Consider the following 56,287-nt stretch of genomic DNA (forward strand, 5'->3'; position numbering starts at 1 on the left):
CGCCTGCGGAGGGAAACCCTCCTTTACTCGCTGTCTCACCGCGTCCCCGCGTCCCTGCGTCAACCAAAACGCGAAATCTAAAAAACCTACCCATAAGAGCCTGCTCCCCGCCCGCTGCTCCCTTGCCTCCATTCCCCAACCCAGAAGATTTTTAGCAAAGCGATCGCGCATCGGCCGCCAAATGTAACAGATTGCAACGTATAATGAGAACGGTCAAAACCATTAAGAAATATTGAATAACAGTAGGTTTAAATGCGAGTAGCGATCGCCGGTGCTGGTTTAGCAGGGCTTTCCTGCGCGAAATATCTCATAGATGCGGGTCACACACCCATCGTCTTAGAACGCCGTGACGTATTGGGTGGCAAAGTGGCAGCTTGGAAAGACTCTGATGGAGATTGGTATGAAACCGGTCTGCATATATTTTTTGGGGCATATCCCAATATATTGCAGTTATTCAAAGAACTGGATATTGAGGATAGATTGCAGTGGAAAGAACACACAATGATTTTCAACCAGCCCAATGCACCGGGAACCTACAGCCGCTTTGATTTTCCAGATATACCAGCACCTTTAAACGGGATAGTGGCAATTCTGCGAAACAACGACATGCTGACATGGCCCGAAAAAATTCGCTTTGGCATTGGGTTGTTGCCTGCAATGATTCAAGGGCAAAAGTACGTAGAGGAAATGGACAAATACTCGTGGCGGGAATGGCTGAAAAAGCAGAATATTCCCCCAAGAGTGGAAAAAGAAGTTTTCATCGCCATGTCTAAAGCGTTGAACTTCATCAACCCAGAAGAAATTTCCTCCACTGTCTTGCTGACAGCCCTCAATCGCTTTCTTCAAGAAAAAAACGGCTCAAAAATGGCATTTCTTGATGGTTCGCCCACAGAAAGATTATGCCAACCCCTAGTAGATTACATCACCGAACGTGGTGGGGAAGTTCGCTTAAACGCCCCATTGAAAGAGATTTTGCTCAACCCTGACGGCACAGTCAAAGGCTTCTTACTGCGGGGGTTAAATAGTGCAGCAGACGAAGTTTTCACAGCTGACCTATACGTGTCCGCCATCCCAGTTGACCCGCTAAAAGTTCTACTTCCTCAGCCTTGGCAACAGATGGAGTTCTTCCAAAAGCTAGAAGGACTCGCAGGCGTACCTGTGATTAACTTACATTTGTGGTTTGACCGGAAGCTTACACAAATCGATCACCTGTTATTTTCGCGATCGCCCCTGCTCAGCGTTTATGCTGATATGAGTAATACTTGCCGTGAATACGCCAACCCTGATCGCTCAATGCTAGAACTAGTCCTAGCCCCAGCAAAAGATTGGATTGCTAAATCCGACGAGGAAATCGTCGCTGCAACTATTGCCGAATTAGAAAAACTCTTTCCTGATCACTTCGGGGGAGACAACCCAGCCAAATTATTAAAATATCATGTAGTGAAAACGCCGCGTTCAGTTTATAAAGCGACCCCTGGTTGTCAACAATACCGTCCCTCACAAAAAACTCCCATCGCCAACTTCTATCTGGCAGGGGATTTCACCATGCAACGCTATCTGGCCAGTATGGAAGGAGCTGTGCTTTCTGGTAAGCTAACAGCGCAGGCGATCGTTGATGCGCCCCCAGTAGCAAATGCCTTAAACCTGCAAACGCTCACCCGACCGCCTGCAACGAATGCTGCAACTGCTTGATTCCCCCCCGCGCATGAAAATGCTGGTCTCTGTAGACGAGTCCTACAAACTTTGTCGGCAACTTATAGCCAAGTATTCCGCGACCTTTTACCTTAGCACTTTGCTCCTGAGCAAAGAAAAACGCCCTGCTGTGTGGGCAATTTATGCTTGGTGTCGCCGTACAGATGAACTGGTAGACGGCCCCGCGTCTGCTCTTACCACGTCAGAAACCCTAGACTTATGGGAGCAGCAGCTAGAGTCAATTTTTGCTGGGCATCCAGTAGATAATTTCGATGTCGCCTTGGCTGATACCGTTCAAAACTTTCCGCTGGACATTCAGCCTTTTCGCGATATGATTGCCGGTCAGCGAATGGACTTATACCGCAGTCGTTACGAAACTTTTGAGGAACTATACCTCTACTGTTATCGTGTTGCTGGCACTGTCGGCTTGATGTCAACAGCAATCATGGGTTTAGACAACACCAGAAATACAGCGCCGTGGAACAATGAACAACAGCGCTATGTTCCCACAGAAGAAGAAATTGCCTTGGGAATTGCCAAGCAATTAACTAATATCCTCAGAGATGTCGGTGAAGATGCGCGGCGGGGGCGAATTTATATCCCTCTAGAAGATTTGGCGCAATTCAATTACACAGAACAAGACTTATTCAAAGGCGTAGTGGATGACCGCTGGCGCTCCATAATGAACTTTCAAATTAAACGGGCACGACAGTTTTATACCAGAGCAGAAAAAGGAATTTCTTACTTATCCACTGATGCACGTTGGCCTGTTTGGGCAGCTTTGATGCATTACAGCGGAATTTTAAAAGTCATTGAGCGTAACGACTATAACGTATTCACTCAGCGTGCTTACGTACCCCAGTGGCAAAAAATCTCATCTTTGCCTGTGGCTTGGATGCGATCGCAAGTACTATGAGAAATTAGTCCTCTGTCCTCTGTTACAAAGTTCTGAGCGTCGGAAGCCGGCGCTCAGACTTTGCGCTTTGTCCTTTGTTATTTATGACGACAAAGGACAAAGAACTATTGACCCAACAATAAAAATCTGCTAATATAACTATTCGTGACCCTGGAGAGGTGGCTGAGTGGTCGAAAGCGGCAGATTGCTAATCTGTTGTACGGCAGGCAACTCCGTACCGAGGGTTCGAATCCCTCCCTCTCCGTTTTCTTCATCCCTTACGTCCAAGAATAAATTCTGATACAGGGATAAGTGCTTTCACTCTCTGAGGAGGATGATATTATTTATCCTTTGGAGTCTGTTGAGATCAAGCTAAGCTAAAAATCTAGTTTGAATCTTACTTGCAGACTCCTGAATATTAGAGGAGTGAAAGTAATCTATGTCAAGAATTAGGGCTGCCTTAGCGCTGAGTTTAGCTACCATAGCAACTGGGTTTCTTGTAGGGGCTTGTGAGGATACCGGAAGCGGGCCTGCAAACACAGCCAGCCCAGGTACCACAGCCAGTAGTGCCGCAGGATTAAAAATTGGTTCCTTGCTGCCAACAACAGGAGATTTAGCCTCCATTGGACAGCAAATGGCACCTTCTGTTCCCTTGCTAGTCGAAACAGTCAACGCTTGCGGCGGTGTCAACGGTAAACCTGTTTCTTTAGTTTTTGTAGACGACCAAACAGACCCGAAAGTCGGTGCTGCTGGTATGACTAAGCTAGCAACAGTAGATAGAGTTGCAGGTGTTGTTGGTTCCTTTGCTAGCAGTGTTTCCACAGCTGCTGTCTCAATTGCTGCCCAAAATAAGGTGATGCTGATTTCACCTGGTAGCACCAGCCCCGTATTTACCCAAAAAGCGAAAAACGGCGACTTCAAAGGCTTTTGGGCGCGTACAGTTCCCCCTGATAGCTACCAAGGCCCAGCTTTAGCCGAACTTGCCAATAAAAAAGGCTTTAAGCGAGTCTCCACCGTCGTCATTAACAATGACTATGGCGTCGGTTTTGAAAAAGCATTTGTCCAAGGTTTTGAAAAATTGGGCGGAACCATAGTTAACAAAAACAATCCTGTACGCTACGACCCCAAAGCGACTACCTTTGAAACTGAAGCTACAGCCGCTTTTGCTGGGAAGCCAGATGCAGTACTTGGTGTTTTTTATGTAGAGACAGGTAGCCTACTGCTAAAATCTGCGTATCAGCAAGATTTGGTGAAAGGTGTACAGGTCATGCTGACAGATGGAATGAAGTCAGACGAATTCCCCGGTCAAGTTGGTAAAAGTAGCGATGGTAAATACATTGCTTCTGGAGTCATTGGGACAGTACCTGGTTCTGATGGTAAAGCATTAGATGCTTTTAAAAAACTCTGGCAATCTAAGAAGGGTGGTTCGCCAGGGGAATTTGCTCCCCAAGCCTGGGACGCTGCTGTTTTATTAGTACTATCAGCCCAAGCTGCTAAAGAAAACACAGGTACAGGGATAGCAAGCAAAATTCGTGAAGTTGCCAATGCACCAGGTACAGAAGTTACCGATGTCTGCGAGGGACTCAAGTTACTCCAAGAAGGTAAAGATATTAACTACCAGGGAGCGAGTGGTAACGTAGATGTTGATGCCAATGGTGATGTTGTCGGCGTTTACGATGTTTGGCAAGTAGGCGACGACGGCAAAATTAAAACGATTGACAAAGTTACACCAAAATCAGCTGGGGAATAGGGAATGGGGAAGGCGAAACAAGACTGCCCATAAGTGGCGTCGAAGTTTGAACTTACTGACGTGGCAAGACTAAAATAGTGCGATAGCCGTAGTGTAACAACACAGCTAATACCATTTCACATTAATGGCGATACACATAAATCTTGTAGAGACGCGCCATAGCGCGTCTCTGTATTTGTAAGCTAATAATCATTCAAATTGCATCTCCGCGTCTCCCCTTAAGCGCGTCCTCCGAAGTTTGCTCAACGGGGGGAACCCCCGCACGCAACTTCTCTTTGCGTCTTTCTGAGGCAAAGGATTATGCAAGTTAAAGGCAGATTAGCTTATCAGGATTTCCGTGAATTGGTGTTAGTCCACTACAAATTTTCGATAAAAAGTTAAGAGTTATGAGTGAAAACTAACTCATAACTCTTAATTATCGAACAGTACTGAGTACAGTCAACACTTAAAAACCAGTGAAGTTATAACCAACACCTAACATCAAGCCAATATCAGTTTCATCAAAAAAGCCAGCATTGACTGCGGCAGTTGCTGTAAATTGAGCATTTAGAGGCACATCGATGCCGCCTGATGCTAAAACACCTACTTCTGAGTTATCGCCAGTTTTGATGGCTGCACCCACTCCTACGTAAGGCGCAATGGCTAGCGGTTCGCTAAAGGGATCAGCTTGTTGTAAGGTGAAATCGTAGGTGAGGGGAATAAGAATTGTTGTCTCGTTTCCAAAGATTGCTGACGGACGTACCGATAGGGCATTTGTCAGCCCGACTTTACTGATAACTGCAACGTTACCGTCGCTTAAAGATGATTGATTACCATCTATACCAATGTTACCAGCAACACCGATATAGCTTCTACCGCCACGGGTAGGTCTACCGATATCAATATCTGCTTGGGCTACTTCTGGTGCAGATGATGGTTGAACAGTTGGTTGAGTAGTGGGTTGTGGATACTCAGAAGTCAGTGCTACAGATGAAGTTGCTACTGTTCCTGGAACAGGTGTAAATGTCCGGCTAGCAGTTTCTTGGATATTAGCACTGGGGAACTGCTGAATTTCAGTAATCTTGGTTACTGGAGATTGTTCAGTTGTTTCAGTCGCTAAATTTTGGTTTTGAGTTTCTAATGACGCTAGGGTTGCGGAAGATTCGGTCAAAGTCTGGCTGCTGACTGTGTCTGCTGTCTGTGCAGTTGCGGATAAGCCAGTACCAAGAACTGCAAAAGCAGCTAAACTTGGCAACCAAAAAATACCTTTACGCGGAAAGATAGTATTCACATTCACTCCTAAAAAAATATTGCCACAATAAATAAAGGGTTATGTTGATTTGGTCAACAAATTCTGGCAATACTCAAAATTTAGCACCAAAAAATCGATTTTTGCATCTTTATTTTGAGGTATATAGCTCTTTTGGGAATTACACAAGAATTGCCGAAAAGTTTAATTTGTTGTAGACACATTCGCGTAGCGTCTTGTAGAGAAGCGGCTTCTTGCAGGATACCGCCAAGATGCCGAAAACACCAAGAATTCGGAGAGTGTGCGTAAGTCGTACCTTTTTAATTACGTCAAATGCTGCTTTTTGTGGCGCACAAAATTGTTGTACTTACTGTATATTGAGTAACTTATGTATACGAGAATTAAAGATTACTAACTGCCTGGGCAATTAATTTGGAGACGAAGGGCAAAATATCGCGACTTTTAGCGTGTGCTTTGCCTTCGGTAAAGACTACTAATAGGTAGGGACGCTGATTTGGTAACTCAATGTAGGCTGCATCATGGCGAACTTGACTTGTCCAACCTGCTTTTGACCAAATTTGGCTATCTTGAGGAAGTCCACCACCTAGAAAACCTGTGACCTGATCTTCTTCGACATCTGTGGGTAAATCATCGGGTTTGAGGCTGCGTTTGAGTAAAGCCATCATCGCTTGCGATCGCCCGCTTGACACCGCTACCCCACCGATAATACTATGCAATAATTTGGCGATCGCATTTGTTGTTACCATGTTGCGATTGTCGAGCATTTCTCCATAAAATGCCCGTTCTCGACCATAGGGGCCGTCACACCAAGTTTTTTGACAGACGTTAATCGTCTGCATTTCTTCCCAGCCTAAAGATTGGTAATAGCGGTTAATAATATGACGTTGATATTTCCATGTTTCAAATGGCGCTGCTGGTAATTCTGGGCCGGAGGTTGTGCCGCTGAGAACATCTACAACTAGGCTAGTGGCATCGTTGCTAGACTCGACAATCATATCGCGCAGGGCACGCTCTAATTCCTTGGAAGTTTGAGCCATGCCTCTCTCTAGCCATTCGTTAACTGCTACTAAATAGAATAATTTGACCACACTCGCTGGATAAATTCGCTCAAATCCACGATAAGTAAAACCACGTATGTGATGGTTCCAAAAAGCATCTGGAGTTAAAGCACCACCAGTATTGACTAGGACTGGCGGATCGTAAACAATCCATGTCAGTGCAATTTGGTTACGGGCTAACATCCCAAATGCAGACCATGTTGTCTCTAAAATTCCATTACCAAGATTTTCGAGTTGTTCGTCTTTATTAAAAAAAATCATTCTTGAATAATGTCCTTTAACTTAAAATCGGCTGAGTATCAGTGTCTGGCAGACCTGAACATCTATGATTCTCCTGAGTGTGTGCGCTTGGCAACTCAAGCCGCATCTGGGCGACATTTATGGGTAACATCAAATCATCGAGATTGTGCGGTTGAGGTGCATTTGTGTGAAGATGACTATCCAGGGTGGGTATCCTTTGCTGATTTGGGTACGCTACAACCTGCTAGTGTACTTTATCAGGCTAAATCATTTTCGCGATCGCAGATTAAAAAACTGCTACTGGGGGTGATCGAATTTACTCAAAAAGCGATGCAACAGACTAATTATTACCTCTGGGGTGGTACAGTCGGGCCAAATTATGATTGTTCTGGGTTGATGCAGGCGGCGTTTGTGGCAGTAGGTGTTTGGTTGCCTAGGGATGCCTATCAGCAGGAAGGTTTTACTCAAACAGTCGCAATTGCCGAGTTGGCAGCTGGGGATTTAGTATTTTTTGGAACTAGCCAAAAAGCCACGCATGTAGGACTTTATTTAGCAGATGGCTATTATATCCACAGTTCGGGCAAGGAACAGGGACGCAATGGTATTGGTATTGACATACTCTCAAAACAGGGAGATGAGGTTAGTCGGTCATACTATCAGCAACTGCGAGGTGCTGGTAGAGTTGTGAAGAGTTACGAACCAGGAAAACGCAGAGGACACGAAGGTATATGAGGAGTGGGTTGGTTTTTGAGGGGATGAATGCAGAGAATGGGGCAACTTCAGCAAATATCCCTGATGTTTCGGTGGTAGTGCCGGTGCGTGATGAAGTGGAAAGTCTGCCAATGTTGGTAGAAGCGATCGCTTCTACTTTATCAGCTACTCAGTTAAGTTATGAAATCATTTGTATAGATGATGGTTCAACCGATGGTTCGGCTGAGTTTCTTAAACAACAAGCGCAAGTACGTGATGATTTAAAAGCGGTGATTCTGCGGCGTAATTATGGACAAACGGCGGCGATGTCGGCTGGATTTAATTATGCAGTCAGCAAGGCAATTGTGACTTTAGATGCTGACCTCCAGAATGACCCGGCAGATATCCCGATGTTATTAGCAAAATTGGATGAGGGTTATGATTTAGTGAGTGGTTGGCGGCAAAATCGCCAAGATGGGGCGCTAAATCGGCTACTACCTTCTAAAATTGCCAACTGGCTAATTCGCCGTACCACTAGCGTAGATATTCATGACTATGGCTGTTCGCTCAAAGCCTATCGGGCGGAGCTAGTGGCAGACATGAATCTTTACGGGGAACTACACCGATTTTTACCTGCTTTGGCGTATATTGAAGGGGCAAGAATTACCGAAATGCCTGTACGTCATCACGCTCGCCGCTTTGGTCGCAGTAAGTATGGACTATCGCGAACTTTCCGGGTATTGATGGATTTGTTAACCATTTTGTTTATGAAAAAGTTCCTCACACGCCCGATGCATGTTTTTGGGCTGTTGGGCTTAATTTCGATGGTTTCAGGCGGGATAATTGGAATTTACTTGACTTTTGTCAAATTGGTCTTGGGTGAGATGATTGGTAATCGCCCTTTGCTGATTTTGGCGGTGCTGCTGCTGGTAACTGGAGTGCAATTGTTTTGTTTTGGTTTATTGGCAGAGTTGCTCATGCGTACATACCATGAATCTCAAGGAAGGCCTATCTATCGCGTGCGAGAGGTAGTAGCAAAAAATGTTAAATAAAGTAACAATATAAAGACCTCGCCCTTTAAGGGCGGGGTTTAAATCAAACACACTTAAGCATTAAGTTGCATCTACCTTGAAAATTTTTCATACCTTTGATGCCCCATTGCGGCACAACCTGCTGATATTATTTACGGCAGGTTTATTGTTCTGGTCGAGCGTCACTACGTTCTTACCAACTTTACCACTCTACATCGAAGATGTGGGCGCAACCAAGCAGCAAATTGGGATTGTGATGGGCGGTTTTGCCATTGGTTTGTTGTTATTTCGCCCCATGTTGGGAAAGTTGGCAGATCAACGCGGCCGTAAACTAATTTTATTAATTGGTGCGGCCGTAGCGGCGATCGCCCCTTTTGGTTATTTAATATTTACATCACTACCAATGTTGATGCTGGTGCGAATTTTTCATGGTGTCAGCCTTGCGGCTTTTACCACTGGCTACAGTGCTTTAGTAGCAGACTTAGCCCCTGTGGAAAATCGGGGTGAAATTATTAGTTATATGAGTTTGACGGGCCCCATTGGTATGGCAATTGGCCCAGCTTTAGGAGGTTATTTAGAAGATACAACAGGTTACGCACTCTTATTTCTCATCGCTGCGGAATTAGGTTTTGTGGCCCTGTTGAGTACTATACAAATCATTAGTCCACCCCTACAAAAACAGCAGCAAAGCCAGGGGAATGATGATAAATTTTGGCAAATTTTGATTAGTCCACGGGTGAGAGTACCAGCCGTGGTCATGCTGTTAGTGGGTTTAACGATTGGCGCTATACATACTTTTGTACCGTTGTTTATCAAGTCAACTGGGGTAAATTTGAATGCTGGATTATTTTTTACAGCAGCAGCCCTCTCCAGTTTTAGTTTAAGGCTGTTTGCGGGTCGAGCTAGCGATCGCTTGGGTCGTGGTTTATTTATTACTCTTGGGATATTCTGTTATGGCTTGGCGTCGCTGTTGCTATGGTTAGCCAATAGTGCCAACGCTTTTTTAATCGCTGCAATCATTGAGGGTTGTGGTGGTGGTATGCTAATGTCTATGATTACTACGATGATGGCAGACCGCTCGCTACCACAAGAACGTGGGCGGATATTTGCCATGTGCATCGCGGGATTTGACCTTGGTATTGCGATCGCCGCACCACTTTTGGGTTCTATTGCTGAACAAGTCGGATATCGAAATATGTTTGGTTACGGTGCTGGTTTGACATTCCTGGCACTAATTATCTTCCTAACCCAATCCAGCAAAGATTTGCCTAATTCCTTGCGTTTTGCCCTTGGTCGTGGTCAAGATGTATATTCGTTAAAAAAATTGTAGACATGTACCACGTTACAAGTAACAGAGACGCGTCGCTGCGCGTCTCTTTGCAGTAATATACGGGCGAGGAGGGATTCGAACCCCCGACACCGTGGTCCGTAGCCACGTGCTCTAGTCCACTGAGCTACACGCCCTTACAAGAAATCAATAATAGCATGTTCCGATAAAATGATGCAAGACAATTCTTTATCTAGTTCTGCCAGTTTAACCCATCTTGATGATCAAGGACACGCACAAATGGTTGATGTGTCTGGCAAAGCGCCCACAATCCGAGAAGCGGTTGCAGTTGCTAAAGTGCGAATGTTGGCGACGACCTTTGGAGCGATCGCTGCTGGCAATGTTCCCAAAGGTGATGTCTTAGCAACTGCCAGGTTAGCTGGAATTATGGCAGCGAAACAGACTGCTAATTTGATTCCCTTATGTCATCCCTTGCCTTTGCAAAAAATTACAGTTGACATTACACCAGATCCTCAACTACCTGGTTATCAAATTTATGCCACAGTTAAAACCAAAGCCGAAACTGGTGTAGAGATGGAAGCCTTAACCGCTGTTTCTGTGGCAGCGTTGACTTTATATGATATGGCGAAAGCTTTAGAAAAGTCTATTCAAATTGAATCAATTAGTTTAGTAAGCAAAATTGGCGGAAAATCGGGAGATTATTCTATTTTAAAAATGGGAAGTGGGGAGTAGGGAAAAGTTTACTAGGTTGGTAGTAAGGACTTTAGTAGACCTCTTGCAAAAGTCGGATACTCGCCAGAAAATAAATTTTCTGGCTGATAACTCAAGTCGGTTGAAACCGACTAATAACAGTATTTTTAGTCCGTTTCAACGGACTTTTGCTATTAGGCAGAGACTTGAGTCTCTGACGGTTCAAGTATTTTTGCAAGAAGTCTAGTGCTTAGAATAAGGACTAAAGTCCTTACTACGAACTTCAGCTTACTCAATCTCACCGATGGCTTTGTTAAGAGCGGTTGGGCCTTCGTATTCTTCATTTGCTGGCAATTGCTCTAACAAAGAAAGAATTTTTTGATCAGCACCGTGTTTTTTAGCGTGCTTAATCAATTCTTGTTTACTGGCAGGATAGTCAACACCTTTCAAGTGTTTTTGTATTTCTATAGGATTTGCCTTGGCCATTTTTATCTACCTTTGAAGGTCTTTTTTATCTTCACCAGGAGATACATGCCTTCCCTCTATCAAAAAGATGAATCATTTTTAACCATAGATAAATAAAAGCTCATCCACTTGGTTGATGAACATTGGACAAAAGGGACTAGGGAATGGGGAATGGGGAATGGGGAATGGGGAATTGGGAATGGGGAATTGTCATTAATCATTAATTTATTCTCCGCGTCCCCGCGTCCTCGCGTCCCCGCGTCTCTCATCTCCCTCATCCCTCGGTTGGTGAGTTTCGGCTACGCGGTAATCGAGCGAAGTCGAGATTCAATTACCGCAAAGTCGAACCACACCCCCCTCATCTTCCCTAGTCCACTGTCCACTGTCCCTAGTTTCTAGGGTAGGTTTTCGGGATCAACGCCAATGCTACGTAAATATGCTGCTAACTGTTCTGCCCGTTGACGTTCATGCTCAGATCTTTGTTGCTCTTGCTGCAACAATAATTCAGCTTGTTCAGCTCGTTGATTGAGTTCCACCGAGGTTAAAAATTTTTGTCCATCTGGACGATAAATTGCTAACTCTCCTAACCCAGTTTCAAAACGGCATCCTAAACGGGGACTAACCCAGCCATCTATTTGCCACAGCTTTGTTAAATGGTCATTTTGTCGCCACCAACCATCTAATTGAAAGCTTTCTGGGTTGTATAAATAATATTCTTCGACACCGTAAGTATCATAAAATTCTAACTTTCGTTCCATTTCTTTAGTGTCGTTACTAGGAGAAAGAATTTCAAAAACTACTTGCGGTGAGATATTTTCTTCTTGCCATTGACGATAAGAACCTCGTCTACCTTTTGGTCTGCCAAAGATAACCATTACATCAGGTGCTGTTGGGGTAATCAACTGAGAACGGACGGGATACCATAATAAATCTCCGGCAATCAAAACATTGTCATTTTTAGCAAACAGAATCTCTAAATTCTCCTTGATTAGGACAATCCAACGATACTGTTCTGTGTTTTCTGACATTGGTTTGCCGTCACTGTCAGGATAGAGTAAGTCGGAGTCTGTTTGCTCAAAGACATTCATAAAGCAATTAAATTCAGAATTCCAAGTGAATACTTACTTTAAATTTTAATGTTTGTAGCTCTCAACAGCTGCCCTGAGATTACCTTGATGCTCTGATAGAAGCTTTTCACCTTCTTGTTTTGCTAATCCAGTCCAGTGCATTAATAGTGCTAACTTGACCCATTTACCGCTATTTTCTAATAAAAAACCAGCGGCTTCTCGACTTAAACCTGTGAGGTCTTGTAGAATTCGTAAAGCGCGATCGCGTAATTTTTGATTGGTAACTGCTACATCTACCATCCGATTTCCGTAAACTTTGCCCAGCTTAACCATCACTCCTGTGGAGAGGATATTTAAAGCTAGCTTGGTGACTGTACCCGCTTTGAGGCGAGTTGAACCTGCTAGTACTTCTGGCCCTGTCAGTATACGAATGTCCACATCAGCATCAAAGCTGACTTGTTCAGCGGGAACACAGGCGATAAAAATAGTCATTGCTCCCCGTTGCCGGGCGGCGTTGAGGGCACCGTAGACAAACGGCGTTGTCCCACCAGCGGTAATCCCAACTACTACATCTAATTGTGTAATATGTCGTTGAGCGATCGCTGCTTCGCCATCTTCGGCACAGTCTTCTAAATCTTCAGAACTGCGTACTAATGCACCAGCACCACCAGCAATAATTCCCTGTATCAATTCTGGAGGTGTACAGAAAGTTGGGGGGCACTCAGCAGCATCCAATACTCCCAACCTCCCACTTGTCCCCGCACCAACATAAAACAGGCGTCCTCCATGGTGTAAACGTTCTGCGGTACCATCAATTGCTTTAGCCAGCTGAACTTTTACCGCCGCCACCGCTGCCACCGCTTTTTGGTCTTCGTTATTAAATAACTCCACCAACTCTACAGAACTGAGTTGGTCTAAATTCAGGCTATCAGGATTTACCTGCTCGGTTAAAAGATGCCCGCGTTCCTGCAAGTTTGTCATTTTTTCTTTGTCCTTATCAACTGAATGACCAATAACCAGTTACAATAATCCTTCTAATTTGCGACGAATTTTTTCTAGTTCCGAATCAGAAAACTCTGACTCTTCTGCTGGTGGCACTTGGTCAATAGAGAAGGTATCCTGATTAAGATCATCCTTTTGGTCTTCTAGTTGCCAGTCGGTTTCTTCTACGTTGATTTCTGGGGGAGTGACTACAGAAGTGCTGTTTTCTGGAATAATTTCCCATTCATAGCCAGCACTATCGCAAAAGTCTTTGATTTCCTCTGGATCAATAGCCTCTATTGAAGGTGAGGGAAAATCTTGGGCTTCCAGCATTAAAGCATAACGCGTGGCATCGTCTTCTGACTCAAACATGAGAATTTTATTGCGATCGCCCACCCGAATCGTGTGAATTCCCTCATTTTCCGTGCGAGCATTAAAAATCAATACAAAAACACGCATTGGTATAGTCATCTGTCCTTTTTTTCAACTATCTATTCTTATTAAAGTTCTAGGTTGTACTTCTGGGAAAGACACAGCAATAATTTTCACTCGATTGCGGAATTTCCTGAGAGGGCCGATATTATTAAGCATAAATATGGAAGATAGCGAATGCCGCAACTTAACCGATGAGGTCTTGGGTTTTGTTGACGTATCCTGGAGGTGGCACAGCAAATAATGTGCCCGTTTATGCTAGTGGCGTGCCAGCTACATCCGGCAATTGATACACTAAAAGCCAATGATTAAATCTCCCAATCAAGAACATCAATCTACCTCCTCTGTTCGCAAACGTCTATGGTTGCTGGTGTTGAGCCGTGGTGGTATTGCCTTGGGCGGTTTTTTACTAGTAGGAATTGTCACTGGGGCTTGGCGATTATGGACTTTTGTCCAAAAAGATTTAACGCCATTAGCACAAAAAAGTCTCACGACTACGCTCAACCGCCCGGTACAACTGGGAAAAGTGACAGGATTTTCCCTTACAGGAGTGCGGTTTGGGGCTTCGGCTATCCCCGCAACAGCCACAGATCCAGATCAAGCCGTAGTTGAATCAGTAGAGGTGGGTTTTGACCCATTGCTGTTAATCTTTGACCGCCAACTGAAGCTAGATGTCACCTTAGTTAACCCTAATGTTTATATTGAACAGGATACTCAAGGGCGCTGGATTACTACTAAAATAGCGCCACAAGGTAAAGGCGGCGTCATTAAAACCAACTTAGATAACCTGCGATTTCGCAATGGCAAGTTGGTATTAATGCCACAGAAGAGGACTAAAGAAGACGCGGGGACGCGGGGACGCGGGGACGAGAAGAGGACTAAAGAAGACGCGGGGACGCGGGGACAGGGGGACGCGGTGAAATTTTCATTCTCCTCGTCCCCTCGTCTTTCTGTCTCCGCGTCCTCTTCTTTAGTAGCCTTTTCTGTGGTCAATGGCACTGCTAAGCTGATAGATAACAACCAGCGGATTAAGTTTGATGTAGCAGGCCAACCTGATAGGGGTGGTAATATCTCTGTGCAAGGAGAAACCCTTGCTAGGGTACTAGCAGGTACTTTACAGGTGCGAGGGCAAGGTTTACTGGCTTCTGATGTTACTCGCTTGATCAAGTTACCGCTGAGTTTACAGGCGGGTCGAGTAGATGGGGACTTGCAAATCCGGTTGACACCAAAGCAGCCAACTTTGTTATTTGGGAATGCGAATTTACAAGGGGTAACTATTCAGATACCCCGTTTACCACAACTGTTGAGCAATTCCCAAGGAAACATCCGCTTCTGGGGAACGCAATTACAGCTAGATAATGCTATTACTAACTACGGCAAAGTTCCCGTTACGGCTACGGGCATTATTGATACTCAAGCTGGCTATAAGTTAGCAGGGCGAATCAATGCGGTGAGCGTGGCCACAGCCGCCCAGACGCTAAAATTCAAATTACCTTTACCGACAGTTGGAGAAGTCAAAGCAGATTTACAACTGGTGGGGCCAGCTACTAAGCCGATTCTCTCTGGTACGGTTACTACCATCAAAACTGCACGAATTGATAAAGTTGATTTTAAGAGTGTCAGTAGTAAGTTTAATTTTATTACTAGTGCTTCAGTAATTAAACTGAGTGAGATTCAAGGTATATCTACGGTTGGTGGTGAAATTACAGGCGCTGGTACAATCCAAGTTGGTAAAGCTCCCCGCGTGGATTTGAATTTTGCAGCCAAGAATGTTCCTGGGGATGCGATCGCCAAACTTTATAACACAGCACCCAATTTTACAATCGGCAATGTCTCAGGGACAGCTCAATTAACTGGCGCTGCTAATAATGTGCAAACTGTGGTAAAATGGCAAGCCCCAAATGCAGCCTATCCTGGGACAGGTGAAGTGGCGATCGCCCCAAATCGGACTGTCAATTTCCGCAATGTCGCCCTCAATGTCGGCGGTGGTGTAGTACAGGGATTTGGCAGTTTTGCCAATCAACGTTGGCAAGCCGTTGCTAATGTCTCTGGCGTCAAATTAACACCCTTTATCAACCCCAATCAATTGCAAAATGTCTCCTTGGCAGGGGCGCGATTTAACGGTCGTCTACTTCTGTTGGGAACCTCAGCACCTTTTCAAATAGCCACAGTTCGCACCGAAGGCGCAAAAGTACAAGTTGCTGGCGGTACAATTGCAATTTCCAATGTCCAACTACAAGACCAAAGCTTTTCGGCCAAATTAGTGGCCAATGGCGTGAGGCTAGCGCAGATATTCAAGCAATCTCCCCCAGCCTTACGTCAGCCATTGACGGGTACATTCCAAGTAGCAGGTAACAGAAATAATTTCAGCCTGAAAACCCTGCGTGGTAACGGCCAGGCCAGTCTGGCATTCGCTGGTGGTACACTCACAGCGGCAAATATCCAAGTAGCAGATGGCTTCTTCCAAGCGCAACTCAAAGCTAATAACGTTAATGTCCAAGAATTAGCATCTACTCCCCGACAATTTCAAGGCAAATTAACAGGTCAAGCAAACGTGGCTGGGTCTGTTGAATCCTTCCGACCGCAAACCATCCAAGCCAAAGGACAAGCACAGATTCAGGTTGGAGGTGGTATAATTACAGCCTCCAACATCCAACTGGCAAATGGTCGCTATCAAGCCCAAGTCCAAACAAAGAACGTACCCTTACAGCAATTGGCAGCAGTACCACCGCAATTTCAAGGTGGGTTAACTAGTCAATTCAACATTGCAGGTACAGTTGGCGCTTTCAATCCGCAAACCATTCAAGCCAGTGGTCAAGCACATCTGAATCTTGCAGGTGGTACAGTCACAGCTTCTAACATCCAATTAGCTACTGGTCGTTATCAAGCGATTGTGGATGCTTCAGGTGTGCAACTCAATCAGTTAAATCAGCGATTGCGGGGTCAGTTTGGTGGTAAGCTGCAACTGGTTGGCATCCTGGGGTCATCTAGATTAGCTGATGTGCGTGCCGCAGGTCAGGTACAGTTATCTCAAGGGCTACCTGGTGTAGAGCGACCTTTGAATGCTGCGATCGCTTGGAATGGTGAAAAGCTATCTATTGAACGAGCCACTGCCCCAGGGTTAAATGTCAGTGGTGATATATTAGCCAACGCCCAACAACCAGGCATTCCCGAAATTACATCGCTAAATCTCAACGTCCAAGCCCAAAATTACAATCTGCGTCAGTTACCCATCAATTTGCCGAATCAGCTGGCGTTGACAGGGAACGCAGATTTTAACGGTCAAATCACTGGCAAGCTACCTTTACCAAATGTCACAGGGCAAATCCAGTTACGAAACTTAGTAGTGCAAGACTTCGCTTTTGAGCCATTGTTAAGTGGAACTATCCAGTCTGCACAGGGACGTGGTTTAAATTTAGACTTAGCAGGTACAAGCGATCGCCTTGCCTTTAACCTCGATGCCAATAATCGCCCCCAATCGTTTTTAATCAAGTGGCAACAGGCATTAGCCACAGGTCAAAACCAAGGTGATAATTGGGCACTGCAAGTAGCAAATTTTCCTCTGCAAGTATTAAATTTGACTGCTCCTGCAAATCTGCGTTTGGGTACTGGTAGAGTCGCTGGGTTATTGACAGGAGACTTAATCTTTAATCAAAATACATTAGCAGCTAACGGGAATTTAGCGATCGCCAAGCCGCGAATTGGCCGGATCATAGGCGATCGTTTAACCGCTCAATTTCGCTACGGCAATGGCACAACTAGCGTCACCAGTAGCGAATTTGTTAAAGGCAACAGTAGCTATGCCTTTGCGGGTAATTTTGGTCAAACCTCACAAGGGCCACTATTGCAAGGTAAACTCAACGTCAACCAAGGCAACATCCAAGATGTCTTGACAGTAGCACAGATATTTGAATTACAAGATTTTCAACGCGGTTCAGCCAAGCCAACCTACGGTACAGCAGCGGATTTAAACACCTACTCTCAAGGATTACAAAATCAGCCTCTGTTGAATCAACTCCAACGCTTCGCTGAAATTGACGCCCTACTAGCACAGCAAGAACAACAGCGACTTGAAGCCTCGCCAGCACCAGACTTAGCATACTTAAAAGGAACCTTCAACGGCGAAGTATCTATAGATACTGCTACCGCCAACGGACTGGCAGTGCAATTTAATTTTAATGGTCAAAACTTTACCTGGGGTAAAAAAGAAGAACCCAGTCGTTTTTATAATGCTGATCAAGTGATTGCTCAAGGCAACTTTGAAAATGGTGTTTTGAGATTACAACCTTTACGAATTGAGTCACAGAATAGACTACTGGCTTTCACAGGTAACATTGGTGGTAATGAACAGTCTGGTCAATTGCGGGTGAATAATTTTCCCCTAGAGATAGTAAATAATTTCGCCAAGCTGCCAGTTCCCATTACAGGTAATCTTGACGGTACAGCAGCGTTAGCAGGTAGTGTTGCTAATCCACAAGCTAGAGGTGAATTGCAAATCACCGAAGGAACACTGAATAATAAAGCAATCAAATCAGCAACAGCAAGTTTCAGCTATGCTAATGGCCGTTTGAACTTTGGTAGTAATGTCTCAGTTGCTGGCCCAGAACCGGTAAATATTATTGGTAGCATACCCTATCAATTACCTTTTGCGACTGTAACACCAGATAATGAGCAAATCAGTCTTGATGTGAAGGTAGAAAATGAGGGATTGACGTTATTAAATTTGTTAAATAACCAAGTAGCCTTCGAGGGTGGTAAAGGACAAGTGGACTTGAAGGTGCGCGGAACGAAACAGCGACCGGAGGTAAACGGAATCATCACAGTCAACAATGCTATTTTTTCAGCTCAAGCTTTACCAGGGAAGCTCAAAGATGTTACAGGTAAGGTACAGTTTGATTTTGACCGCATCTTGGTAGCAGGTCTTCAAGGCAGATTTAGCCGGGGTAAGGTAGAGGCCGCTGGCGAAATTCCTATTTTCGACAACGAAACAGCCATCACTAATCCTTTAACTGTTAGCCTCGATCAGTTAGTGTTGAATCTCAAGGGACTTTACCAAGGAGGTGCTAGTGGCAATTTACAGATTACTGGTTCCGCTCTTACTCCTAAAGTCGGCGGCAAAGTAAATTTATTTGATGGTAAGGTGTTACTGGCAGAATCTACCAACACCAATCAAGCTGCAAATAGTAACAGCCTCAATCTATCAACAAAAGCTAATAAACAGAGCAAACCTGAACTAGGAAATACCGTTGCTAGATTTAATCAACTACAACTAGAACTAGGTAAAAACGTCCAAATTACCCGTCCGCCTATTCTTAGCTTCCGTGCCACTGGCAACCTAACAGTTAATGGTTCCTTTGCTGACCCAATACCCGATGGTACTATCCGACTACAGCAAGGTGACGTAAATTTATTTACCACTCGCTTTAGCCTTGCTCGTGGATATGAGCATACCGCAACCTTTAGAGCCAATGCTAATCAACCCCGCGATCCCGATTTAGATATCCGGTTATTTGCTAAGGTCTTAGACGTAGTTCAAAGTAGCGATTTCAGCCGAACAACCTCTACAGGGTTAGCAGCTTTAGAGACTGTGCGCGTCGAAGCCAATATCAAAGGCCCCGCCAGCAAACTCAACGAAAATCTCCAACTAACCAGCAGTCCCTCACGTGGGGAAACAGAAATTGTGGCACTGTTGGGTGGTGGATTTGTAGACACTCAAGGACGTGGTGACAGTACTTTGGGTTTAATTAATATTGCAGGTTCCGCTGTATTTAATAACTTTCAAACAGCTTTTACTCAGATTGGCAACGCTTTTGGCTTAAGCGAACTGCGTGTGTTTCCCACAGTGATCTCGGAGAATCCCGAAGCAGGAAAGAGTAATTCCAGTATAGAATTGGCAGCAGAGGCAGGAGTTGATATTTCTACCAAAATATCTGTGTCTAGCATCAAGATTTTAACAGCTAATGACCCTTTTCAGTGGGGTATAAATTATCGCATTAATGATGAGTTTCGCATCCGGGCTTCCACTAACTTAGAGGATGACAGCCGTGCCATAGTTGAGTATCAAACGCGATTTTAATTTATGAAAACTTGCTTGCAAGTGACACGAAAGAATCCTTGTATTGTAGCGTAGTGGAACGACACAGCTGCCTTAAAAATAGGGAGTGGGGAGTAGGGAGTAGGGAGTAGGGAAGAAATATTTTTATAAAGTGGTCACTGAGCATAGTCGAAGTGTAGGTGATATCATGTCCGGCTAATCACTTATCATAAAAATTTCTCCCTTCCGCGTCTCCCTATCTCCGCGTCAGCCAAATCATAAGTCTTTAAACGGACATGATATGATTTAGTTTCCCCTGTTCCTTTTTATGGTTGCTTAGGATTGGTGTCGCCACTGATAATTGCTTGGAGAATGTTTGCTAGTAATGAAAAAGTTGCTGCAACTAAAATCACTAGCATTAAACTAGCAAGGGCAGCAAAAGGAGAGAAGATGAACAATACTAAGAACGCAAATATCAAAATTGTTAGTAGTGTTTTATTCGTGTTTTTTGCCTTGATGTAGTAGCTATGTTTAAGCTAACTAATATCGCTCAATATCACATCTTACTTAATTCTTCAGAGGGAGTGGTGATGTGGGAGTAGGGAGTAGGGAACCCACGCCTTAAGGCGTGGGATTGAAGTAAGGACGCATTGTGCCTCGTTGCAAGCAATCTCAGCACAAATCTTTTCCTAACAGTGGGCTTTATACCCACAAAAGACAGTTTTTAATGTTTTTGTATCCCTACTCCCTACTCCCTACTCCCTACTCCCTAATCCCTGTTTTGGTCAATTATTTGATATAGAGTATCACGTTGTTGGTAAGGTCGTTTTATGGAAGCGATCGCAGTTTGTAGGGTTTCTACTTCCATGCATGTACCACCTACAGCACCCGCCATTGTAGTGATGTGTTCTTCCATCAATGTACCGCCGATGTCGTTACAACCCCAATTTAAGGCTTCTACTGCACCAGTAAGCCCCAATTTAACCCAACTTTGTTGATGGTTGGGTATCCAGTTTCCTAAGAAAATCCGCGCCACAGCCCCCAATAGCAGCGCATCAGCTAAAATTGGTTGGTCGCGTCCCACACGACGACGTAAGGGTTTGGGCGCTTCTTGACCAACAAAGGGTAATAAGATAAATTCAGTAATACCTGCTGGATATCCGCGTTGGATGGCAGTTTTTTGTAGCGATCGCAATTTTTCTAAATGCTCGATTTGCTGTTGGGAAGTTTCAATATGTCCAGACAGCATGGTACTGGTGGTGTGTAAGCCCAATTTGTGGGCTGTGCTAACAATCTCTAGCCAAGTGGCTGTGTCAATTTTCTCTGGACACAGCACCCTTCGTACTTCGTCATTCAACACTTCTGCTGCTGTCCCAGGCATTGAACCAACGCCGGCATCTCGCAAAGCAGCAATTACATCAGCATACTCCAGTCCATCAATTCTGGCGATAAATTGCACTTCCTGGGGAGAGAAAGCGTGTAAATGTATCTGGGGAAATTCTTGCTTAATGGTTTCTACTAGCTTGAGATAATAAGGCAAGGATTTGCCATTGAGCTGTGCTTGTGGGTTTAATCCTCCTTGCATACAGATTTCTGTTGCACCCCGCTGCACAGCATCTGTTGCCTTCGCTAAGATTTGCGCCCAATCTAGCCAGTATGCACCACTAGCGCCATCGTCTCGCCGGAAAGCACAAAAACTACAGTGCTGCTCACAAATATTAGTAAAATTAATGTTGCGATTAATTACGTAAGTAACTGGATCACCAACTTGAGTGTAGCGGAGTTTGTCAGCTGTGGCGCGAATTGCGGCGATCGCCTCTGGAGCAGTTTGTTCTAACAACACCACCCCTTCTGTGGGCATCAAATCACACCCCATCAAGGCACGATCAAGAATATGATTAATAGTTATAGTAACCACAGTTTATTTAAATACAAACCACTATTAAAGATCCTAAATGATTTTGCGTCTTTGCGCGGCAGTTGCTACAACTCTCTCGACCAGAGCAAGGCAGTGGCTCCTCAACTTAGATCTTGCACCTGCCCAATCTCCCGCCAGAGAATAAATTCTCGCTCTTATTAGGTCAAGTCCACTTAAGTGGACTAAAATCTCTGCTTTTTGTGAGATTTAGTCCTCTTGAGAGGACTTTTGCTATTAGCCATAGGTTTCTAACCTATGGCGGTTTTTGGGACTGGTGCAAGATATCAGTCAACGCACTGCCTTGCCTTTGCGCGAAATAAAAACTCCACTCAGGGCACACTCTTAGTTTCTAGCCGCCATAACCTCCTATTTTGATCAACAGCAGTTAGCTTGTATTTGCCCTCCAAATCAGACTTAAATTGCTTAGAAGGATTAAATAAAAATACATCACTGAAACTGTCAGGAATATTTGGTATGGCTGGTTCAATTACCAATTGCATCTGCACTTGAGGATTTAGCAGATGGCTAAGAGACATTAAATCTCCAATATTTAATGAATAAGGACTACTAACTAATACTGGTTTGATAGCCTGGTTAATAATGTGGGCTATTTGATAACTGGCATGACCACCTTTAGTCCACCATGTCTGAGCTTGAAAACTAATTGCACAAGATAAAATTCCTGTGGAAATTATTCCTACCATTACCAATTGCCAAAATTTCCGCATTAGTAATTTCGGTAAAATAATTTGCACTGATAACAAATAAGCAATAGCTATTTGAACACCTAAATAACATGGAATCACATATCTAGCTCGTAAACTCAGCTTACCTCCAATAATTAAATCAGGTAATATGAGAGCTAAAGCAGGTAGTCCACTTAATAGGAAAACAAATAACCAAACTCTTTGTCTTGTATGGCGATAAATAAATATAAAGGAATATACGACTAAAATTAATATTAATGGAATTAAGAATCTACCCCAGCGCAAAATCGGTAAACTTAACTCAGGATAATATGGTTCATAGCGCCAAAAATCACCAAATAAACAACTAAGATTAACCATCCAACCTGAAACTAAAGCTGATATCGATTGTCTTGTTTGGGCGCTGGCTGTTGTCCGATCAATTTCAGATGAATGATTAATAATAATTAAAATCCAAGGTACAAAAGCAAGAATGCCTGTGCTGGTTGCAACTAAATAATATTTAACTGTTTTGGTGAATCGCAAGCGTTCAATGATAAATACATAAATACCGTGAGCGATCGCTAGCAATCCAGAAAATAAAAACGTATATAATCCCAACACTACTGTAACTGCATAAATTCCCCACAATCGCTTACTTTGCAGTCGTATTGCTCGTAGCAGTACAGCGCTACTGAGCAAAATTATTAATGTCCACAAACTAAACTGTCTTGCTTCTTGAGCATACAGCACATGAAAGGGTGAAACTGTCAAAAATATGACGCTCATCCATGCTGTTATGGATGACTGAAATAACTCTATACACAACCAATAAATGCCAACAAAGGCTAGTAAACCAATAATCGCTGATAAGCTTCTTGTCGCTGCTACTGAATTGCCAAAAACTTGCGTCCAGAATCTTACTAATACGTAATAAAGTGGAGGGTGTTGTGGTTCTTCCACTGCCAAAGAATTGATTGTATTAATGACAGTTTTTTCCGAATTGGGACGCTGGTATTTTTGTATAGATTCCACAGAAACTATGCGACCATGGAAAATTTGTTGTACAAATTCCCTTTTAGTGTAACCAGAAATCCGTAATGAGGTATGAGATTCATCATGCCAGTAAACTTTTCGATCAAGATTCACAAACCGGAAGAATATTCCTAGTGTTAATAAAACAATTATTAAAAATTGCAGCCAAGTTGGAATAAAACTTTCGGCATTTTTTGATTTTCTATCTATCATAGATAAACCCTAACAATGTGGTTTTTATTTTGTTATAAAATATACCTTGAAATTACATATTCAACTTGCCAAACTGCAATAATCAATTAGCGATCGCTATAAATAAAATTTAAATTCTGTTAATACAAAATTCATTTATTGTATGCTATTTTAATATGGATACCGTCAAAAAGCATTTAATAAAAAATTTGAACTAAACGGGATTACTATTACATAAAAAATCCAGTTTAAAGTTCACACAACTAATGCTAAACAGTGACTAAATATTGATAAATTTCCACTGTGACACAATCTTCGTAAACACAAAACAACCAAGCCAAAGTATAAAAATACACGATACATCAAGGTATATACTATTCAATTAAACATTAACTTTTGCACTTTCTCTGCTGCTATTCGCAATTTACTGTATGAATGTCAACTCACCCAACTCACTGTTAACAGTTCCAACTGGTCAGTTAAAAATTCCTGAATTGCCCCCTACTAGCGTGAGTGTGGGTAGTAAAACCATCCTTCTTTCTCTGGTGATTCCCACTTATAAAGAGCGTGACAATATTAAGAATGTTGTCAAAACATTGAGTCAACTGCTAGATGAATCGATCCCCAGAGATTATGAATTGATTGTGGTTGACGATGATAGCCCAGACCGTACTTGGGAAGTCGCACAATCTTTGATCGGAAAATACCCGCAATTGCGGGTGATGCGACGCCAGCAGGAGAGGGGATTGTCCTCAGCAGTGATTCGCGGGTGGCAGGTAGCAAGGGGAAGTGTATTAGGGGTAATTGATGGGGATTTGCAGCACCCACCAGAGGTATTGACACAACTGTTTACCGCCATTGAAAGAGGAGCAGATTTAGCAGTCGCCAGCCGTCATGTTGATGGAGGCGGAGTTAGCAGTTGGAGTATTGTCAGGCGTTTTTTGTCACGTGGCGCTCAAGTGTTGGGATTGATTATCTTGCCTGGGGTAGTTGGTAGAGTTTCCGATCCGATGAGTGGTTATTTTATGGTGCGTCGGAGCGCGATCGCAGGTACAATACTTCACCCAGTAGGATACAAAATCCTCCTAGAATTAATTGGGCGGGGGAGAATAGGCGAAATTGCGGAAGTTGGTTATGTATTCTGTGAACGCCAGGAAGGTGAAAGTAAAGTGACATGGAAACAGTATGTAGAATACATCCACCACTTATTACGGCTGCGGCTGTCTACAGGATTGCTGGGAAAGTTTAGTAATCGTACACGCTTCCCCATTGGTAGGTTTATCCGCTTTGGGTTGGTGGGTTTTAGTGGTGTGTTTGTCGATTTGACTGTGTTTCGCCTGCTACGTACCGTGATTCACTTGGGTTTAACTCGCAGTACAATTTTTTCTGCGGAAGTGGCGATCGTCAATAATTTTCTGTGGAATGATTTGTGGACTTTTGGGGATATTTCCAAACGGCAACAAGAACCCCACCAACGTCTCAAGCGCTTCTTGAAGTTCAACGCGATTTGTTTGGCGGGGGTAATTTTACAAACTCTGGTGGTGAATCTTCTTTGTAATGCTTTGGGGATGAACGAGTATTTCGCTAAGCTAATAGCGATCGCAATTGCCACAATCTGGAATTTTTGGCTGAATTTAAAACTCAGCTGGCGAGTCACCGATGTTAAATAATTCGTAATTCGTAATTCGTAATTTAAGTTTTGTAATAGGGATTTGACCCCAACACAAAACTTGGCGGTTATAGAACCGGGCAGGGCAAACGCATCTAAAGTACTGCCGATTATGACCAAAATTAAGAACCAACGAAAAAATCAGGATTTCTCGTTTGATTTACTTTCCAAGATTTAAAGCGATGCCTATGGCAAGCCGCAGAGCGTCTACGCTAAAATCTTTGTCAATAAGCAGGGACTGATGACATTATTTTGAAGTTTATTGAGAATAGACTAGTCTTATTGACATGATGCGGCCGCCCTGTAGAACCGGGGGACTTAAACCCACGGAACTTGTTAAATAGCTTTGGTGTAGGGAGAACGATTTGCATGAATTTTTGTGAGGGTAGGAGTATAGTAGGAAACAGGGAACAGATTTGAAAGTCCCTTTGTGTTTGGGTTTTATGTTCAGTTGATGTCCTAAACTATGCTTCGACTGGTATAGCTTTAATTGTAAGCGATGTCTATCGGCAAGCCGAGTCAGCGTTTACGGTTTTGGTGGGTGATCGCTATTCAATTTTGAAGTTGAAGGGCAAACGGGCGTAAACTCCTTGGGGGTCGTTCATCTTTTGCAAAGTTGCTATTTCTTGTTGCATTTTTTGAAACTCAGCCACGAGGGGGTTATTGGGTGACTTGAGTTCTTTTTCTATTCCTAATGCATTTTCCACCTCTTCGGTAGCCCGACCGAAAAAGCGTTCTCCAAAGGTGCTGGTTCGTGGATACTCTTTTATTTTCCAGTCTTCTCCCAAATTTGCCTGTTTAGCAGCATAAGCGATCGCTGTATCTAAACCGCCAATTTCATCTACTAACCCCAGTTGCTTAGCTGCAACACCAGACCAAATCCTTCCTTGGGCAATCTCGGCAACTTTTTGTTCTGGCAGTTTCCGACCTTGAGAAACTTTATTCAGAAACAGATTGTAAACACGGTTGACACTGCGCTGATAAAGTGCTATCTCTTGGGTCGATTTTGGGCGAGAAGCTGTTTGCAGATCGGCAAATTCAGCGGTTTTCACCGAATCCCAAGTGATACCGTTATCATTCGCCAGCTTTTGTCCATTCACCAGCACACCAAACACGCCAATTGAACCTGTAATTGTATTTGCTTGGGCAAAAATTCGATTGGAGTCGGTGGCTATCCAGTATCCACCAGAGGCGGCGACATCACCCATGGATACCACAACTGGTTTGACTTGACGAGTTAATTTGATTTCTCGCTGGATGGTTTCAGATGCGGTAACGCTACCACCAGGACTGTTAATTCTTAAGACAACAGACTTAATATCATTATCTTGTCGGATTTTATTGAAGATTTTGGCAAAGCGATCGCCGCCGACTTCGCCATCTTCGCCTCTACCATCGACAATTTCACCTTCAGCGTAAACCACAGCAATTTGATTTTTGGATTCACGTTCTACACCCAAGGATTTGCCAGGAACTTGTGCATATTCACTGAGGTTAATTTGTCGGAATGTTTTTTCGTTCTTACCAGTAGCTGTAAATTGCTTGAGGTTAGTCACTACTTGATCGACATATGCGACTTGATCCACCAAACCAGTAGTTTGAGCATTTGGTGCTTCTAGTACTCCTTGAGTATCGGCGATCGCCTGCAATTTTTGAGCATCAATTTTCCGACTTGTGCTTACAGTAGTTCGCCAATCTCCCCACATATCATCCAATAATTTTTGAGTTTGTTCGCGGTTTTCTGGGCTTAGCTTTGTGAGGGTTAAGGTTTCAACAGCTCCTTTAAATTTCCCTACTCTGACAATTTGTACACCAATACCGTATTTCTGCAATGCACCTGCCAAGAATATTGGTTGTGAACTCATACCGTTAACTTCCACTAGACCCAACGGGTTAAGTACAATGGTATCCGCCATTGAACTCAGGTAATATTCACGTTCACCCCAGTTGCCACCATAAGCAATAATCTTTTTGCCAGCAGCACGACATTTTTCCAGTGCTTGACGAATTTCTTTGAGGGAGGCATAGCCAATATTGCTGCTTGCTGTGGTGTGCGATGCATCTAAGTAAATCCCCACAATTCGCGGATCGCGCTGTGCCTTTTCCAGAGTTTCTATAACTTTGCGGAGTGTCATTCTCTGCTCATCTGCACCTGAGAATGTGCTTTGAAACACTTCATTGGCACTGGGTTCGCCATCGGTAATTTTCATTGATAAGTCAAAAACCAGCATTGACTTGTCTTTCACTTCTGGCCCAACATTTTTAGAAGAACTGGCAGCTATGATCAGTAATAACAGTCCAAAGGTTCCCACACTGGAGAAAATAATCAGTCCTAGTAAGCTGCCAATTAAGCTAGCAAAAGTTTGTTTAAGAAAGTTACGCATAAGTTAAGAGTCATTGGTCATTGGTCATTAGTCATTAGTCATTGGTCATTTACAAAGGACGAAGCGCAAAGTCTGAGCGAATGTTTCCTCCGCTCAGACTTTGTAACAGAGGACAAAGGACAAATGACTAGGGTCTACTTAACTATTGTATGCGTTGTAAACTGCCAGAATGCTTGAACTGAGACAAGGTTGCGTTACCAGTACAAAATAATACTGTAGTAATTTCAGCAATTAATACCTCAGTTAGTTCAGACACTGCTGTTTCTGATACCGCTGCTGCTTGCAGAAAAGGCATAGCGAAACCAGCGATATCTGCACCTAAAGCGATCGCCATTGCTGCATCCAAACCATGACGCAACCCTCCCGAAGCAATTAAAGGCACATCCGGTGCTAGCGATCGAATACTCGTAATGCACTCTGCCGTGGGTAAACCCCAGTCGGTAAACGTCCTCCCCAAACGGCGTTGCAAGAAGTTTTCTGCACGTTCGCTTTCTACCTTTGCCCACGAAGTACCACCCGCACCAGCGACATCAATAGCCCTCACTCCAGCGGCTATCAGTTTCTGGGCCATTACTGCGGAAATGCCATTACCTACTTCTTTAGCAATTACCGGGACTGGTAATTTGCTGCATAAAACGGCGATTTTGTCAAGTAATCCCCGAAAATTCACATCACCTCGCGGTTGAATGCACTCTTGCAACGGGTTGAGGTGCAAAATTAAGGCATCAGCTTCTAGGATATCGATAATTCGTAGACATTCATCTAAGCCGTACTTATAGTTAAGTTGCACAGCACCCAAGTTAGCAAATAGAAGCACATCGGGAGCGTACTTACGGATAGCGAAGGTATCAGCTACTTGAGGTTTTTCCACCGCAACTCGCTGAGAACCAACACCCATAGCAATTTTGTAGTGTTGCGCGGCTTCTGCTAGACGTTGGTTAATCATTCCCGCTTGTGCTGTACCGCCAGTCATGGAAGAGATTAACAAAGGTGCATTTAGGTGTTTACCTAAGAAAGTCGTACTAATATCAATATCGTTGCGGTCTAATTCAGGTAAGCAACAATGAGTAAAACGATAGTGTTCTAGCCCATTAGTTGTTTGATGAAATCGAACATCCTCTTCTAAGCAGATCCGAATATGATCGGCTTTACGAGTTTGGGTTTGTGCAGAGATGTTGTTAGGGACGTTCACTGGTAGGTGTGAATTAAAGCAGTTGGCATCACTATTTTTACAGCCTCTGGCATTGTTTGGCACGGAATTGGGGAACTCGGGGCCCTCGCTCCCGGAGGGAGTGGGGATTAGGGGTAATGGGGAATTGATTATCTACCCTGCTCCCTGCCCCCACACTGAATCTTTAGCAGTTCTTTTGAGGTTGAGTATATGATTATTGATAATGACTTCTATCCTTTTTCACCCTGAACTAAATATTTAATTAGTTTCATGAAAAAATTAATTTCAACTATTGTAGTAATTATTTGCTCTGTTGGAATTGTAAGTTGTAGCAGTTCACAAACGGATATCTTAAGTAAAACTTCAATAAACACAACTCAATCACCTAAGAATCAATCTACACAGAAAACTCCCAGTTTTACATCTGGTACATCTCAGAAAATTGCTACCAAACAACCAAAAACTGGCACAGTTAAAGAGATGGTAAACGGTGACATTATGTGCTACGTCACTTTAGTAGATGAAACTGGAAGGGAACATAATGTAGGTGCATCGTTTGAAATCTGTGAAAAACAAGACGCTTTTTTAAACAAGAAAGTACGCGCTTTTTATGAAATCGCATCAGTTAATGATTGTCAAAGTGCTGAACCTTGTGGCAAAACTCGCAAAGAATCTTTAATTACAAAATTGGAAATTTTGCATTAAATTATAAGCTTTTTTAATGTTTAATACAAAGACACCCAAAGATCAGAAGTTAACGATAGCTACGAAAGGAATTATGTAGGCGCTGAATGATCGGTATGGCGGCAGGATTCTGCTCACTATAAAAGCTGATAATACTAACAGTCTCTTTGTTTCCATGACGGACAAGAGTTAATATTGATTTACCTTCTATGCCGGAAATCCATGCTCTAAATGCCTCTTTACCACCAATAAATATTTTACCAAATTTGGTGATTTTTTCGTCTTGATTGTCGTTTCTACTCTGGATTACTTTCTGAATGCTAGTTTCTAGAGATTCAGGATTAATTTGAATATCAGTTTTAATCAAATTTGGAGGCAATTCTCCACTACCGATTTTTGATGGTTTTAAGTTGGTGATAATTACTAATTCTCTAGGAGTTGTATTTGGAGGGTTGGTTGTATGTTGAATAAACCATCTCGCCGGATATGAAACTGAAAACTCATTCGGGAGATTAAAGGTTTTAAATTTACTGACATTTTCAGCAATTACAGGTTTGATTATCGGCACTATAGCAGTTGATGAAAATACATTAAATGTTACTATTGTAGGTAACAATAATATAGCTAAAAGCTTGAGTTTCATCTTTAAACCTATTGATATCTTTTTGTACTTATTGATGTTAATCAGAAGTTGCTCCTTCTAGCCAAATTTCTACATCATCTGCTAACAATTTTTGTGCTGCTTCTAGCATTGATGTTGCTATGTCTTTAAGGTCTTCTCGATTATTTAAATATGTTTTCAATGCTTCCATTGGGTCAATGCTGTTACTCGCACTCAATTCGGGGATGCGGGGTCGAGCTAATTGACTCAGTAATTCTGCTTGAATAGTATAAGTATGGGCTGATTTTAAAGCAGCATGTAGAGAGGCACTATCAATTAAATCCATCTGTTCAGAACGGAGTTTGTAGATTAGCCGTACTACAGAATCTTCAATGTCATGTTTAGCGATCGCTTTCATTAAAGCAGTTTGTGGTTCATCTGCTTTCGATACATCCACCTCAATTGTACGAAAAGACCGGACTGGTAAAGAACAAAATTCCCACTGAGCGCTACCAGGCTCCAATTCTATCATCACATAACCTTTGTCTTCTTTTTCTTCGCTAAAATCTACTCGCTCAATACTCCCTGGATAAATTATCGGCGGGTTATTAGCTTTATTCAGGTTTTGATGACGATGGACGTGTCCTAGCGCTACATAATCAAAACAAGGCCGCGTCAGCAAAGATAGAGGTAGAGTAAAGCCTTTTCCCACTGCTAAAAGACGTTCTGCTCCTAAAGTAGCATTGTCAGCCATCAAATGAGCTAAAAGTACAGTAGGTATATCGGGGTCAAGACGACGAATTTCTGCTTCTAGGACAACTTGCAAGCGTTCCGTTAACATTTGGCTAACGTCTGCAAGAGACATACTCTCTGTCTCTTGGCGCGTCATCAGCGTTGAACGAGTCAACCACGGTAGTGTAATTACCTGCACTTTACCATTGCGGGTTGGAATGTGGTGGGTGGTTAATGTATCTCCCACAATAAACCCCGGGACTCCCAAAGTGCGGTAAATACATAAACTTGCTCCTCCCAACCCTTGAGAATGTTGGTCGTGGTTTCCTACCAACAACACTGTGGGAATCTTCGCATCCACAAGCCGACGAAACTGGCTGGCAAAAGCTTCTTGGACATAAGGCGGCGGTGTCGCATCCGGGAAAGCATCGCCGCCAAATATCACTAGGTCTACAGCATCTGCTAACGCTCGGTCAATACACAAAGATAATGTCTTGACAAAATCTTCTAATCGTGTATTCAATCCTGTCGCGGGATTAATTCGTCCGTGGGAAAAACCACTTCCCATGTGGATGTCGGAAAGGTGAAGGATTTTGATCATATTTGTCCTTTGTGGTTAGTCATTTGTCCTTTGTCTAAATACTAATGACAAATGACTAACGACTACTGAACATATGACTAAATATGAATTCCACATTCAGTTTTATTGCTTCCCCGCCAGCGTCCGGCGCGTTCGTCTTCGCCTTCACCTACTTTAGTTGTGATAGGTTCGTCACCAATACTGGGATAACCTTGGTCGTGTAAAGGATTGTAAATTACTTTATGTTCGGCTACGTATACCCAACTGTCTTGGCGTGTCCAAGTGGCGATGGGATTTACTTTTAGCCGTCCTTTGCCATCTAATTCAAATATGGGCATATTAGCACGGGTGACAGCTTGGTCGCGCCGACGACCGGTAATCCAAGCGATGGTGTTTAATTCGTCTAAACCTCGTTGCAGAGGTTCAATTTTGGTAATTTGGTGGAATTGGGTAATATCTTTATCCCACAGTGCTTCGCCATATTTGGCGATAAAGGCTTCGCGGGTATCGACATCTGGAGTTTTGTAAGTTTTCAAATCTAGGTTGTAGATATCTTTGGCTTTGGCTACTAGTTCTAGACTTTCGCGGAAGTGGTACAAGGTATCGAGAAAGATTACGGGAACTGGGTGCTGAAGTTCACTGTAAAGAATGTGGGTAATTACCATGTCATCCACGTTAAAGGCGCTGGTTTGAACTAATCCACTGGGGGTATTTTCTATAGACCATGCCAAGATTTCCTTGGGAGTGGCAGTTTCAAACTGTTGATTTAATCGCTCTAAGTCAAAAGTGGTTGTCTGGTTTGTAGACGCTGTGGAGACTGTCATGATAATTTTTTGTGCAAATAATTTCAACCTTGACTAATGTTAATTTTACTCCATCAAGACACATATCCCGCTCGGAAAGCAGGTGTAGTATCTGGTTCGGCGATCGCTAAACTCATAGCAACAATCATCACTCAGTATATGAAGCAAATACTATAGTCTTTACTAAGAAAATTTACAGTGTTTTAAGTTTTACAGTGTTTGTATGGATATTTATACTGTCCCTGTTATTTTGAATAAATACCCAAAATTAAAGGATTTTAATAAAATGAATAATGCAAATCAATTTGGTAAATCCATAGTTATGGGCGCTTTGATCATGTTGACCAGCGCTAGCATCATCACAATCATGAATATGTTTTAAGAAATAAGTTACAAAACTTTAGTCAAAAAGTTCACTAAACCCTGTTCAAAAATGAGCAGGGTTTTTACATTTGTTAATATTCTAAGTCTACCTGTAGCGATCGCTCCTACTAACAAAACATTGAAGCCATGCTAGATTTAGACGGATTTACAAAAACTCGATTGTACCAGAGCATCTTAGCAAAAACAAAGCCGGAAACAGAACTAGAAGTAAAATTAAAATTGGTTTCAAAATGTATTGATAGAGGTATGAGTATTCAAGAAATAGCAGAATTTTTAGAACTAGATCTTGAAACTATTAGACAATATCTACAACAAAAGCCTGAATAAGGTGAATTTGATCGCTCAAAACTTTTATCAGGTATGTTACGGCATAAAGAAATTAAAGATAGCGCCAGAATAGTGCTTTAACATAGTCTACTGACGTAACGATCACATCCACATTCAATAACTTGCGATCGCTCTCAGTTATGCTATATTAAACGTAGTCGTTATGAGTTCGTATAACTGTCATGACTAACCCGACTGTAGAAAACGTAGTAATTATTGGTTCTGGGCCAGCAGGTTATACAGCTGCCATATATGCGGGACGCGCTAACTTAAAACCTGTTGTATTTGAAGGTTTCCAAGCCGGGGGGTTGCCTGGTGGGCAACTGATGACAACGACTGAAGTCGAAAATTTTCCTGGGTTTCCCCAAGGTATTACCGGGCCGGAACTGATGGACAAGATGAAGGCGCAAGCAGAGCGTTGGGGAGCTGAGTTATATACAGAGGATGTGGTTTCAGTTGATTTAAGTCAGCGTCCTTTTACTGTCCGTTCGGAAGAAAGGGAAGTCAAAGCCCATAGCTTGATCATAGCTACTGGTGCAACAGCTAAGCGTTTGGGTTTACCTAATGAGCGTGAATTTTGGAGTCGGGGTATCTCAGCTTGTGCAATTTGCGATGGTGCAACACCGATTTTTCACGGTGCAGAATTGGCTGTGATTGGTGCTGGTGACTCAGCGGCGGAAGAATCAATTTACCTCACCAAGTATGGTTCTAAGGTAAATATGTTAGTACGCTCCGATAAGATGCGGGCTTCTAAAGCGATGCAAGACAGGGTTTTGAATAACCCCAAAATCCAAGTGCATTGGAATAGTGAAGCTGTAGATATTTTCGGTAATGGTCACATGGAAGGGGTGAAAATTCGTAATACCAAAACCGGGGAAGAAAGCGAACTGCACGCTAAGGGTTTATTCTACGCCATTGGTCACACTCCCAATACTTCTTTATTTGAGGGACAACTGGAACTCGATGAAGTCGGTTATGTTATCACCAAACATGGTTCTGTAGAAACTAGTGTAGAAGGCGTTTTTGCTGCTGGTGACGTGCAAGATCATGAATTTCGTCAGGCAATTACAGCGGCGGGTACCGGTTGTATGGCGGCGATGTTGGCTGAACGCTGGTTGTCATCGAGTGGTTTGATTCAGGAATTCCACCAACAGCCAGAAACGGTAGACAATGAATTAGCACATCAGCCAGCCGCGAAGAAAACTGAAGCTGAGGAAGAAGCCGGATTTAACTTGAATGCGACACGCCATGAAGGTGGCTATGCTTTGCGGAAGTTGTTCCATGAAAGCGATCGCCTACTCTTGGTAAAATACGTTTCTCCTGGTTGCGGCCCTTGCCATACCCTCAAACCAATTCTGAATAAAGTAGTGGATGAATTTGACAGTAAAATTCACTTTGTCGAAATTGACATCGATAAAGACCGAGAAATTGCTGAAAATGCCGGTGTGACAGGAACACCGACAATCCAGTTATTTAAAGACAAGGATCTGGTGAAAGAAGTTAAAGGTGTCAAGCAAAAGAGTGAATATCGTCAGTTAATTGAAAGCAATCTTTAGTAAGTGAGGAGCTACTGTCTTGGGGAGTAGAAAGTGGATACTAGAAAATAAGTTTTAACTCTAGCCCAAATCTTCACTCCCCTACATCACAAACTAACCTGTTAAATAAAGATACAGAAATAGCAGAAACTAAAACATTCGTGTCAATAACAACTTTCATTCGCCACGTCGATAAGCTGCAATTTCTGCTGCAATTTCTGCTTCTGTAATATCTTGTACTTCTGGTAGCAACTGTGTTTCCTCAAATAAATCTCTCAGCTTTTTACTAATTTCCGCTTTGGGATGCTCCTCAGCTAAGATAATTATTTCAACTCGCTGTCCTGCCTGAAAAGGTAAATCAGATAATATCACTTGTTTTGGATCTGTGATAGTGATGTATTTCTTGTAAGCGTTTATAATTCCTCCCTTAATTTAGCCTGACTCTGTTAACTCTAACAGGTAGATACAGTTATCCACGGTATAGCTCTTTCATTGCCACTAATCAGTCAAACTTTTATGATGTTTAGTTCCCAATCCCTAATCTCCAGTATGTAAAATGGTCAGCGTATCTAGCTGAATGGATCGCTCATGGCCATTACCAAACGTCCACTGCCAGTATTTTTACGTTTTGCGAAAAATCCTTACCTTTCTCAACAACTTATGTTTATAGGGTTAGCGATTACCCTATTTTTCATTTTTATAGCTTTTTTCGCTCCTGTATTTGAGTTCTTGGGATGGCTGCAAAATCCTCAAGAATTCCTCTCTAACCCGGTTCAAACACCACCGTCAGCAAAACACTGGTTTGGTACTAGCCGCTTGGGCTATGATGTATTCTCTCGCACTGTGTTTGGCGCTCAAGCGGCTTTGCAAGTAGTCATTTTGGCAACAGCGCTGAGTATGATTATCGGTGTACCTCTGGGAATGTTGAGTGGTTATCTCGGCGGCAATCTGGATAGGATATTGCTGTTTATTATGGATAGCATTTACACCTTACCAGGACTGCTGCTTTCGGTGACGCTGGCGTTTGTGGTAGGACGAGGAATATTAAACGCAGCGATCGCTATTAGCATTGCTTACATCCCTCAATATTACCGTGTTGTTCGCAACCACACTGTCAGCGTTAAAACAGAAGTGTTCATCGAAGCAGCTCAAGCAATGGGCGCTTCTACCTGGACTGTGCTTTCTCGATATCTGTTTTTCAACGTCATTCAAAGTGTTCCTGTACTATTTACCCTCAACGCCGCCGATGCAATTTTAGTATTGGGTGGTTTAGGCTTTTTGGGGTTAGGACTTCCCGAAGAATTGCCCGAGTGGGGACATGATTTGAAACAAGCCTTGGAAGCACTGCCCATCGGCATTTGGTGGACTACACTTTTCCCAGGCTTGGCAATGACAATCATGGTGGTAGGGTTATCACTACTTGGTGAGGGGTTAAATGAATTTGTCAATCCTCGATTGCGAAGAGAAAATAGAATCCGAAAGTAGTCATTAGTTATTGGTCATTAGCAACTGACAAATAACAACTAATAACAGAGGATTCGTGTGAAAGATAACTTAACTTTAATTGCTGCTGCTACTGGTGGTTTCATGCTTTCGGTTGTTCTTGCCAGTGTCTTGAGAGGTGCGCCAGCTACAGCTTGGCAAGAGCGATCGCGTTTCGGTTCATACCCAGTAGCCAATGTCACAATTGTTGATAGCCATAAATGAAAGGGAATAGGAAAAACTTAGCTAAACTTCCTTACGGGACGCAATGTGTAGCTTGCTTAAGCAAAGGGGTGTAATACCAATTCGTAATTCGTAATTCGTAATGACGCTCCTTCGGACGCTCGTACCTCGCTACCGCTGCGAAGCGCGTAATTAAGAAACTCTTATTTAGTAAGGGTTTCGGAGTTTGAATGTGTAGCCGAATTTTAGAGAATTGGTGTAACTACAATGGGGTTTCAGCCTGCCTGACAATACCAGGATTCTTTCGTGCTACTTGCGGGCAAGGTTTTAAACCTTTAGCTTTTTTTGATGATGAATTGTAGTGTAGAGACGCGTCATGGTGCATCTCTACCATGTATATTTATGTTTTTATACAGATAAAGTTTGGAATTGCCATTGTGGATCAAGTAGTTGGCATCGATTTGGGCGGAACAGCGATTAAGCTGGGGCGTTTTACACCTGATGGTACTTGTTTACAATCTTTAACTGTGGCAACTCCGCAACCGGCAACACCAGAGGCGGTATTGGCGGTGATGCTGGATGCGATCGCACAAGTTGACGCAGATAATCAAACTGTGGCTATCGGTGTTGGTACTCCCGGCCCTGCGGATGCAGCGGGGCGTATTGCCCAAATTGCTATTAACTTGGCAGGATGGCACAATGTACCTTTGGCAGATTGGTTGGAAGCTAAAACGGGTAAGCCGACTTTGATCGCTAATGATGCTAACTGTGCAGGCGTTGCAGAAGCTTGGTTAGGCGCAGGTCGCCGATTTCAAAATTTTATCTTGTTGACTTTGGGGACTGGGGTCGGCGGTGCGATTATTCTAGATGGTAAGCTGTTTGTTGGACATCAAGGAGCAGCTGGAGAATTAGGTTTAATTACCTTCAATCCCAATGGCCCGGCGTGTAATAGCGGTAATCAAGGCTCTTTGGAACAATACACCTCAGTATTCGCCATCCGTCGCCGCACAGGTAAAGAACCTGCTGAGTTGGGTGCTTTGGCTCAAGCCGGTGATATCAAAAGCTTGACTTTTTGGCAAGAGTATGGTAGAAATTTGGGCATTGGCTTAGCGAGTTTGATTTATGTGCTGACACCGGAAGCGATCGTGATAGGTGGTGGTGTTAGCGCCAGTGCTGAGTTTTTCTTACCAGCAGCGAAAGCAGAAATTGAACGGCGAGTACTGCATACTTCTCGTTTGGGTTTGCAAATATTACCAGCAGAGCTAGGTAATTGTGCGGGAATGTTGGGTGCAGCAAGGTTGAGCTGGCAAAATTATTTAAGGTGATGACTTCAATCTTCTCAGAAAAAACTCGCAGAACTCAAGTAAAAATGTGTGCTGCTATACAATGAATTCAAATCTACCGTTATATACTTACAAAGCCCTTTACTTTTACACTTTGGTGGAACTTAACCACCAAAAAGCACCAGAGTGATGGGAATTACCTGCGATCAAGTACGATTGATGTTCATCAAGCGCAACTGTTTGTTGTCAAGTTGAACATATCACTGTCAACGCTATAGGTTATTTCCTACACTCTGGTTACTTAGTTTTATATTTGCATTCTAAATTAGATATCTAAACCAAGGAGAATGTTTGACTAGGATACATTTACGCAATGTCACGCTTGATAATTTTCATGAATGTATCGGTTTAGAAGTGGAAGAATCTCAAAAAGGTTTTGTGGCATCAAACGTCAAATCATTAGCTGAAGCTAAGGTTAACCCAAATCTTTTTCCTTTAGCTATCTATGATGCCACAGTATTGGGTTATGAGCAGCCGCGATCGCCGATGGTTGGCTTTACAATGTATGAAATAGATGCTGGCGTTGGATTTATTATCCGCCTGATGATTGATCACAAATATCAACGAAAAGGTTATGGACGCGCAACAATACTTGAAGTGGTTCGGCGTCTCAAACTTTACCCAGAAGTTGAATTAATTGCGACGAGTTACCAACGAGGTAACGAGATAGCATCAAAACTTTACCGCAGTCTTGGATTTACTGATTGGAATATTGAATGGGCTGTCAACCACAAATCTGATATTTTTTTAAAGTTAAACATTGCCTTTGACGCTTCAATATTTGAGATAAAAATTTAGGTGGGCTAGATGCCCACCGTACAACTAAGCAGCGTTTTGACGATACCACTCAATCGTATTCTTTAACCCTTGCTCAAAGCTTACTTGAGCTGTGAAATTAAAGGCTTGCTTTGCTCGTTCAGTGTCTAAACAGCGGCGGGGTTGACCGTTGGGTTTGTCAGTTTGCCAAACTATTTCACCATCAAATTCCATCAGTTCGCAAATTAGAGTAATCAAATCACGAATAGAGATTTCATAGCCAGTGCCTAAATTTACTGGTTCTGAGTCATTGTAGAATTGAGTGCCCATCACAATTCCCCGCGCCGCATCTTCTGAATACAAAAACTCGCGGGTAGGACTGCCATCTCCCCACACAGGTAGTTGTTTTTCTCCCTGAATTTGGGCTTCGTGAACTTTGCGAATTAACGCCGGAATTACATGAGAACTTCTGGGGTCAAAGTTATCTTCGGGCCCGTATAAATTCACTGGTAGTAGGTAGATGCCGTTAAAGCCATACTGCTGCCGATAAGATTGCAGTTGGACTAAAAGCGCTTTTTTAGCAATTCCGTAGGGGGCGTTGGTTTCTTCTGGGTAGCCGTTCCACAGGTCATCCTCCTTGAACGGCACTGGGGTAAATTTGGGATAAGCACAAATTGTACCTACACAGACAAATTTTTCTACTCCAGCTTGATAGGCAGCATGAATTAGCTGGGTTCCCATGATCAAGTTATCGTAGAACAGCTCTGCGGGTTTTTCGCGATTAAGACCAATACCACCAACATGAGCAGCTAGGTGGATAATGATATCTTGTTGGTCTACTGCACGTTGGCAATTTTCCCAAACACGGATGTCACACTCACGCGATCGCGGTACAGTTATTTTCTCACTCTCAGCTCCGGCTCTGCACAGCTGAACTATTACCTGACGGCCCAAAAACCCAGCCCCACCAGTAACGAGAATCCGTTTGTTTTTTAGTTCTAAGGCAGTCATATTTTTATCCTCAGAGGTTGGAATCAGAAGTGGAGAGCTCCCAATTCTTGACGAATAGTAGCAATATCATGCGCTGTGTGCGAACTATTTCCATTGGGAGAAGTACAACCCAATGCTTGTAAGTCAGCTTCTACCATTAAGGCTACAAGTTCTTTGAAAGTTACAGAAGGCTTCCAGCCTAATTTTTGCTGTGCCTTAGTAGAATCACCAATCAACAAATCTACTTCAGCCGGACGCAGATAACGCTCATCAAACTCCACGTAATCTTGCCAGTTGAGATTTACATAACTAAACGCTAGTTCTAAAAATTCTCTTACTGAGTGGGTTTCACCAGTGGCAATTACGTAATCATCTGGCTGGTCTTGCTGCAACATTAACCACATGGCCCGGACATAATCTTTGGCGTAACCCCAATCGCGTTTAGCGTCAAGGTTGCCCATATAAATATTTTTCTGTTTACCAGCAACAATACGGGCGACCGCTCTAGTAATTTTACGGGTTACAAAAGTTTCACCACGGCGGGGTGATTCATGGTTAAAAAGTATGCCATTGCAAGCAAACATTTTGTAAGATTCACGATAATTAATTGTTTGCCAGTGGGCGTAAACTTTAGCACAAGCATAGGGGCTACGAGGATAAAATGGCGTTGTCTCGCTTTGGGGTACTGCTTGTACTAACCCGTACATTTCCGAAGACCCGGCTTGGTAAAACCGTACCTCAATGCCGGTGCGTCGTTGGTAGTCGCGAATTGCCTCCAACAGACGTAGTGTTCCCATTCCTACTGCATCTACCGTGTATTCTGGTGAATCAAAGCTCACCCTCACATGGGATTGAGCGCCCAGGTTATAAATTTCTGTTGGCTGGACTTCTTCTAAAATGCGGCGCAGTGTAGTACCGTCTGTCAGGTCGCCATAGTGAAGAAGTAACCGCACTCCATCCTTGTGGGGGTCTTCGTAGATGTGATCGATGCGGTCTGTGTTGAAGGTAGAAGTACGGCGAATAATACCATGAACTTCATAACCTTGCTCTAGTAAAAATTCACTTAGATATGAACCATCTTGACCAGTAATACCAGTAATCAGCGCTCGCTTTTGTTGCGTCATGCCCAATAGATCCCTCGATTATCTTTGATGAAAAATTTACATACAATCTGATACAACTTAGCAGCTAATTACTAAATTGCATAATGAGAAAACTACGAGTATTAATTGATATGATAAGTTTACCGTCAATAAATATACTTAATTAAAAATAATTTAACAAGTAACCTTTATCTAGGTTAAATCAAGATACTTAAGTAACTATTGATCATGTTTTTAAAATTTGCTGAAACTTCATATAGTTTTGTTGTTTGTGAAGGCTGAATAAATCAACGCGAAAATAGGGGCTAGGGGCACTTAGAAGAGGATTTTCATGCCCTATATAGGATTTATCAAAAAATCAAGATAACCTGCGGGAAGGCTTCTCTACAAGACGCTACCGCGTGGCTTGCTTAAACAGACAGGTGCTAACAAAACCCCGCCCCTTGTGGGTGCCTAGTCTTTGCCTATTCCCATTCTCCTGTCAAAGACGCTGCGCTAACGGGTGACGCTCCTTCCCCAAGGGGAGACGCTGCATGAAGATCGTGCAGTCGCCCATGGGGGAAACCACGCCACTCCCATGCCCACGGGGGTGGCTCACCTATTCCCTTTCATTAAAGCCATGAGTCATTAGTTCCCGGTACTAATGACTCATTGATCAAGGACTAATGACTCATTTCAGTATGCTCCGTTATTTTTGGGCATAACTACCACATCAATAGTTTTCAGGATGATCCATAAATCGAGCCAAAAGTTTCTGAATTTAACATAATGCAGGTCTATTTGGACTCTCCGGGGGTACGGAATATCGTTACGTCCAGACACTTGCCACAGTCCTGTTATGCCTGGACGGATTGTTAAAATCTCATCGATATAACAACCATATTTCGGTAGTTCTTCCTCTACAAGGGGTCTAGGGCCGACCACACTCATATCCCCTTTTAAAACATTCCAGAACTGAGGAAATTCGTCCAAACTGGTAATTCGCAGAAATCGACCAATTTTAGTGATTCTGGGGTCTTGCTTGAGCTTAAAGCTGGTTTCAAATTCTTGCCGCAATTGAGGAGATGTTTCCATCATTTGCACGAGAACTTCGTCGGCATTGCTAACCATTGTACGGAATTTAATACAATTAAAGCGTTTGTAGTTTTTACCAACTCGTTCTTGGACGTAAAAAATCGGGCCTTCCGAACTGAAAGCAATCAGCAAGGACAAGATCAAGTAGACCGGGAAAAACAAGATTAATACCGACAGTGAAAATACAATATCGAACAGTCGCTTGGCAAACTCTCCGTTCAAACCTTGAAAAGGCAAACCTTTGGGTTTCACCTTAGGCATCTTTGTCTGTTGACCACGTTTTAAGAAAGTACGCGTAGACGCTTTAGCGTCTTGCCGTATGCCTCGCTTGCCGGAGAGGAGTGAGCTCTGGGCAGTCATCATACTCCTTAACAATCCACACCACACATAGTCCCAATCTTAAAGCCAAAAGGAGGTGCTTCTGGGGGAAAATTACCAAAAGCATATAAAATAAGCAAATAAATTTAGATCATGACACCAAAAAAGGGCTTTTTTGCTGGCATTGATTTAAAAATTCCCGGTAACGATCTGCAAAGATTTGTGGCGAGAACTGGACAGCGTGCGATCGCAGATACTCAGGATTCATTGAAACTTCATACATTTCAAACTTTTCTACTGCTGCGATTAAGGCTGCCTCTGTTTGTTCTGGAAAAAATATTCCAGTTCCTGTCTCAACACAAGAGCGAACATCTCGCACAGTCTCTAACGCCCCTCCTGCACCGTAGGCTATTACCGGAGTGCCACAAGCTTGTGCTTCTACCAAGGCAATACCAAAATCTTCACAGGCTGCATAAACAAAGGCTTTTGCTTTAGCCATATATTTTTTTACAACATCATCTGGTTGCCATCCTAATATCTGAATATTAGAGTTAGCTATCTTGCGAATCTTTGTCATTTCGTCTCCTGTACCAATGACTACTAATGGTCGTTTGAGTTGGTTAAAAGCTTTCACAATCAAAGTTACTTGCTTATAACTTACTAGCCGCGAAACTGTCAGGTAAAAATCCTCTTTTTGAGGAGAAAATGGAAACTCTGCAATGTTTACTGGTGGGTAAATGACTGTTGCTTCTCGTCGATAGCAACGCCAAATTCGACGCGCTGTATGCTCAGAGTTAGCAATAAAGTAATCAACGCGATTTGCACTCAATACATCCCATTGACGCAAACGATGCAATATATATCGCGTTACCCAACCAGCTAAACCACTACCCAGCTTGCTGTGGTGCAAATAGTCAAAAGTTAAGTCCCAAGCATAGCGCATAGGACTGTGACAGTAGCAAATATGCAACTGAGTTGGAGTAGTCAAAACTCCTTTGGCAACGGCGTGAGATGAAGAGAGAATTACGTCATAGTGGCGTAAATCTAGCTGTTCAATTGCCAATGGCAATAACGGCAAATATTTCTGTACACCATTGCGTGCAGAGGGTAAGTACTGGAGAAACGTTCTGCCAATTTGACGCTTGTATAGATAACTTTCGGGATTGCTGGATTCAAAATCAATGAGGGCATATAAATCAGCATCAACATGATTCAAAATTTCCCTGACAACGAGTTCTGATCCGCCAGTGGCTTTAGGTGTTAGCCACTCATGAACTAAAGCATATTTCAAGGGCACAGCTAACTTGAATGGATGAAAAACACTTGGGTAAATTATGAGGTTAACTGAAAAGTTTCCCTTTGTGGAATGGGAAGCGCCCCAGGTTAAATCTAAGACGTAATTTCCCATAAGAGGTTCCAGAGGGATACTGTAACCTGATAACCTCAGATTGGGGATTGGGCAAGAGGATGCGGGGAAAATTTCTCCCTCATTCCCAGCCCCTAATCCCTCAACAATTGAAATAGGAATTGGGAATTTATGCGAATTCTGATTATGGGCGGCACTCGATTCATTGGTGTTTACCTGACACAACTACTAGTGGAACAGGGGCATGAGGTAGTATTGTTTAATCGTGGTAATCGTCCAGTACCTGATTTACCGGGAGTAGGACAAATTACAGGCGATCGCACCGATGCTACTCAATTAAAAGAAAAGTTAGCACAAGAAGAGTTTGATGCTATTTTTGACAATAATGGACGAGAACTAACAGATACTCAACCGCTGGCAGAAATTTTTCAAGGTAAAATACAGCATTTTGTGTATATGAGTTCTGCTGGAGTATACCTGAAATCTGATCAATTGCCTCATGTAGAAGGCGATAAGGTCGATCCAAAAAGCCGTCATCAAGGTAAGCATGAAACAGAAGCTTACCTAAGACAACAGGAATTACCTTTTACCTCCATTCGTCCTACTTACATCTACGGGCCACGTAATTATAACGAGTTAGAAAGCTGGTTTTTTGACAGAATTGTACGCGATCGTCCAGTTCCAATTCCTGGTAATGGATTACACATTACCCAACTAGGACATGTCAAGGATTTAGCCAAGGCAATGTCTCAAGTTTTGGGCAATGAACAAGCTCTAAAGCAAATTTATAATATTTCTGGCGATCGCTTTGTGACTTTTGATGGTTTAGCCCGTGCTTGTGCTGTAGCTGCGGGTAAATCAGCCGATGCTGTAAATATTGTCCATTACGACCCGAAAAAGTTTGATTTTGGCAAACGTAAAGCTTTTCCCATGCGGGTACAGCATTTCTTTGCTGCGGTGAATAAAGCGGTGACTCAATTAAATTGGCAACCTGAGTATGACTTAATTTCTGGGCTAACTGATTCCTTTGAAAATGATTATCTCGCGGCTGGAAATGACAAAGCAGAGGTTGATTTTTCTGTAGATGAGGAGATTTTACAAGCTTTGTAATCAAGAACAAATCTTTTGGCTCGTATCTCTCCCTCAACAAAAATTAGAAAATTTCGATAATAATGGTAATTAATGTCAGTTAAACCTATGACAAACAAAGTAGCAATTCTCAACCAGCCGTTAAAACTATTGTGTGGGGCGCAGTTACCAAATCGCATAGCTAAAGCTGCAATGAATGAGCAATTAGGTGATAGTAATAATGCTCCAACACCAGAAATAGTTAGCTTGTATAAACGATGGGCATTAGGAGGTGCAGGATTATTAATTACAGGCAATGTAATGATTGATAGTTCAGCACTAGTTTTACCAAATGACATTGTAATTGAGGATGAACAACATTTAGTATTACTAGAACAATGGGCAAATGCAAGCAAAACAAAAGGAGGTCATGTATGGATGCAGATTAACCATCCAGGACGGCAATCACCAAAATATTTATCATCTCAACCTGTGGCACCATCTTCAGTTCCCTTACAACTGCCCGCTCAAGAATTTGCTCATCCTAGAGCATTGACTCCAGCCGAGATTGAACAATTAATTGAGCGTCACATTTATACAGCAACAGTAGCCAAAAAAGTTGGTTTTACTGGCATACAAATTCATGCAGCTCATGGCTATTTGATTAGCCAGTTTTTATCTCCTGTTTCTAATTTACGTACTGATAAATGGGGAGGAACGCCAGAAAAACGTATGCGTTTCTTGTTAGAGGTGTATCAAGGGATACGTAGCTGTCTTGGTCGAGATTTTCCGATTAGTGTCAAACTCAATTCTGCTGATTTTCAACGAGGTGGTTTTACGGAAGAAGAGTCTATTAATGTTGTTCAGGCTTTAGAACAAGTTGGTGTTGATTTAGTTGAAATATCTGGTGGAACTTACGAAAAATTGGCAATGATGGGTCAGGTAAAAATTCCTCAAAAAGAAAGTACAAGGCAACGAGAAGCTTATTTTCTAGAATATGTTCGCCTCGTGCGCTCAATTGTTTCTATTCCAATTATGTTGACTGGGGGCTTTCGCTCAGTTAATGCTATGGTACAAGCAATTTCTGAGGACAGTGTGGATGTGATTGGTTTGGCAAGACCTTTAGCAGTTGCACCAGATCTTCCAATGCAACTTTTAACCAGTCGAACTGAAAATATTAATCTACAGCCACAGCTAACATCAAATACGGACATGGATCAGGGAATGCTTGAAATTATCTGGTACACTCAACAAATTCATCAATTAGCAGGAATCAGGGAATGTTGAGCGTTTAATAGTGGCATTACAAAGCTCGAAAGAGAATTAATTGAGCAGGAGATTCGCGAACGCTTGCTATTGGAGCGCAAGGTCGAGTTTTCTCTTGAGATTGATATCACTGGATTACCTAGTTATAGTTTTTAAGGATAAATATAAAAACAGTTCGTAGTTAGAGAATTTTAGTGCTAAAAAACTGTATTACCATCAAACTAAGAACAACTAGTAAGAGCTGCACCACACTGATCTTCTTTTGCTAACCAACCCTTCAATCCTTTATATTCTACCTTTGCCCAATCTCCTTTACAACCTAATAATTTGATATTCAAACTAGCAGGAACTCTAATGATTTTTCGGCTTTGCAGATTAGCATTTGTGTAAATATCTACGCCATTAGTAGCATACCCTTTTGTTGATATACCTAAATTTTTGACAAATACCCATCCCGTTCCTTGAAACCCGTCGCTAGCATTGGTAATCTGTACCCAATTTCCAGCAATAGCGATAATTTTAACTGTTTCATTAATGGGTATTTTCCCGACAATTCTATTCCTAGTGCCCGCAGCTTTCCGTACATTTATACCTTGCGGATCTGTATCGGTGACATAAGCAAAAATATCGCACTTGTGTAGATTGGTTGGTTTTGCTAAAACCAATTGATTAGTCATAGTACTATTAACAATCACACTAGTAAAACTGAGTGCTAATCCCATTACTAGCTGTGATGTAAATTTTTTCATATTTTCTCCAAATTTTTATTATTAGCTCAACAGGCTTTAGCTTGTTGGACTAATTTATTTTTTTCTATTTCATATCGTAGCCAAACAAATTTGGGTCAACTTCTCCTAAGCGCAAATCTGCTAAGCCATACTCTGTCCATCGTCTTTCTACCATCTCTGCTACATCTGGATCTGATTCTAAGGTCGCACCCCATTCATGTTCAGTTTCTGGCGGAATCTTTGTCGTTGCATCAATTCCCATGCGTCCACCTAAACCAATTTTCTCACTAGCGAAATCTAGAGTATCAAAGGGTGTATTTGGCAAAATAAATACATCTCGCACAGGGTCAACTTTGGAACTAATTGCCCACACTACTTGACGCGGATCGCGAATATTTATGTCTTTATCTACGACAATCACAAATTTGGTGTAAGTAAATTGAGGCAAGGCACTCCAAAAGGCCAAAGCTGCCCGTCGTGCTTGTCCTGGATACGCTTTATCAATGGAAATAATTGCTGCTTTGTAACTTAAAGCTTCCATTGGCAAGAAGAAATCGACAATTTCTGATACCTGTTGCCGCAGAATAGGGGTATAGATGCGATTGAGTGCGATCGCCATCATCGCCTCTTCTTTGGGTGGGCGTCCACTAAATGTGGTCAAATAAATCGGATTTTTACGGTGTGTCATGCATTGGAAGCGGATTAAGGGTGAATCCTCTGCACCTCCGTAGTAACCCATATGATCGCCAAAAGGCCCATCTGGTAAAACTTCCCCTGGTGTAATTGTCCCTTCCAAAACAAATTCTGCATCTGCAGGTACTTCCAAATCTACGGTTTTGCATTTTGCCAGTTGCACACCCGAACCACCATAAAGCCCAGCAAATAGCCATTCTGATAAATCTACAGGTATGGGCGTAGCCGCTGCCATGATAATTAGCGGATCAACACCAAGAGCGATCGCTACTTCTAATTTCTTCCCACGTTCGGCAGCTTTTCGCAAATGTCTAGCCCCACCACGCACTGATAACCAGTGGACTGTCATCGTATTTTGGGATTGCAGTTGTAAACGATACACGCCTACATTTGGTGTTCCTGTTTCACAATCCTTTGTAATTACTAATCCTAGCGTGATAATCTTACCTGCATCACCAGGATATGGGCGTATCAAAGGTAACTTATTCAAATCCAAATCATCGCCTTGGATTACCACTTGCTGACAAGCAGGAAAAAAGTCACGTCCTGGTTTTGCCTTGACGACATCAAACAGCACTTTTCCAAAATCTATTGCTTGGGAAATCTTTTTCGGCGGTTTTGGCTGTTGCAACATCGACAACTTCTTACCTAAAGTTTCTAACTCTTCTGGATGCTGCATATTCATTGCCCAGCATATCCTTTCCACGGTTCCCATCAAATTCACCGCTACGGGGAAAGAAGCGCCTTTGACGTTTTCAAATAACAACCCTGGCCCACCTTTTTGCAGCATCCGGTTAGAAATCTCCGCTATTTCTAAATCTGGGTCAACTAAAGCTGAAATTCGCCGTAATTGACCCTTTTGTTCCAGAATTTTGATGAATCCCCGTAGATCTCTTGCCATTGTTCTAGTAAAGTTGAATCTTTAAAGAAGTGTGAAGTGCCTTCTTATATTATTAGTCATTTGTCGCTTGCAATGGGAATGGGAAACTCGGGGGCCCCACGTTAGCGAAGCCCAGTGGGGATTAGGGGAATGGGGAACTTGTACTGAGCAAAATCGTACCCCTACGCAATAGCAAGCTACGCGTAGCGTCTGTGACAGGAAAAGTATGGGGAATTTTTCTCCCCCTGCCTCCCAGTCACTGAGGCTTTCAAGGGTAAGTTTTTCATAGCAAAATCATACCCTTAAGCAAGCTACGCGTGCGGTACGTTTTTAATTGATTGTGCTAAATCTAAGATAATTTAGCGCATCTTCATACAGAATTGGTATAAAAACAATTATTATTTTTACGATTAAGAATAGCTAATAAAATTTTTATATTTGCAAAAAAATAAATTTATAATTCCATATGTTTTGGAAACAAAAATATATGAACTTATCTATATCTAATATAGATTAAGCTTGTGTACAAACGAAATCTTAATCACTTGTTAACTATTTATTTATCAGTTGTTAAATTGTTTTCAACTATAAAGAATGTAGCTTACATAAAGCAGTCAATACGCCAGGAAAAATATTTCTTTAATACGAGGCAATATGATTTTTTCGACTACCATCTTGAATCGTGTAGTTACTACTTCAATTGTGACAGCTAGTGTGGCACTAAGTCCAGTTTTTGGCGCGATCGCCCAAGCTCAAACTCTTAATGGTGCAGGAGCTACTTTTCCCGCTCCACTTTATGAAAAATATGCTCGTGAAGTGAGAAAACAACATCCAGACTTGAAAATCAACTACCAAGGAATTGGTAGCGGTGGCGGTATTCGTCAAGTTATTGCTGGAACTGTTGACTTTGGGGGCAGTGATGCAGCAATGAAAGATGAAGAAATTGCCAAAGTCAAGAATGGTGTCATTTTAGTACCAACAGCAGGTGGTGCTGTTTCTGTCGTTTACAATCTTTCAGGTGTTAATAATCTGAAATTGTCTCGGTCTACTCTACCAGCAATTTTTTCGGGTCAAATTACCAACTGGAGTGATGCCAAAATTAAAGCGGATAACCCTGGTGTCAACCTACCAAATCAACCAATTAAATTTGCTGTTCGTGCCGACAGTAGTGGTACAACTTTTATTTTTACAAACCATTTGAGTGCTATAAGTGGTTATTTCAAAGGGAGAGTAGGAGCTAACACTGCTCCAAGTTGGAATCTACCAAACGTACTTAAAGGCAAAGGCAACCCTGGTGTAGCTTCTTTAGTAGCTCGTACTTCTGGCTCTATTGGTTATGTTGAATATGCCTACGCTGTCAAAAACAAACTAAAATCAGCACTGGTACAGAATAAGCGAGGAGAGTTTGTTGCTCCTTCCTTACAAACTGCAAATGAAGCTTTATCAAATGTGACTTTTCCAGAGAACTTCCGCGTTTTTGTGGGAGACCCAGGACAAGGTTATCCGATTGTTGGTTTAACTTGGATGATGGTCTACAAGCAATATGCTAATTCTTCTAAAGCTGATGCTGTTAAAAAATGGGTTAATTGGGTATTAAAGGATGGTCAACAGTATAATGACGATTTAAACTACACTAGAATTCCATCTAATGTGGTAAATCGAGTACTTCAGACGGTTAATAGCAATGTCAAACCATAGTTTTTTATCCCATTAATTTTTTCTTTTAGTAGGGTGAATCAATAGTTCACCCTACTGTTTTGAAAATGGGGAGTGGGGTAAGAAACTTTTCCCTACTCCCTGTACATGTAAATAATTTCATGAATCAATTCAGATTCCTATAGTTTATTTTCTTAATTGATAATGGCAACATCAAAGGTACCGGATAATAACTCATCGAATCAGACAAATTTAAATAATAAAAATTTTGACTTAATGGCTAGTGATGCTAAAGACTTATGGTTTAATCAAGGCTTTACAGGGCTAGTTTATATTTTTTCTGTGATTTCTGTGGCGGTATTATTTGTGATGAGTTGGGTGATTTTTCAAGAAGCCCGACCAGCTTTGATGCAATTTGGACTAGGTTTTTTGTGGAGCCAAGATTGGGATACAGGTAATCAGATATTTGGCGCATTACCTTATATTTATGGAACTTTAGTAAGTAGTGCGATCGCTCTTTTATTTGCTGTGCCAATAGGTATAGCAGTAGCTTTGGTAACAAGCGAAAATTTCTTACCTTCGCCATTACGAACAACTTTAGCATTCGTTGTGGAATTAATTGCAGCTATTCCAAGTGTCATTATTGGTTTGTGGGGTATTTTTGTTTTCATACCGTTCTTAGAACCTTTACAAAAATTGTTATCTAATATTTTTAAATGGATACCATTATTTAATACACAAGACCCTTCTGGAACAAATATGTTGACGGCTGGAATTATTCTAGCCATCATGATTTTGCCAATCATGTCAGCAATTACTCGTGATATATTGCTGGTCATCCCTAAAGAGTTACGTAGTGCATCTATGGCTTTAGGTGGTACACGCTGGGAAACAATTTTTCGAGTATTACTGCCAACTGGATTTTCTGGAATTATCAGTGCGGCAATGTTAGCTCTAGGGCGTGCTTTAGGCGAAACAATGGCTGTGACTATGGTGATTGGTAACTCTTCACAAATTAGCGCATCTTTACTCGATCCAGCCTATACAATTCCCTCTATATTGGCTAACGAATTTGCAGAAGCTGAACCGGGATTACATATTGGCGCTCTCTGCTATCTGGGATTAATTTTATTTGGGCTAACTTTAATTGTGAATATGATTGCATTACTAGTAGTGCAATGGATCGGCAGAAAAAATCATTAGAATTTAAAATCTCAACCTATTATGAATGATTATTCAAAATCGGCAGTAGATGAATCTCTAGTAGCAGAACTATACAGTCCTTTAACTATCAGACGACTGTTTTTTACCTATGCAATGAATGCGATCGCGTTTATTTTTACAGTTTTAGCACTCGTGCCTTTATTGTCAATTTTATGGGAAATTCTCGCACGAGGAATAACTGGAATTAAACCAGATATATTTATTAAAGCAGTAATTGACCAAGGTTTTGGCAATGCTATTTTAGGTACCATAACCATGGTGTCTATCGGTGCGCTCTTAAGCATTCCCACAGGGATCATGACGGGAATCTTCCTATCAGAATTTAGTCAAACTAATTCAACTACTCACCTAGTTCGCTTCATTATTAATATTCTTACAGGTGTTCCCTCGATTATTGTCGGTATATTCGCTTACGGTATAATCGTTTTGGCGACGAAGGGATTTAGTGCGATCGCTGGGGGTTTTGCTTTAAGTGTAATTATGTTACCTGTTATTATACTGACAACAGAAGAATCCTTAAAACTTGTTCCTACATCTCAACGCCTTGCTTCTGCTGCTTTAGGGGGAACTCGACTGCAAACTACTTTCCGTATCGTTTTTACTGCTGCCCTCCCTGGAATTACTACAGGTGCTTTGTTAGCCATAGCCCGTGCTGCTGGTGAAACTGCACCTCTAATTTTTACAGCCCTATTTAGTTTAGATTGGTCAGCAGGATTACTTAATCCAACAGCTTCTTTACCTGTGCTAATTTTCAACCTCTATAACGACCCCGACCCACAAGTAAACCAATTGGTATGGACTACTTCTATAGTCTTACTTTGTCTAATTTTGTGTGTCAGTTTAGTCTCTCGCTTAGTTATTCAACAAAGAAGAATAAAGTAAAAATTTAGTTTTTATTATACATATTTAGTTAGTATGAGTAATTTAACTCCAGCTATTAAAGTGCAAAACTTAAACTTTTATTATGGCACCTCAAAAGTGGTTGAAGGGGTGACAATGGATATTTATCAAAACCAAGTTACGGCCATCATTGGCCCTAGTGGTTGTGGTAAATCCACATTTATTAAAACTCTTAACCGCATTAGTGAATTAGAAGGAACTGTAAAAGTTGAAGGACACGTAGAATTTTTTGGACAAAATATTTATGACCCTCGAATTAATATCAATCGCTTACGTCGCCAAATCGGTATGGTATTCCAAAAACCGAATCCTTTTCCTATAAGTATTTACGAAAATGTTGCCTACGGTGCGAGAATAGCCAACAGACATCCCAAAGCAGAATTAGATGGAATTGTCGAATCTGCTCTCAAAGATGCAGCACTTTGGGATGAAGTAAAAGATAAGCTGAATAAATCAGCATTAATGCTTTCTGGAGGTCAACAACAAAGACTGTGTATTGCGCGTGCTTTAGCAGTTAAACCAAAAGTTCTTCTCATGGATGAACCTTGCTCAGCTCTTGACCCCATTGCCACAATGAAAGTTGAAGAACTGCTTCATGTTTTGCGTTCTGATTTGACTATTGTAATTGTCACTCACAACATGCAGCAGGCTGCTCGTGTCTCTGATTTAACGGCTTTTTTTAGCACAGATGAAAGTCGTATTGGCAACATGGTGGAATTTGGTGTTACAGAGCAAATATTTAACAACCCCCTCGATTCTCGCACCCGGGATTACGTTTCTGGGCGTTTTGGGTGAAGTGTAAGGCAAATTTGTGTATTAAACTTCTGCGTGAAAACTTAATATTTACTTGATAAATCAACTTTAAAAGTTAAATATTTAACAGTAAAACATACGTGCATATACTAACAGCCTACCTGCTGTATACACGAATAATCTATATAAAATTATGCTTTTTCGGAGTAACATAGTGTCGCAGTACTGCTAAACTTATACTGCGTTACTCAGTAAATGCATCATACGTATTATAAATATGAGTAAATTAATTCCAGCCATCAGAGTTAAAAATCTGAGCTTGTACTACGATGCTCAAAAGATATTTGAAGGCGTATCGATGGATATCAACCAGAACCAAGTCACGGCAATTATTGGTTCTAGTGGTTGTGGCAAATCTACTTTTATTAAATCGCTCAATCGGATGATTGAACTAGAAAAAGAAGTGCGGGTTGAGGGTAGAGTAGAGTTTTTTGGTCAAAATATTTATGAGCGTCGCATTAACTTAAATCGGTTACGTCGCCAAGTTAGTATGGTTTTTCCTAAGCCGAATCTTTTTCCCATGAGCGTTTATGATAACGTTGCCTATGGAGTAAAAATAGTCGGGTGGCGTCCAAAAGTAGAACTAGATGAGATTGTTGAGTCTGCCATTAAAGCTGCCGAACTTTGGGATGAAGTCAAAAGTAAGCTACACAAATCTGCTTTAGAGCTTTCTGGGGGTCAGCAACAAAGACTGTGTATTGCTCGTACTTTAGCAGTGAAACCGAAAGTTCTCCTGATGGATGAGCCTTGTTCGGGTCTTGATCCCATTGCTAGTATGAAAATTGAGAATTTAATCCATAATTTGCGTTCTGAGTTGACAATTGTGATTGTCACTCACAACATGCAGCAAGTAACCCGCCTATCTGATTTCACAGCTTTCTTTTGTAACAATGAAAACCGTGTTGGGCGGCTGGTTGAATTTGGTTCTACGCATAAAATTGTGACTAATGCTCTTGATTCCCGTACTCGTGACTACGTTTTAGCGCGTCTGAGTTGAGATGTTTCTTTATTTGAACTTCTTGCAGAAGCTGGGAAAAGGGTAAGGGGGAAAGGAATAAGAAAAAACCTTTTTCCTTTACCCACAAGAGTACAAAATTCATGAAAGCAGAAGGTAGAATCTGAATTCTGTCTTTACCTACCTACTCACCGCGTCCTTTGATTACGGGTTGACTTGAGTTAGCGTTGAATGAGATACAACCAATTTTTCATCAGCTACTTGGGCGTGTTCAGTAACAATTTTACGGAATAGTTCGCCCTCAATTGTCTCTTGGTCTGATAGCAAGTCTACTAAGCGCTCTAGAACTATACGATTTTCTTGCAACAGTTCTTTCGCGGTTCGGTAGCAATGGCTAATAATGTCCCGTACTTGGGAATCGATTTTAGCAGCAATCTCCTCAGAATATTCTGATTTAGTCATCCAGTCACGTCCTAAAAATACTTCTCCACTTTGATTTTCTAGGGACAGTGGGCCTAATTCAGACATTCCGAAGCGCGTCACCATTTGCCGCGCCATGCTTGTCACTTTTTGTAGGTCATCTCCTGCACCTGTTGTTACTTCTGCTTTGCCAAAAACAATTTCTTCGGCGGCGCGACCACCCAAAGTTGCAGTAATTCTGGCTTTCAATTGAGAACGAGATATTAATCCTTGTTCTTCATTGGGAGTAAACCAAGTTAAACCTAGTGCTTGTCCCCGTGGGATGAGTGTGACTTTCTGCACGAGTTCATGGTCTTTGAGCAAAGTACCTACTAAGGCATGTCCAACTTCATGATAGGCAATTAAACGCTTGCTCTTGCTGTCTACCAAGGCAGTACCTTCCATACCCGCTACTACCCTATCTACAGCATCATCAATTTCGAGAATGGTGATGGCTTCTTTTCGCCGTCTGGCAGTGAGAATGGCAGCTTCGTTGAGTAAGTTAGCTAAATCTGCGCCTGTAAAACCAGGAGTGCGGCGAGCGATCGCATCCAATGATACACTAGGATCAATTTTCTTATTACGCGCGTGGACTTGCAAAATTTCCAGTCGTCCTTTTAAATCTGGTGCATCCACAATCACTTGTCTATCAAAGCGTCCTGGACGTAACAGTGCGGCATCCAGCACATCTGGGCGGTTGGTTGCAGCGATAATAATGATACCAGTGTTACCTTCAAACCCATCCATTTCGGTAAGCAATTGGTTGAGAGTTTGTTCGCGCTCATCGTTACCGCCACCGATACCAGCACCCCGTTGCCGGCCCACAGCATCGATTTCATCGATAAATATCAGACAAGGAGCATTGTCTTTGGCTTTCTTGAACAAGTCACGCACGCGGGACGCACCCACACCCACAAACATTTCAACAAATTCCGAACCAGAAATACTGAAGAACGGGACACCAGCTTCCCCAGCGATTGCTTTTGCCAGTAAAGTTTTACCTGTACCAGGAGGGCCAATTAACAATACTCCTTTGGGAATACGTGCGCCTACTGCGGTAAATCTTTCTGGTTGTTTGAGGAAAGTGACAACTTCTTGCAATTCTTCTTTAGCTTCTTCAACCCCTGCGACATCCTCAAATTTCACCCCAGTTTTTGCTTCCATTTGAAAACGCGCTCTAGATTTGCCGAAGTTCATCGCTTGGCTAGAGGCATTGGTAGAACGGCGGAGGAACAATAGCATTAAAGCCACCAACGGCAAAATCCACATGAGATTAATTAATAAACTCACAGCGGCTCTACTGTTAGCAGAGGAAACTTCACCAAACTCAACATTCTTTTCTTTGAGAATATTAATTAACTCTGTGTTTTGCGTCAAAAGTCTGACTTGCAGCGGCGGTTTATCTGGCTTTTGATCTTGTAGATATACCTTTGCTATTTGCTCGGTTTCATCTAGCTCTACTCTTTTGATTTCTCCCTGCTTTGCTTTCTTAATTAACTCGCCATAACTTAGAGAATCACGCTCTGCTTTTTGTGCCAAGGCAGGCGTAACCCCAAAAATACTTGGCAGCATAATCAAACCGGCTGCTAGCACACCAGTCCATGCAAGGCGTTTCGGCGTAGACGCAGAGCGGCTTGTCGCAAGACATCGCTGTTTTATCAAAGCCTTCTTTACAGAATTTGTCATAATAGTTACCTTTTGTCTGCTGCCATAGGCTGAGCGCTAGTTTTATGCCTATCCTTCTAGCAAAAATTGTAATAACTGGAAATTACAGTTTTCTTATCTAGTCTAGCTTCCACATAGGGAATGGGGATTAGGGGTAATGGGGAATTGCGAATTGATATTCTCCCTCATCCCTCTTATTCATGACACATAAAATTTGGCACTAGAGTGTAATTTGACATATTACGACGTAAATCGCTACTATAAGCATAGTCGTAATGACTTCGTTTTTAAGAAGTTTGTTGTTAAAAAGGGAACTCTTAACGGATGACTCTTAATAGGGAGTCTTTTACTCAGGGCTAGAGAACAAGAAATAGGAAAAACTTTTCCCTGTTAAGAGTTCCCTTCTTCGATGATAGCCAGTTAGTAATTAGTGGGTGAACTATGGTAAGAATTGTTGGCCTTGGTGGTAGTTTAAGACCCAACTCGTATACCCAAATTGCTTTGCAGGTAGCAGCACAAAGGATAGAAGCCTTGGGTGCGGAGGTAGAAATTCTTGATTTGCGACAGTTACGGCTACCGTTTTGTAACGGCGGCAAGGAATATCCAGATTACCCAGATGTCAAGCGGTTACAGGATACAGTTAGCCGCGCTGATGGGTTAATTTTGGCAACACCTGAGTATCACGGTGGTGTTAGTGGTGTTTTGAAAAATGCTCTAGATTTGATGAGCTTTGAAGAACTATCTGATAAAGTAACAGGACTGATTAGTATCTTAGGAGGTCAGTCTAATAGCAATGCTTTGAACGATCTACGGATAATTATGCGCTGGGTACACGGTTGGGTAATTCCAGAACAAATTGCCATAGGACAAGCATGGGGTGCTTTTAGTCCAGAAAATAAGTTAACGGATGAAAAGCTTTCTCAACGGTTTGATCAGTTTGCTCAAAGCTTAGTGGACAACACTCGCAAGTTACGAGGCGTTAACTAGTTCCGTGGGTTTAAGTCCCCCGGTTCTATAACCTGTAAGTTTTGTGTTGGGGTCTGTCTGACAAAGTTGAGGCAGTGTGATCTTGGGGAGCCACTGCGTTGGACGGGTTTCCCGG

Annotated in this window: 48 protein-coding genes and 2 tRNA genes; 27 read left to right on the forward strand and 23 right to left on the reverse strand. The window is 42.4% G+C overall.

Features of this window, described 5'->3' with window-relative positions:
• Positions 1-252: 252 nt before the first annotated feature.
• The 4 genes from pds (at position 253) to AC5JMF_RS04015 (ending at position 4,337) form a co-directional block, all read left to right on the forward strand.
• Positions 253-1,692: a 15-cis-phytoene desaturase gene (gene pds, locus AC5JMF_RS04000; protein ID WP_495794430.1), complete on the forward strand. Its 1,440-nt coding sequence runs from the start codon at positions 253-255 to the stop codon at positions 1,690-1,692.
• Positions 1,676-2,608, forward strand: coding sequence for a 15-cis-phytoene synthase CrtB (gene crtB, locus AC5JMF_RS04005; protein WP_495794431.1), 933 nt, complete (start codon positions 1,676-1,678; stop codon positions 2,606-2,608). Before pds ends, crtB begins: the two co-directional genes overlap by 17 nt.
• Before the next feature lie 152 nt (positions 2,609-2,760).
• A tRNA-Ser gene (locus tag AC5JMF_RS04010) sits at positions 2,761-2,852 on the forward strand.
• A 174-nt stretch (positions 2,853-3,026) separates the two neighbouring features.
• Positions 3,027-4,337, forward strand: coding sequence for an ABC transporter substrate-binding protein (locus tag AC5JMF_RS04015; RefSeq protein WP_495794432.1), 1,311 nt, complete (start codon positions 3,027-3,029; stop codon positions 4,335-4,337).
• A gap of 445 nt (positions 4,338-4,782) precedes the next feature.
• Here AC5JMF_RS04015 and AC5JMF_RS04020 read toward each other — a convergent pair whose 3' ends face one another.
• Both AC5JMF_RS04020 and AC5JMF_RS04025 read right to left on the reverse strand, forming a co-directional pair.
• Positions 4,783-5,607, reverse strand: a complete 825-nt coding sequence (locus AC5JMF_RS04020) for a hypothetical protein (RefSeq protein ID WP_495794433.1) — start codon at positions 5,605-5,607, stop codon at positions 4,783-4,785.
• Between the two features lie 359 nt (positions 5,608-5,966).
• Positions 5,967-6,905 (reverse strand): serine hydrolase, encoded by a 939-nt coding sequence (locus AC5JMF_RS04025; RefSeq protein ID WP_495794434.1) that lies wholly within the window; start codon positions 6,903-6,905, stop codon positions 5,967-5,969.
• A 9-nt stretch (positions 6,906-6,914) separates the two neighbouring features.
• Between AC5JMF_RS04025 and AC5JMF_RS04030 the strand changes: the two genes are divergently transcribed.
• The 3 genes from AC5JMF_RS04030 to AC5JMF_RS04040 all read left to right on the forward strand — a co-directional run bounded on the left by AC5JMF_RS04030 (position 6,915) and on the right by AC5JMF_RS04040 (position 9,935).
• Positions 6,915-7,616: a C40 family peptidase gene (locus AC5JMF_RS04030; RefSeq protein WP_495794435.1), complete on the forward strand. Its 702-nt coding sequence runs from the start codon at positions 6,915-6,917 to the stop codon at positions 7,614-7,616.
• Positions 7,613-8,626, forward strand: a complete 1,014-nt coding sequence (locus AC5JMF_RS04035) for a glycosyltransferase family 2 protein (RefSeq protein WP_495794436.1) — start codon at positions 7,613-7,615, stop codon at positions 8,624-8,626. The genes AC5JMF_RS04030 and AC5JMF_RS04035 overlap by 4 nt, the downstream gene beginning before the upstream one ends.
• 76 nt (positions 8,627-8,702) lie before the next feature.
• A complete protein-coding gene (locus tag AC5JMF_RS04040; protein WP_495794437.1) occupies positions 8,703-9,935 on the forward strand; it encodes an MFS transporter in 1,233 nt (410 codons plus the stop codon).
• A 60-nt stretch (positions 9,936-9,995) separates the two neighbouring features.
• Here AC5JMF_RS04040 and AC5JMF_RS04045 read toward each other — a convergent pair.
• Positions 9,996-10,069, reverse strand: a tRNA-Arg gene (locus AC5JMF_RS04045).
• A 37-nt stretch (positions 10,070-10,106) separates the two neighbouring features.
• Here AC5JMF_RS04045 and moaC point away from each other — a divergent pair.
• On the forward strand, positions 10,107-10,625 hold the full coding sequence (moaC, locus tag AC5JMF_RS04050; protein WP_495794475.1) for a cyclic pyranopterin monophosphate synthase MoaC: 519 nt from the start codon (positions 10,107-10,109) through the stop codon (positions 10,623-10,625).
• A 43-nt stretch (positions 10,626-10,668) separates the two neighbouring features.
• Entirely contained in the window at positions 10,669-10,830 is a 162-nt protein-coding gene (locus AC5JMF_RS04055; protein ID WP_495794438.1) for a hypothetical protein, read from the forward strand.
• A gap of 41 nt (positions 10,831-10,871) precedes the next feature.
• Here the strand turns inward: AC5JMF_RS04055 and AC5JMF_RS04060 are convergent, their stop codons facing one another.
• The 4 genes from AC5JMF_RS04060 to AC5JMF_RS04075 all read right to left on the reverse strand — a co-directional run bounded on the left by AC5JMF_RS04060 (position 10,872) and on the right by AC5JMF_RS04075 (position 13,567).
• A complete protein-coding gene (locus AC5JMF_RS04060) occupies positions 10,872-11,069 on the reverse strand; it encodes a DUF2795 domain-containing protein (protein ID WP_495794439.1) in 198 nt (65 codons plus the stop codon).
• A gap of 374 nt (positions 11,070-11,443) precedes the next feature.
• On the reverse strand, positions 11,444-12,136 hold the full coding sequence (locus tag AC5JMF_RS04065) for a Uma2 family endonuclease (RefSeq protein ID WP_495794440.1): 693 nt from the start codon (positions 12,134-12,136) through the stop codon (positions 11,444-11,446).
• 45 nt (positions 12,137-12,181) lie between these two features.
• Positions 12,182-13,096: an N-acetylmuramic acid 6-phosphate etherase gene (murQ, locus tag AC5JMF_RS04070; protein ID WP_495794441.1), complete on the reverse strand. Its 915-nt coding sequence runs from the start codon at positions 13,094-13,096 to the stop codon at positions 12,182-12,184.
• Positions 13,097-13,135: 39 nt separating this feature from the next.
• Complete coding sequence (locus AC5JMF_RS04075; protein ID WP_495794442.1) at positions 13,136-13,567, reverse strand: DUF3110 domain-containing protein; 432 nt, start codon at positions 13,565-13,567, stop codon at positions 13,136-13,138.
• Between the two features lie 265 nt (positions 13,568-13,832).
• Between AC5JMF_RS04075 and AC5JMF_RS04080 the strand changes: the two genes are divergently transcribed.
• Positions 13,833-19,604, forward strand: a complete 5,772-nt coding sequence (locus AC5JMF_RS04080) for a translocation/assembly module TamB domain-containing protein (RefSeq protein WP_495794443.1) — start codon at positions 13,833-13,835, stop codon at positions 19,602-19,604.
• Between the two features lie 284 nt (positions 19,605-19,888).
• On the opposite strand, the gene AC5JMF_RS04085 is transcribed toward AC5JMF_RS04080, so the two are convergent.
• The 3 genes from AC5JMF_RS04085 to AC5JMF_RS04095 all read right to left on the reverse strand — a co-directional run bounded on the left by AC5JMF_RS04085 (position 19,889) and on the right by AC5JMF_RS04095 (position 23,414).
• A complete protein-coding gene (locus tag AC5JMF_RS04085) occupies positions 19,889-20,041 on the reverse strand; it encodes a hypothetical protein (RefSeq protein ID WP_495794444.1) in 153 nt (50 codons plus the stop codon).
• Between the two features lie 290 nt (positions 20,042-20,331).
• The gene (gene cofH, locus AC5JMF_RS04090; protein WP_495794445.1) at positions 20,332-21,480 is read right to left on the reverse strand and encodes a 7,8-didemethyl-8-hydroxy-5-deazariboflavin synthase subunit CofH; all 1,149 of its coding nucleotides are present in this window, start codon (positions 21,478-21,480) and stop codon (positions 20,332-20,334) included.
• Positions 21,481-21,809: 329 nt separating this feature from the next.
• Entirely contained in the window at positions 21,810-23,414 is a 1,605-nt protein-coding gene (locus AC5JMF_RS04095; RefSeq protein WP_495794446.1) for a glycosyltransferase family 39 protein, read from the reverse strand.
• 410 nt (positions 23,415-23,824) lie between these two features.
• On the opposite strand from AC5JMF_RS04095, the gene AC5JMF_RS04100 reads away from it, so the two are divergent.
• Positions 23,825-25,063, forward strand: a complete 1,239-nt coding sequence (locus AC5JMF_RS04100) for a glycosyltransferase (protein WP_495794447.1) — start codon at positions 23,825-23,827, stop codon at positions 25,061-25,063.
• Between the two features lie 547 nt (positions 25,064-25,610).
• Here AC5JMF_RS04100 and sppA read toward each other — a convergent pair.
• The gene (gene sppA, locus AC5JMF_RS04105) at positions 25,611-27,446 is read right to left on the reverse strand and encodes a signal peptide peptidase SppA (RefSeq protein ID WP_495794448.1); all 1,836 of its coding nucleotides are present in this window, start codon (positions 27,444-27,446) and stop codon (positions 25,611-25,613) included.
• 142 nt (positions 27,447-27,588) lie between these two features.
• Positions 27,589-28,638 carry a type 2 isopentenyl-diphosphate Delta-isomerase gene (gene fni / locus AC5JMF_RS04110; protein WP_495794476.1) on the reverse strand — a complete coding sequence of 350 codons (1,050 nt, stop codon included), beginning with the start codon at positions 28,636-28,638 and terminating at the stop codon, positions 27,589-27,591.
• 249 nt (positions 28,639-28,887) lie between these two features.
• Here fni and AC5JMF_RS04115 point away from each other — a divergent pair, with 249 nt between their 5' ends.
• Positions 28,888-29,322, forward strand: coding sequence for a hypothetical protein (locus AC5JMF_RS04115; protein WP_495794449.1), 435 nt, complete (start codon positions 28,888-28,890; stop codon positions 29,320-29,322).
• Between the two features lie 49 nt (positions 29,323-29,371).
• Here AC5JMF_RS04115 and AC5JMF_RS04120 read toward each other — a convergent pair whose 3' ends face one another.
• The 3 genes from AC5JMF_RS04120 to cysH all read right to left on the reverse strand — a co-directional run bounded on the left by AC5JMF_RS04120 (position 29,372) and on the right by cysH (position 32,038).
• The gene (locus tag AC5JMF_RS04120) at positions 29,372-29,869 is read right to left on the reverse strand and encodes a hypothetical protein (protein WP_495794450.1); all 498 of its coding nucleotides are present in this window, start codon (positions 29,867-29,869) and stop codon (positions 29,372-29,374) included.
• A gap of 112 nt (positions 29,870-29,981) precedes the next feature.
• Entirely contained in the window at positions 29,982-31,235 is a 1,254-nt protein-coding gene (sbcD, locus tag AC5JMF_RS04125) for an exonuclease subunit SbcD (RefSeq protein WP_495794451.1), read from the reverse strand.
• A gap of 77 nt (positions 31,236-31,312) precedes the next feature.
• Positions 31,313-32,038 (reverse strand): phosphoadenosine phosphosulfate reductase, encoded by a 726-nt coding sequence (gene cysH, locus AC5JMF_RS04130; protein WP_495794452.1) that lies wholly within the window; start codon positions 32,036-32,038, stop codon positions 31,313-31,315.
• Positions 32,039-32,527: 489 nt separating this feature from the next.
• On the opposite strand from cysH, the gene AC5JMF_RS04135 reads away from it, so the two are divergent.
• Together AC5JMF_RS04135 and trxB are read left to right on the forward strand one after the other, a co-directional pair.
• Complete coding sequence (locus tag AC5JMF_RS04135; RefSeq protein ID WP_495794453.1) at positions 32,528-32,728, forward strand: hypothetical protein; 201 nt, start codon at positions 32,528-32,530, stop codon at positions 32,726-32,728.
• Positions 32,729-32,910: 182 nt separating this feature from the next.
• Positions 32,911-34,284, forward strand: coding sequence for a thioredoxin-disulfide reductase (gene trxB / locus AC5JMF_RS04140; RefSeq protein ID WP_495794454.1), 1,374 nt, complete (start codon positions 32,911-32,913; stop codon positions 34,282-34,284).
• Between the two features lie 156 nt (positions 34,285-34,440).
• On the opposite strand, the gene AC5JMF_RS04145 is transcribed toward trxB, so the two are convergent.
• Positions 34,441-34,635: a hypothetical protein gene (locus AC5JMF_RS04145; protein ID WP_495794455.1), complete on the reverse strand. Its 195-nt coding sequence runs from the start codon at positions 34,633-34,635 to the stop codon at positions 34,441-34,443.
• A gap of 216 nt (positions 34,636-34,851) precedes the next feature.
• Here AC5JMF_RS04145 and AC5JMF_RS04150 point away from each other — a divergent pair, with 216 nt between their 5' ends.
• From AC5JMF_RS04150 to AC5JMF_RS04170, 5 genes are all read left to right on the forward strand, one after another.
• Positions 34,852-35,748: an ABC transporter permease gene (locus AC5JMF_RS04150; protein ID WP_495794456.1), complete on the forward strand. Its 897-nt coding sequence runs from the start codon at positions 34,852-34,854 to the stop codon at positions 35,746-35,748.
• A gap of 57 nt (positions 35,749-35,805) precedes the next feature.
• The gene (locus AC5JMF_RS04155) at positions 35,806-35,970 is read left to right on the forward strand and encodes a hypothetical protein (RefSeq protein WP_495794457.1); all 165 of its coding nucleotides are present in this window, start codon (positions 35,806-35,808) and stop codon (positions 35,968-35,970) included.
• A 188-nt stretch (positions 35,971-36,158) separates the two neighbouring features.
• Complete coding sequence (locus tag AC5JMF_RS04160) at positions 36,159-36,290, forward strand: hypothetical protein (protein WP_495794458.1); 132 nt, start codon at positions 36,159-36,161, stop codon at positions 36,288-36,290.
• Between the two features lie 30 nt (positions 36,291-36,320).
• Positions 36,321-37,253 carry an ROK family protein gene (locus AC5JMF_RS04165; RefSeq protein WP_495794459.1) on the forward strand — a complete coding sequence of 311 codons (933 nt, stop codon included), beginning with the start codon at positions 36,321-36,323 and terminating at the stop codon, positions 37,251-37,253.
• A 309-nt stretch (positions 37,254-37,562) separates the two neighbouring features.
• Positions 37,563-38,069 (forward strand): GNAT family N-acetyltransferase, encoded by a 507-nt coding sequence (locus AC5JMF_RS04170; RefSeq protein WP_495794460.1) that lies wholly within the window; start codon positions 37,563-37,565, stop codon positions 38,067-38,069.
• 24 nt (positions 38,070-38,093) lie between these two features.
• Here the strand turns inward: AC5JMF_RS04170 and AC5JMF_RS04175 are convergent, their stop codons facing one another.
• The 4 genes from AC5JMF_RS04175 to AC5JMF_RS04190 form a co-directional block, all read right to left on the reverse strand.
• Positions 38,094-39,038: a GDP-L-fucose synthase family protein gene (locus AC5JMF_RS04175; protein ID WP_495794461.1), complete on the reverse strand. Its 945-nt coding sequence runs from the start codon at positions 39,036-39,038 to the stop codon at positions 38,094-38,096.
• 23 nt (positions 39,039-39,061) lie between these two features.
• On the reverse strand, positions 39,062-40,141 hold the full coding sequence (gmd, locus tag AC5JMF_RS04180) for a GDP-mannose 4,6-dehydratase (protein WP_495794462.1): 1,080 nt from the start codon (positions 40,139-40,141) through the stop codon (positions 39,062-39,064).
• A 654-nt stretch (positions 40,142-40,795) separates the two neighbouring features.
• Positions 40,796-41,554, reverse strand: coding sequence for an undecaprenyl-phosphate galactose phosphotransferase family protein (locus AC5JMF_RS04185; RefSeq protein WP_495794477.1), 759 nt, complete (start codon positions 41,552-41,554; stop codon positions 40,796-40,798).
• A 109-nt stretch (positions 41,555-41,663) separates the two neighbouring features.
• Positions 41,664-42,809 carry a glycosyltransferase gene (locus AC5JMF_RS04190; protein WP_495794463.1) on the reverse strand — a complete coding sequence of 382 codons (1,146 nt, stop codon included), beginning with the start codon at positions 42,807-42,809 and terminating at the stop codon, positions 41,664-41,666.
• Between the two features lie 240 nt (positions 42,810-43,049).
• On the opposite strand from AC5JMF_RS04190, the gene AC5JMF_RS04195 reads away from it, so the two are divergent.
• Both AC5JMF_RS04195 and AC5JMF_RS04200 read left to right on the forward strand, forming a co-directional pair.
• Complete coding sequence (locus AC5JMF_RS04195; RefSeq protein ID WP_495794464.1) at positions 43,050-43,988, forward strand: NAD-dependent epimerase/dehydratase family protein; 939 nt, start codon at positions 43,050-43,052, stop codon at positions 43,986-43,988.
• A gap of 87 nt (positions 43,989-44,075) precedes the next feature.
• Positions 44,076-45,233 (forward strand): NADH:flavin oxidoreductase/NADH oxidase family protein, encoded by a 1,158-nt coding sequence (locus AC5JMF_RS04200; RefSeq protein WP_495794465.1) that lies wholly within the window; start codon positions 44,076-44,078, stop codon positions 45,231-45,233.
• Between the two features lie 200 nt (positions 45,234-45,433).
• Here AC5JMF_RS04200 and AC5JMF_RS04205 read toward each other — a convergent pair whose 3' ends face one another.
• On the reverse strand, positions 45,434-45,961 hold the full coding sequence (locus AC5JMF_RS04205; protein ID WP_495794466.1) for an SH3 domain-containing protein: 528 nt from the start codon (positions 45,959-45,961) through the stop codon (positions 45,434-45,436).
• A 64-nt stretch (positions 45,962-46,025) separates the two neighbouring features.
• Positions 46,026-47,534, reverse strand: a complete 1,509-nt coding sequence (locus AC5JMF_RS04210; protein ID WP_495794467.1) for a UbiD family decarboxylase — start codon at positions 47,532-47,534, stop codon at positions 46,026-46,028.
• A 633-nt stretch (positions 47,535-48,167) separates the two neighbouring features.
• Here AC5JMF_RS04210 and pstS point away from each other — a divergent pair.
• The 5 genes from pstS to pstB (AC5JMF_RS04235) all read left to right on the forward strand — a co-directional run bounded on the left by pstS (position 48,168) and on the right by pstB (AC5JMF_RS04235) (position 53,103).
• Positions 48,168-49,211 (forward strand): phosphate ABC transporter substrate-binding protein PstS, encoded by a 1,044-nt coding sequence (gene pstS, locus AC5JMF_RS04215; protein WP_495794468.1) that lies wholly within the window; start codon positions 48,168-48,170, stop codon positions 49,209-49,211.
• A gap of 162 nt (positions 49,212-49,373) precedes the next feature.
• Positions 49,374-50,372 carry a phosphate ABC transporter permease subunit PstC gene (pstC, locus tag AC5JMF_RS04220; RefSeq protein ID WP_495794469.1) on the forward strand — a complete coding sequence of 333 codons (999 nt, stop codon included), beginning with the start codon at positions 49,374-49,376 and terminating at the stop codon, positions 50,370-50,372.
• Between the two features lie 21 nt (positions 50,373-50,393).
• Positions 50,394-51,275, forward strand: a complete 882-nt coding sequence (pstA, locus tag AC5JMF_RS04225; protein WP_495794470.1) for a phosphate ABC transporter permease PstA — start codon at positions 50,394-50,396, stop codon at positions 51,273-51,275.
• A 33-nt stretch (positions 51,276-51,308) separates the two neighbouring features.
• A complete protein-coding gene (gene pstB, locus AC5JMF_RS04230) occupies positions 51,309-52,088 on the forward strand; it encodes a phosphate ABC transporter ATP-binding protein PstB (protein WP_495794471.1) in 780 nt (259 codons plus the stop codon).
• A gap of 235 nt (positions 52,089-52,323) precedes the next feature.
• Entirely contained in the window at positions 52,324-53,103 is a 780-nt protein-coding gene (pstB, locus tag AC5JMF_RS04235) for a phosphate ABC transporter ATP-binding protein PstB (RefSeq protein WP_495794472.1), read from the forward strand.
• A 162-nt stretch (positions 53,104-53,265) separates the two neighbouring features.
• Here the strand turns inward: pstB (AC5JMF_RS04235) and ftsH are convergent, their stop codons facing one another.
• Positions 53,266-55,206 (reverse strand): ATP-dependent zinc metalloprotease FtsH, encoded by a 1,941-nt coding sequence (ftsH, locus tag AC5JMF_RS04240; protein ID WP_495794473.1) that lies wholly within the window; start codon positions 55,204-55,206, stop codon positions 53,266-53,268.
• A gap of 420 nt (positions 55,207-55,626) precedes the next feature.
• Between ftsH and AC5JMF_RS04245 the strand changes: the two genes are divergently transcribed.
• Positions 55,627-56,172 carry an NADPH-dependent FMN reductase gene (locus AC5JMF_RS04245; RefSeq protein ID WP_495794474.1) on the forward strand — a complete coding sequence of 182 codons (546 nt, stop codon included), beginning with the start codon at positions 55,627-55,629 and terminating at the stop codon, positions 56,170-56,172.
• Positions 56,173-56,287 lie beyond the last annotated feature (115 nt).

Source organism: Desmonostoc vinosum (assembly GCF_059505385.1).

What these genes read in the sequence shown, in the direction of transcription:
- pds (WP_495794430.1), top strand. Translation starts at nt 253, where the DNA reads ATGCGAGTAGCGATCGCCGGTGCTGGTTTAGCAGGGCTTTCCTGCGCG.
- crtB (WP_495794431.1), top strand. Translation starts at nt 1,676, where the DNA reads ATGCTGCAACTGCTTGATTCCCCCCCGCGCATGAAAATGCTGGTCTCT.
- AC5JMF_RS04015 (WP_495794432.1), top strand. Translation starts at nt 3,027, where the DNA reads ATGTCAAGAATTAGGGCTGCCTTAGCGCTGAGTTTAGCTACCATAGCA.
- AC5JMF_RS04025 (WP_495794434.1), bottom strand. Translation starts at nt 6,905, where the DNA reads ATGATTTTTTTTAATAAAGACGAACAACTCGAAAATCTTGGTAATGGA.
- AC5JMF_RS04030 (WP_495794435.1), top strand. Translation starts at nt 6,915, where the DNA reads ATGTCCTTTAACTTAAAATCGGCTGAGTATCAGTGTCTGGCAGACCTG.
- AC5JMF_RS04035 (WP_495794436.1), top strand. Translation starts at nt 7,613, where the DNA reads ATGAGGAGTGGGTTGGTTTTTGAGGGGATGAATGCAGAGAATGGGGCA.
- moaC (WP_495794475.1), top strand. Translation starts at nt 10,107, where the DNA reads ATGCAAGACAATTCTTTATCTAGTTCTGCCAGTTTAACCCATCTTGAT.
- AC5JMF_RS04060 (WP_495794439.1), bottom strand. Translation starts at nt 11,069, where the DNA reads ATGGCCAAGGCAAATCCTATAGAAATACAAAAACACTTGAAAGGTGTT.
- AC5JMF_RS04065 (WP_495794440.1), bottom strand. Translation starts at nt 12,136, where the DNA reads ATGAATGTCTTTGAGCAAACAGACTCCGACTTACTCTATCCTGACAGT.
- murQ (WP_495794441.1), bottom strand. Translation starts at nt 13,096, where the DNA reads ATGACAAACTTGCAGGAACGCGGGCATCTTTTAACCGAGCAGGTAAAT.
- AC5JMF_RS04075 (WP_495794442.1), bottom strand. Translation starts at nt 13,567, where the DNA reads ATGACTATACCAATGCGTGTTTTTGTATTGATTTTTAATGCTCGCACG.
- AC5JMF_RS04080 (WP_495794443.1), top strand. Translation starts at nt 13,833, where the DNA reads ATGATTAAATCTCCCAATCAAGAACATCAATCTACCTCCTCTGTTCGC.
- AC5JMF_RS04095 (WP_495794446.1), bottom strand. Translation starts at nt 23,414, where the DNA reads ATGATAGATAGAAAATCAAAAAATGCCGAAAGTTTTATTCCAACTTGG.
- AC5JMF_RS04100 (WP_495794447.1), top strand. Translation starts at nt 23,825, where the DNA reads ATGAATGTCAACTCACCCAACTCACTGTTAACAGTTCCAACTGGTCAG.
- sppA (WP_495794448.1), bottom strand. Translation starts at nt 27,446, where the DNA reads ATGCGTAACTTTCTTAAACAAACTTTTGCTAGCTTAATTGGCAGCTTA.
- AC5JMF_RS04115 (WP_495794449.1), top strand. Translation starts at nt 28,888, where the DNA reads ATGAAAAAATTAATTTCAACTATTGTAGTAATTATTTGCTCTGTTGGA.
- sbcD (WP_495794451.1), bottom strand. Translation starts at nt 31,235, where the DNA reads ATGATCAAAATCCTTCACCTTTCCGACATCCACATGGGAAGTGGTTTT.
- cysH (WP_495794452.1), bottom strand. Translation starts at nt 32,038, where the DNA reads ATGACAGTCTCCACAGCGTCTACAAACCAGACAACCACTTTTGACTTA.
- AC5JMF_RS04135 (WP_495794453.1), top strand. Translation starts at nt 32,528, where the DNA reads ATGCTAGATTTAGACGGATTTACAAAAACTCGATTGTACCAGAGCATC.
- trxB (WP_495794454.1), top strand. Translation starts at nt 32,911, where the DNA reads ATGACTAACCCGACTGTAGAAAACGTAGTAATTATTGGTTCTGGGCCA.
- AC5JMF_RS04150 (WP_495794456.1), top strand. Translation starts at nt 34,852, where the DNA reads ATGGCCATTACCAAACGTCCACTGCCAGTATTTTTACGTTTTGCGAAA.
- AC5JMF_RS04160 (WP_495794458.1), top strand. Translation starts at nt 36,159, where the DNA reads ATGTGTAGCCGAATTTTAGAGAATTGGTGTAACTACAATGGGGTTTCA.
- AC5JMF_RS04165 (WP_495794459.1), top strand. Translation starts at nt 36,321, where the DNA reads ATGTATATTTATGTTTTTATACAGATAAAGTTTGGAATTGCCATTGTG.
- AC5JMF_RS04175 (WP_495794461.1), bottom strand. Translation starts at nt 39,038, where the DNA reads ATGACTGCCTTAGAACTAAAAAACAAACGGATTCTCGTTACTGGTGGG.
- gmd (WP_495794462.1), bottom strand. Translation starts at nt 40,141, where the DNA reads ATGACGCAACAAAAGCGAGCGCTGATTACTGGTATTACTGGTCAAGAT.
- AC5JMF_RS04185 (WP_495794477.1), bottom strand. Translation starts at nt 41,554, where the DNA reads ATGACTGCCCAGAGCTCACTCCTCTCCGGCAAGCGAGGCATACGGCAA.
- AC5JMF_RS04195 (WP_495794464.1), top strand. Translation starts at nt 43,050, where the DNA reads ATGCGAATTCTGATTATGGGCGGCACTCGATTCATTGGTGTTTACCTG.
- AC5JMF_RS04200 (WP_495794465.1), top strand. Translation starts at nt 44,076, where the DNA reads ATGACAAACAAAGTAGCAATTCTCAACCAGCCGTTAAAACTATTGTGT.
- AC5JMF_RS04205 (WP_495794466.1), bottom strand. Translation starts at nt 45,961, where the DNA reads ATGAAAAAATTTACATCACAGCTAGTAATGGGATTAGCACTCAGTTTT.
- AC5JMF_RS04210 (WP_495794467.1), bottom strand. Translation starts at nt 47,534, where the DNA reads ATGGCAAGAGATCTACGGGGATTCATCAAAATTCTGGAACAAAAGGGT.
- pstS (WP_495794468.1), top strand. Translation starts at nt 48,168, where the DNA reads ATGATTTTTTCGACTACCATCTTGAATCGTGTAGTTACTACTTCAATT.
- pstC (WP_495794469.1), top strand. Translation starts at nt 49,374, where the DNA reads ATGGCAACATCAAAGGTACCGGATAATAACTCATCGAATCAGACAAAT.
- pstA (WP_495794470.1), top strand. Translation starts at nt 50,394, where the DNA reads ATGAATGATTATTCAAAATCGGCAGTAGATGAATCTCTAGTAGCAGAA.
- pstB (WP_495794471.1), top strand. Translation starts at nt 51,309, where the DNA reads ATGAGTAATTTAACTCCAGCTATTAAAGTGCAAAACTTAAACTTTTAT.
- pstB (WP_495794472.1), top strand. Translation starts at nt 52,324, where the DNA reads ATGAGTAAATTAATTCCAGCCATCAGAGTTAAAAATCTGAGCTTGTAC.
- ftsH (WP_495794473.1), bottom strand. Translation starts at nt 55,206, where the DNA reads ATGACAAATTCTGTAAAGAAGGCTTTGATAAAACAGCGATGTCTTGCG.
- AC5JMF_RS04245 (WP_495794474.1), top strand. Translation starts at nt 55,627, where the DNA reads ATGGTAAGAATTGTTGGCCTTGGTGGTAGTTTAAGACCCAACTCGTAT.